The sequence below is a fragment of the Leifsonia sp. TF02-11 genome (assembly GCF_017565305.1).
GTDB lineage: Bacteria > Actinomycetota > Actinomycetes > Actinomycetales > Microbacteriaceae > Leifsonia.
In genome coordinates this window covers 221,141-263,998 of the sequence record NZ_JAGEKP010000005.1, presented here as the reverse complement: position 1 = coordinate 263,998, position 42,858 = coordinate 221,141, and the positions used below count along the sequence as shown (strand labels likewise).

At 69.5% G+C, this 42,858-nt stretch carries 38 protein-coding genes (1 of these 38 running past the window's edge); 15 read left to right on the top strand and 23 right to left on the bottom strand.

All coding sequences use genetic code 11. From position 1 onward, the window contains the following. Positions 1 to 136: 136 nt before the first annotated feature. Both JNB50_RS09820 and JNB50_RS09815 read right to left on the bottom strand, forming a co-directional pair. Complete coding sequence (locus JNB50_RS09820; RefSeq protein ID WP_208039931.1) at positions 137 to 427, bottom strand: transcriptional regulator; 291 nt, start codon at positions 425 to 427, stop codon at positions 137 to 139. 5 nt (positions 428 to 432) lie between these two features. Continuing rightward, on the bottom strand, positions 433 to 1,065 hold the full coding sequence (locus JNB50_RS09815) for a hypothetical protein (protein WP_208039930.1): 633 nt from the start codon (positions 1,063 to 1,065) through the stop codon (positions 433 to 435). A 75-nt stretch (positions 1,066 to 1,140) separates the two neighbouring features. Here JNB50_RS09815 and hrpA point away from each other — a divergent pair, with 75 nt between their 5' ends. Beyond that, a complete protein-coding gene (hrpA, locus tag JNB50_RS09810; protein WP_208039929.1) occupies positions 1,141 to 4,998 on the top strand; it encodes an ATP-dependent RNA helicase HrpA in 3,858 nt (1,285 codons plus the stop codon). Between the two features lie 74 nt (positions 4,999 to 5,072). On the opposite strand, the gene JNB50_RS09805 is transcribed toward hrpA, so the two are convergent. From JNB50_RS09805 to JNB50_RS09790, 4 genes are read right to left on the bottom strand one after another with little or no spacing between them, the layout of a single operon-like run. Then, positions 5,073 to 5,867 (bottom strand): SDR family oxidoreductase, encoded by a 795-nt coding sequence (locus tag JNB50_RS09805; RefSeq protein ID WP_208039928.1) that lies wholly within the window; start codon positions 5,865 to 5,867, stop codon positions 5,073 to 5,075. A 53-nt stretch (positions 5,868 to 5,920) separates the two neighbouring features. Then, positions 5,921 to 6,673 carry an amino acid ABC transporter ATP-binding protein gene (locus JNB50_RS09800; protein WP_208039957.1) on the bottom strand — a complete coding sequence of 251 codons (753 nt, stop codon included), beginning with the start codon at positions 6,671 to 6,673 and terminating at the stop codon, positions 5,921 to 5,923. A gap of 47 nt (positions 6,674 to 6,720) precedes the next feature. Beyond that, positions 6,721 to 7,707 (bottom strand): amino acid ABC transporter permease, encoded by a 987-nt coding sequence (locus tag JNB50_RS09795; RefSeq protein WP_208039927.1) that lies wholly within the window; start codon positions 7,705 to 7,707, stop codon positions 6,721 to 6,723. A 4-nt stretch (positions 7,708 to 7,711) separates the two neighbouring features. After that, the gene (locus JNB50_RS09790) at positions 7,712 to 8,614 is read right to left on the bottom strand and encodes an ABC transporter substrate-binding protein (protein ID WP_208039926.1); all 903 of its coding nucleotides are present in this window, start codon (positions 8,612 to 8,614) and stop codon (positions 7,712 to 7,714) included. A 219-nt stretch (positions 8,615 to 8,833) separates the two neighbouring features. Between JNB50_RS09790 and JNB50_RS09785 the strand changes: the two genes are divergently transcribed. Continuing rightward, positions 8,834 to 9,343: a GNAT family N-acetyltransferase gene (locus JNB50_RS09785; protein WP_307794672.1), complete on the top strand. Its 510-nt coding sequence runs from the start codon at positions 8,834 to 8,836 to the stop codon at positions 9,341 to 9,343. 85 nt (positions 9,344 to 9,428) lie between these two features. On the opposite strand, the gene JNB50_RS09780 is transcribed toward JNB50_RS09785, so the two are convergent. The 10 genes from JNB50_RS09780 to JNB50_RS09735 all read right to left on the bottom strand — a co-directional run bounded on the left by JNB50_RS09780 (position 9,429) and on the right by JNB50_RS09735 (position 21,295). After that, entirely contained in the window at positions 9,429 to 10,910 is a 1,482-nt protein-coding gene (locus tag JNB50_RS09780; RefSeq protein WP_208039925.1) for an aromatic amino acid ammonia-lyase, read from the bottom strand. A 4-nt stretch (positions 10,911 to 10,914) separates the two neighbouring features. Continuing rightward, positions 10,915 to 12,216 carry an NtaA/DmoA family FMN-dependent monooxygenase gene (locus JNB50_RS09775; RefSeq protein ID WP_208039924.1) on the bottom strand — a complete coding sequence of 434 codons (1,302 nt, stop codon included), beginning with the start codon at positions 12,214 to 12,216 and terminating at the stop codon, positions 10,915 to 10,917. Positions 12,217 to 12,237: 21 nt separating this feature from the next. After that, positions 12,238 to 13,260, bottom strand: a complete 1,023-nt coding sequence (locus JNB50_RS09770) for a PLP-dependent cysteine synthase family protein (RefSeq protein ID WP_208039923.1) — start codon at positions 13,258 to 13,260, stop codon at positions 12,238 to 12,240. Between the two features lie 70 nt (positions 13,261 to 13,330). Further along, positions 13,331 to 14,443, bottom strand: coding sequence for an Lrp/AsnC family transcriptional regulator (locus JNB50_RS09765; protein ID WP_243768267.1), 1,113 nt, complete (start codon positions 14,441 to 14,443; stop codon positions 13,331 to 13,333). Continuing rightward, on the bottom strand, positions 14,365 to 15,288 hold the full coding sequence (locus JNB50_RS09760; protein WP_208039922.1) for an alpha/beta fold hydrolase: 924 nt from the start codon (positions 15,286 to 15,288) through the stop codon (positions 14,365 to 14,367). Before JNB50_RS09760 ends, JNB50_RS09765 begins: the two co-directional genes overlap by 79 nt. Before the next feature lie 34 nt (positions 15,289 to 15,322). After that, positions 15,323 to 16,495 (bottom strand): Xaa-Pro peptidase family protein, encoded by a 1,173-nt coding sequence (locus tag JNB50_RS09755; protein WP_208039921.1) that lies wholly within the window; start codon positions 16,493 to 16,495, stop codon positions 15,323 to 15,325. Positions 16,496 to 16,548: 53 nt separating this feature from the next. Further along, positions 16,549 to 17,496, bottom strand: coding sequence for an ABC transporter permease (locus tag JNB50_RS09750; protein ID WP_243768266.1), 948 nt, complete (start codon positions 17,494 to 17,496; stop codon positions 16,549 to 16,551). After that, positions 17,496 to 18,458: an ABC transporter permease gene (locus JNB50_RS09745; RefSeq protein ID WP_208039920.1), complete on the bottom strand. Its 963-nt coding sequence runs from the start codon at positions 18,456 to 18,458 to the stop codon at positions 17,496 to 17,498. The genes JNB50_RS09750 and JNB50_RS09745 overlap by 1 nt, the downstream gene beginning before the upstream one ends. A gap of 12 nt (positions 18,459 to 18,470) precedes the next feature. Beyond that, on the bottom strand, positions 18,471 to 20,087 hold the full coding sequence (locus JNB50_RS09740; RefSeq protein WP_208039919.1) for an ABC transporter substrate-binding protein: 1,617 nt from the start codon (positions 20,085 to 20,087) through the stop codon (positions 18,471 to 18,473). After that, positions 20,087 to 21,295 carry a dipeptidase gene (locus tag JNB50_RS09735; RefSeq protein ID WP_208039918.1) on the bottom strand — a complete coding sequence of 403 codons (1,209 nt, stop codon included), beginning with the start codon at positions 21,293 to 21,295 and terminating at the stop codon, positions 20,087 to 20,089. Before JNB50_RS09735 ends, JNB50_RS09740 begins: the two co-directional genes overlap by 1 nt. 188 nt (positions 21,296 to 21,483) lie before the next feature. Between JNB50_RS09735 and JNB50_RS09730 the strand changes: the two genes are divergently transcribed. Together JNB50_RS09730 and JNB50_RS09725 are read left to right on the top strand one after the other, a co-directional pair. Continuing rightward, positions 21,484 to 22,491, top strand: coding sequence for an ABC transporter ATP-binding protein (locus JNB50_RS09730; RefSeq protein ID WP_208039917.1), 1,008 nt, complete (start codon positions 21,484 to 21,486; stop codon positions 22,489 to 22,491). Next, positions 22,475 to 23,551, top strand: coding sequence for an oligopeptide/dipeptide ABC transporter ATP-binding protein (locus tag JNB50_RS09725; protein ID WP_307794671.1), 1,077 nt, complete (start codon positions 22,475 to 22,477; stop codon positions 23,549 to 23,551). Before JNB50_RS09730 ends, JNB50_RS09725 begins: the two co-directional genes overlap by 17 nt. A gap of 23 nt (positions 23,552 to 23,574) precedes the next feature. On the opposite strand, the gene JNB50_RS09720 is transcribed toward JNB50_RS09725, so the two are convergent. Then, positions 23,575 to 24,411 (bottom strand): sulfurtransferase, encoded by an 837-nt coding sequence (locus JNB50_RS09720; RefSeq protein WP_208039916.1) that lies wholly within the window; start codon positions 24,409 to 24,411, stop codon positions 23,575 to 23,577. A gap of 58 nt (positions 24,412 to 24,469) precedes the next feature. Between JNB50_RS09720 and JNB50_RS09715 the strand changes: the two genes are divergently transcribed. Then, entirely contained in the window at positions 24,470 to 25,021 is a 552-nt protein-coding gene (locus JNB50_RS09715; RefSeq protein WP_208039915.1) for a TetR/AcrR family transcriptional regulator, read from the top strand. 82 nt (positions 25,022 to 25,103) lie between these two features. Beyond that, the gene (locus tag JNB50_RS09710) at positions 25,104 to 26,531 is read left to right on the top strand and encodes a DHA2 family efflux MFS transporter permease subunit (protein WP_208039914.1); all 1,428 of its coding nucleotides are present in this window, start codon (positions 25,104 to 25,106) and stop codon (positions 26,529 to 26,531) included. A 77-nt stretch (positions 26,532 to 26,608) separates the two neighbouring features. On the opposite strand, the gene JNB50_RS09705 is transcribed toward JNB50_RS09710, so the two are convergent. Together JNB50_RS09705 and JNB50_RS09700 are read right to left on the bottom strand one after the other, a co-directional pair. Then, a complete protein-coding gene (locus tag JNB50_RS09705) occupies positions 26,609 to 27,598 on the bottom strand; it encodes a ribonucleotide-diphosphate reductase subunit beta (protein WP_208039913.1) in 990 nt (329 codons plus the stop codon). A gap of 118 nt (positions 27,599 to 27,716) precedes the next feature. Continuing rightward, entirely contained in the window at positions 27,717 to 30,206 is a 2,490-nt protein-coding gene (locus tag JNB50_RS09700) for a ribonucleoside-diphosphate reductase subunit alpha (RefSeq protein ID WP_208039912.1), read from the bottom strand. A 286-nt stretch (positions 30,207 to 30,492) separates the two neighbouring features. Between JNB50_RS09700 and JNB50_RS09695 the strand changes: the two genes are divergently transcribed. Next, the gene (locus JNB50_RS09695; protein WP_208039911.1) at positions 30,493 to 31,704 is read left to right on the top strand and encodes an MFS transporter; all 1,212 of its coding nucleotides are present in this window, start codon (positions 30,493 to 30,495) and stop codon (positions 31,702 to 31,704) included. A 132-nt stretch (positions 31,705 to 31,836) separates the two neighbouring features. Continuing rightward, positions 31,837 to 32,427, top strand: coding sequence for a hypothetical protein (locus JNB50_RS09690; RefSeq protein WP_208039910.1), 591 nt, complete (start codon positions 31,837 to 31,839; stop codon positions 32,425 to 32,427). Between the two features lie 291 nt (positions 32,428 to 32,718). Here JNB50_RS09690 and JNB50_RS09685 read toward each other — a convergent pair whose 3' ends face one another. Both JNB50_RS09685 and JNB50_RS09680 read right to left on the bottom strand, forming a co-directional pair. Further along, positions 32,719 to 33,699: an aldo/keto reductase gene (locus JNB50_RS09685; protein ID WP_208039909.1), complete on the bottom strand. Its 981-nt coding sequence runs from the start codon at positions 33,697 to 33,699 to the stop codon at positions 32,719 to 32,721. A gap of 34 nt (positions 33,700 to 33,733) precedes the next feature. Further along, positions 33,734 to 34,840, bottom strand: a complete 1,107-nt coding sequence (locus JNB50_RS09680) for an ABC transporter permease (protein WP_208039908.1) — start codon at positions 34,838 to 34,840, stop codon at positions 33,734 to 33,736. A gap of 110 nt (positions 34,841 to 34,950) precedes the next feature. Between JNB50_RS09680 and JNB50_RS09675 the strand changes: the two genes are divergently transcribed. Beyond that, the gene (locus JNB50_RS09675) at positions 34,951 to 35,559 is read left to right on the top strand and encodes a TetR/AcrR family transcriptional regulator (RefSeq protein ID WP_243768265.1); all 609 of its coding nucleotides are present in this window, start codon (positions 34,951 to 34,953) and stop codon (positions 35,557 to 35,559) included. Here JNB50_RS09675 and JNB50_RS09670 read toward each other — a convergent pair. Continuing rightward, positions 35,531 to 36,190 carry a TetR/AcrR family transcriptional regulator gene (locus JNB50_RS09670; RefSeq protein ID WP_307794670.1) on the bottom strand — a complete coding sequence of 220 codons (660 nt, stop codon included), beginning with the start codon at positions 36,188 to 36,190 and terminating at the stop codon, positions 35,531 to 35,533. The genes JNB50_RS09675 and JNB50_RS09670 overlap by 29 nt on opposite strands. A gap of 60 nt (positions 36,191 to 36,250) precedes the next feature. Here JNB50_RS09670 and JNB50_RS09665 point away from each other — a divergent pair, with 60 nt between their 5' ends. From JNB50_RS09665 to JNB50_RS09650, 4 genes are all read left to right on the top strand, one after another. After that, positions 36,251 to 37,006, top strand: a complete 756-nt coding sequence (locus JNB50_RS09665) for an SDR family NAD(P)-dependent oxidoreductase (RefSeq protein ID WP_208039906.1) — start codon at positions 36,251 to 36,253, stop codon at positions 37,004 to 37,006. 93 nt (positions 37,007 to 37,099) lie between these two features. Continuing rightward, positions 37,100 to 38,260, top strand: a complete 1,161-nt coding sequence (locus tag JNB50_RS09660) for an acyl-CoA dehydrogenase family protein (RefSeq protein ID WP_307794669.1) — start codon at positions 37,100 to 37,102, stop codon at positions 38,258 to 38,260. A gap of 66 nt (positions 38,261 to 38,326) precedes the next feature. Then, positions 38,327 to 39,436, top strand: coding sequence for an aminopeptidase P family protein (locus JNB50_RS09655; protein WP_208039905.1), 1,110 nt, complete (start codon positions 38,327 to 38,329; stop codon positions 39,434 to 39,436). Next, positions 39,433 to 40,710, top strand: a complete 1,278-nt coding sequence (locus JNB50_RS09650) for a DUF445 domain-containing protein (RefSeq protein WP_208039904.1) — start codon at positions 39,433 to 39,435, stop codon at positions 40,708 to 40,710. Before JNB50_RS09655 ends, JNB50_RS09650 begins: the two co-directional genes overlap by 4 nt. A gap of 40 nt (positions 40,711 to 40,750) precedes the next feature. On the opposite strand, the gene JNB50_RS09645 is transcribed toward JNB50_RS09650, so the two are convergent. Continuing rightward, on the bottom strand, positions 40,751 to 41,602 hold the full coding sequence (locus JNB50_RS09645) for a hypothetical protein (protein ID WP_208039903.1): 852 nt from the start codon (positions 41,600 to 41,602) through the stop codon (positions 40,751 to 40,753). A 113-nt stretch (positions 41,603 to 41,715) separates the two neighbouring features. Between JNB50_RS09645 and JNB50_RS09640 the strand changes: the two genes are divergently transcribed. Together JNB50_RS09640 and JNB50_RS09635 are read left to right on the top strand one after the other, a co-directional pair. After that, on the top strand, positions 41,716 to 42,039 hold the full coding sequence (locus JNB50_RS09640; protein WP_208039902.1) for a hypothetical protein: 324 nt from the start codon (positions 41,716 to 41,718) through the stop codon (positions 42,037 to 42,039). A gap of 174 nt (positions 42,040 to 42,213) precedes the next feature. Next, a protein-coding gene (locus JNB50_RS09635) for a hypothetical protein (protein ID WP_208039901.1) crosses the window boundary here: on the top strand, positions 42,214 to 42,858 show its 5' end (the start). It continues 756 nt past the right edge of the window; 645 of the gene's 1,401 nt are visible here — the first part of the coding sequence; the start codon lies at positions 42,214 to 42,216; its stop codon lies beyond the right edge, outside the window.

Below are 42,858 nucleotides of genomic sequence, written 5' to 3'. Positions count from 1 at the left end.
AACCTACGTCACCGCGCCACGCCCCGCAACGCCCCCGTTGGTGCGAGCATGTCCCCCATCGCGAGCCGTTCGCCGAGGGGCACGTTGTTGTCCCCTTCGACGCGCGAAAGGGACAACAGCGTGCCCCTCGGCGATCTCAGGCGCCGAGGATGCCGCGCAGGGTGGCCGTGTAGTCCTCGAAGGCGCGGCGGCCGGTGGTGGTGAGCGCGAGGTAGGTGACCGGCACCCGGCCGCGGTGCGCCTTCTCGACCTCCACGTAGCCGGCGTCCTCCAGCTTGCGGAGGTGCGTCGCCAGGTTGCCAGCGGTGAGGTCGAGCAGCTCCTGCAGCCGGGGGAACGACATACTGCCGCCGTCAGGGACCGTCGCCAGGGTGGCGGTGATCTTGAGGCGTGCCGCGGCGTGGATGACCGGGTCGAGTTCGTCCACGCCGGTCACCGCTGCGGCTTCGGGGCGCGGAGGGTGCCGAGGGTGCCGAGGGTGACGATCGCGCCGGCGCCGAAGACAACCCCGCCCGCGATCGCCATGAGCAGGAGGTTCGGCCCGAGGCCGAGGAACGGTGCGACCGATCCCACGACCAGCAGGGCGAGCCCGAGGCCGAGCTGGAGCCGGTCACCCCAGATCGCCGCGCCGGCGAGGTAGAGCGTTCCGCACATGAGCGCGTAGGCGCTCGGGAAGTAGATGCCGGCGAGCTCGCCCGGCATTCCCTGCGCGATCAGCCCGATTCCGACCAGCGCGAAGGCGACCGAGCACACCGACCAGGAGACCCCGTACACGGTGCCGGAGAACTGGGACTCCCCTCGCACACCGCGGCCGATGCGCGAACCGATCACGGCGGAGGCGACGATCGACCCGACGATGAGCACGGCGAACAGGACTCCGGCTGCGACCGGAAGGACGAGGCCGAGCTGCGCGAGGTAGAGGGCGAGGAAGCCGATCAGCCACGCCACCGCCCACACGGTGTACAGCCAGACGACGGGGATGCGATGACCTCGGTCGACGCGCCGCTGCTGACCGTCGATGAGGTCGAGCATCTCGCGCGCGTCTCCGGATACGTTCTCGTTCATATTTACTTTGTAACACAAAGTACTCTGCGTGCACAAGAGATTTGCGATGCCGTAGAAGGATAGACTGGAGGGCTCATGTCCGCATCGGTCGCCCTCCCCCGCATCGTCTTCCCTCCCGAGCTGCCCGTCAGCCAGAAGCGCGATGAGATCGCGCGCGCGATCCGCGACAACCAGGTCGTGATCGTCGCCGGCGAAACCGGCTCCGGCAAGACCACGCAGCTGCCGAAGATCTGTCTCGAGCTCGGCAGGGAGAACATCGGGCACACGCAGCCGCGTCGACTGGCCGCGCGCACGATCGCCGAGCGCATCGCCGAGGAGCTCGGGCAGAGCGTCGGCGACCTGGTCGGCTACCAGGTGCGGTTCACCGACCGGGTGTCGAAGGCGACCAGGATCAAGCTGATGACCGACGGCATCCTGCTCAACGAGATCCACCGCGACCGGCTGCTGCGAAAATACGACACGATCATCATCGACGAGGCGCACGAGCGCAGCCTCAACATCGACTTCCTGCTCGGCTACCTGCGCGAACTGCTGCCGAAGCGACCCGACCTCAAGGTGATCATCACCTCGGCCACCATCGACCCGGAGAGCTTCGCCGCGCACTTCGCCGCGGCGGACGGCACACCAGCGCCGATCGTCGAGGTCTCGGGCCGCACGTTCCCCGTCGAGATCCGCTACCGGCCACTCGTCGCGGAGGCGCTGGAGGCCGACGACGACGAGCCGGATCCGGTGCCCGCCGCCGACCGCGACTACCTGCAGGGCATCAACGACGCCCTCGACGAGCTCGCCAGGGAGGCCGCGGGCGACGTGCTCGTGTTCCTCTCGGGTGAGACCGAGATCCGCGATGCCGCCGACGCCATCCGCGGCCGCAATCTGCCGGGCACCGAAGTCCTGCCTCTCTACGGCCGGCTCTCGTCTGCGGAGCAGCATCGCGTCTTCCAGCCGTCCACAGTGCCGGGCGTGCGCCGCCGCGTCGTGCTCGCCACGAACGTCGCAGAGACCAGCCTGACCGTGCCGGGGATCAAGTACGTCGTCGACGCCGGTACCGCCCGCATCAGCCGCTACTCCACGCGCGCGAAGGTGCAGCGCCTCCCCATCGAGGCCATCTCGCAGGCCAGCGCCAACCAGCGGTCCGGTCGCTCCGGACGCACCAGCGACGGCATCGCCATCCGTCTCTACTCGCAGGAGGACTTCGAGAAGCGGCCCGAGTTCACCGAGCCCGAGATCCTGCGCACCAACCTGGCGGCGGTCATCCTGCAGATGATCTCGCTCGGGCTGGGCGACATCGCGGCCTTCCCCTTCCTGACGCCCCCGGACTCGCGGGGCATCAAGGACGGTCTGGATCTGCTGGCCGAGCTGGGCGCCATCACGACGAAGAACGGCGAGAACGCGCTGACGAAGGTCGGCCGCGCACTCGCCCAGCTCCCGATCGACCCGCGGTTCGCCCGCATGGTCGTCGAGTCGAAACGGCACAACACGTCGCGGGAGGTCATGGCCATCGTCGCGGGGCTCACCATCCAGGACGTGCGCGAGCGGCCGGTCGAGAAGCGCGGCAGCGCCGACGAGAAGCACGCCCGCTTCGTCGACCCGACCAGCGACTTCCTCACACTGCTCAACCTCTGGAACTACCTGGAAGAGCAGCAGCGCGAGCTCTCCTCCAGCGCGTTCCGGCGGCTGTGCAAGGCCGAATACCTGAACTTCCTGCGCGTGCGCGAGTGGCAGGACGTGTACCGGCAGCTGCGCCAGCTGGCCCGCCCGCTCGAACTGACACTCGGCGAGCCGTCGATCAACCCCGACGGCATCCACCGGTCGCTGCTCGCCGGGCTGCTGTCGCACATCGGGCTGAAAGACCTGCGCGAGAGCGGGAACAAGGGCTCCGCCCGCGGCCAGCGGCAGTCGGAGTACCTCGGCGCCCGGCAGACCCGGTTCGTGATCTTCCCCGGCTCTGCACTCGCCAAGAAGCAGCCGAACGCGATCATGTCCGCCGAGCTCGTGGAGACCTCCCGGCTCTTCGCGCGGATGAACGCGACCATCGACCCGGCGTGGGCCGAGCCGATCGCCGGCGACCTCTGCAAGCGCCAGTACAGCGAGCCGCACTGGGAGAAGAGCCAGGGCGCGGTCGTGGCCTACGAGCGCGTCACGCTGTATGGCGTACCGATCATCCCGCGGCGTCGCGTGCAGTACGCCCGCATCGACGCCGAGCTGTCGCGCGAGCTGTTCATCCGGCACGCGCTCGTCGACGGCGAGTGGGACTCGCGCCAGGCGTTCGACCGGGCCAACCGCAAACTCCTCGCCGAGCTGCGCGAGCTCGAGGAGCGCACCCGGCGGCGCGACCTCCTCAACGACGACGAGGCCGTCTTCGAGTTCTACGACGCCCGCATCCCGGCCGACGTGGTCTCGACGCGGTCGTTCGAGGGCTGGTGGAAGAAGGCCAGGAACGAGACGCCCGACCTCCTGACGATGACCCCGGAGTCCCTGCTCGAGGACGACGCGGCAGGGATCGACGAGGAGGCGTTCCCTCCCGTGTGGCGTCAGGGCGACCAGCGGCTCACGCTGCGGTACCGCTTCGAGCCGGGAGCGGAGGACGACGGGGTGACCGTGCAGGTGCCGCTCGCGCTGCTCGCCGGCCTCGTGCCCGACGGCTTCGACTGGCAGGTGCCCGGCCTGCGCCAGGAGCTCGTGACGGCGATGATCAAGTCGCTGCCGAAGGCGATCCGCCGCCAGGTGGTCCCCGCCGCCGACTGGGCCAAGCGCTTGCTCGGCGAGCTCGCGGGCGCTGCCGGCATGGAGGCCCACGACGGCCGCCGACCCGCGGCGTCACTCGCCGACACGCTCGCTGCGACCATCTCGCGGCAGACCGGATCGCGCGTCACCGGCGCCGACTTCGACCTCGACCGGCTGCCCGCCCACCTGCGGCCGACCTTCCAGGTGATCGGCGAGCGCGGGAGGCCGCTGGCGAGCGGCAAGGACCTCGCCGCACTTCAGGAGCGGCTGCGCTCGCGCGCCCGCGACTCGGTCGCGCGTGTGGCCGAGGCGCGCACCCCGGACGCGATCGAGCGCTCGGGGCTCACGACCTGGGACCTCGACGAGCTGCCCCGGCACCTCGACTCGACCCAGAAGGGCCCGAACGGGACGACCAACACCGTCCGCGCGTATCCGGCGCTCGTCGACGACGGTTCCAGCGTCAGCATCCGGCTGATGTCCACGCCGGCGGAGCAGGCGCGCGCGCTGCCAGGCGGGGTGCGCAGGCTGCTGCTCGCGAGCATCCCGTCGCCGGTGGCCTACGTGCAGCAGCACCTCACCGCGAACGAGAAGCTGACCCTCGCCGCGAGCCCCTATCCCAACACGAAGGCACTGTTCGACGACTGCCTGCTCGCCGTCGTCGACTCGGTGCTGTACCGGATGAAGCCCGACGGCCAGCTCTTCATGCGGGCGGAGTTCGAGGCGGTGCGCGACCGCGTGTCCGGCGTCGTCATGGACTCGATGTTCGAGACGGTCGCGCTGGTCACGCGCACCCTCACGGCGGCGCGGGCGGCCGAGAAGGCGATCGGCGGCACGACGTCGCTCGCGTACCTCCCGTCGCTGAACGACGCGAAGACGCAGCTGGCCGGCCTCGTCTACCCGGGGTTCGTGTCGGCGACGGGCCTGGAGCAGCTGAAGCACCTCCCCCGCTACCTGTCGGGCATCTCGCAGCGGATGCAGGCGCTGCCTACCAACCCGGGCCGCGACCGCGCCTGGCAGACCCAGGTGGAGACCGCGACCGCTCTCTACACGGAGGCCGGCGGCCGGATCCCGCCGGCGCCGCACGCGCCGGAGAACCTCGTGCACGCCCGCTGGATGCTGGAGGAGTTCCGCGTGTCGCTCTTCGCGCAGTCGCTCGGAACGGCCGAAACGGTCTCCCTCCAGCGCATCCGCAAAGTCCTCGGGGGCTGAGCAGCCATCGCTTCCTCACTTCCTCCCGCAACACGCCGGTCGGAGGCGGGAGGAAGTGAGGAAGCGATGGCTGCTCAGACGGGGAGGTGGAAGCCTCCGTTGGAGTGGAGGAGCTGGCCGTTCACCCAGCCGCCGGACACCGACAGCAGGAACGCGACCAGGTCTGCGGTGTCCTGAGGGCGGCCGAGGCGCCCCAGCGCGGTCTCGGCGGCGAGCGCTTCGGCGAGCTCCGGCGTCATCCAGCCGGTGTCGATCGGGCCCGGGTTGACCAGGTTCGCGGTGATCCCGAGGTGCGCGAGCTCGACGGCGGCGGCGATCACGATGCGGTCGAGCGCGCCCTTGCTGGCGCCGTACGGGAGGTTGTGGGCGGTGTGGTCGCTCGTCAGCGCGACGATGCGGCCCATGGCCGGCGCGCCGGGGTCCGACGGCTGCGCGAACTGCTCGGCGAACGCCTTGATCAGCAGCCAGGTGCCGCGGGTGTTCACCGCGAAGTGGGCGTCGAACGCCTCCACGCTGGTGTCGAGCAGCCCGCTGTCGACCGAGTGGGCGTGGCTGGCCACGAGCGCCCGGATCGGCCCGAGGCCGGCGCGCACCCGCTCGACGGCCAGCCGCGGCGACTCCGGATGCGAGAGGTCGACGGCCACCGGCAGGGCGCGGACGCCGAACGCGCGGAGCTCGTCGGCGAACTCCTCGTGCGCACGCTCCTGTGCACCCCACGGCATCGACGCGTCGTAGTCGTCCCAGAACGCGAACGCGACATCCCAGCCGAGGGAGGCCTGATTGCGGGCGATCGCCGCACCGATCGAGTTCGGGCGGCTCGCACCGGTGATGAAGACGACGGGACGGGAGGAGCGGGCGTCGTTGTCCATCCGACGATTGTGTCAGATGGACGCCGACGCCCGCTCCGTTGTCCTTCGCCCGGCTACAGCACCTTCGACAGGAAGGCCCTCGTGCGCTGGTGCTGCGGGTTCGCGAGCACCTCGCGCGGGTCGCCGGCCTCGACGACGACGCCGCCGTCCATGAAGACCAGCTCGTCCGCGACCTCGCGCGCGAAGCCCATCTCGTGGGTGACGACGACCATCGTCATGCCGGAGGCCGCCAGGCCCTTCATGACGTCGAGCACCTCGCCGACCAGCTCGGGGTCGAGCGCAGAGGTCGGCTCGTCGAACAGCATCAGCTTCGGGTCCATCGCGAGGGCGCGGGCGATCGCCACGCGCTGCTGCTGACCTCCGGAGAGCTGCGACGGATAGTGGTCGCCCTTGTCGGCCAGGCCCACCCGGGCGAGGAGCTCGTTGGCGCGCTCGACCGCTCGCGCCTTCGGGATGCCCTTCACCCGGATCGGCGCCTCGATGATGTTCTCGAGTGCCGTCATGTGCGGGAACAGGTTGAACCGCTGGAACACCATGCCGATCTCGCGCCGCTGGCGGGAGGCCTCCTTGGGCTTCAGCTCGTATAGCTTGTCGCCGTGCTGGCGATAGCCGACGACCTGGCCGTCGACCGAGAGCCGGCCGGCGTCCACCCGCTCCAGGTGGTTGATGCAGCGCAGGAAGGTGGACTTGCCCGAGCCGGACGGCCCGATGATGCAGAGCACCTCCCCCGGGCGCACCGAGAGCGAGATCGACTTGAGCACCTCGTTGGAGCCGAAGCTCTTCGAGACGCCCTCGGCGAGGACCATGGGCGTGACGCCAGCCTTCGCGCTCGAGTCGTAAGACGGAGCGTCGCTCATCCCTTGCCTCCCAGGTCGTTGCCGTCGGGTGCGCCGGCCGCGGGCAGCGCGCCCGTGGCGAGTGCCGGCTCCCTGTTCTCGGGCCGCCGCATGTTGACGCCGCGCGAGAACCGCTTCTCGAGGAAGTACTGCCCGACCATCAGGATCGAGGTGAACAGCAGGTACCAGAGCGAAGCGACGATCAACAGCGGGATCGGCGTGTACGTGACCGCGGAGATGTCGCGCGCGACACCGTAGAGGTCGGTGGTCAGCGGGATCGCCGCGACGAGCGAGGTGGTCTTCAGCATCGAGATGACCTCGTTGCCCGTCGGCGGGATGATCACGCGCATGGCCTGAGGGATGACGATGCGGGTCATCGTCTGCCACCACGACATGCCGAGGGCGGTCGCCGCCTCCTCCTGACCGGTGTCGACCGAGAGCAGGCCGGCGCGCACGATCTCGGCCATGTACGCGGCCTCGTTGAGCGCCAGGCCGACGATCGCGATGATGAACGCGTTCTGCATGAAGCCGAGGTCGAACGTCGCGCCGAGGTTCGTCCACGGCACGCCGAGGAAGATGTGCGGGTAGATCAGCGAGAAGAGGCCCCAGAACACCAACTGGACGTACACCGGGGTGCCGCGGAAGACCCAGAGGTAGAGCCACGCGACCGACTTGACGACGGGGTTCGGCGACAACCGCATGACGGCCAGGATCAGGCCGAGGATGACGCCGATGACCATCGAGTAGACCGTCAGTTGGAGGGTCACGAGCGCAGCAGCACTGATGCGCTTGTCGAAGACGTACTTGCCCACGTACTGCCAGCCGTAGGCGGACCGCTGCGACGCGTCCACGACGAACCAGACGGCCAGCAGGATGAGGACGATCGCGAACACGATGCGCCACGGATGGCGCAGCTTGATCGCTTTGATCGGCTCGGACGGCGGGGCGCCGGCCGGCGACGGGACGGATCCCGTCGCCGGACCGGCCGGGTTGCCCTGCGACATCAGGTCAGCCCTTCGCGGCCGCGTTGATGCTCGCCGTCGTGACCATTCCGTCGGCCACGCCCCACTTGTCGAGGATCTTCTTGTAAGTGCCGTCGTCGATCAGCGCCTGGATGGTCTTCTGCAGCACCGGCGTCAGGTCGGAGTTCTTGGCGACCGGGATACCGTAGGGCGCGACGTCGAACGTCTTGCCGGCCTCCTGCAGCTTGCCGCTCGACTTCGAGATCGCGTACAGCGTGACGGGCGAGTCGGCGCTGAGGGCGTCGGCCTTGCCGAGGATGACCGCGTTGGTCGCGTCGTCCTGGTTGTCGTAGCGCAGCGCCTGGATAGCCGGCTTGCCCGCGTCGGTGCAGGTCTTCGACTTGGCCGGGACCTCGTCGGTGTCCTCGTACGTCGTGGACTGCACGGCGACTTTGAGGCCGCAGGCGTTGTCGGGGTCGACCGTCTTGCCCTTGGCGGATGCCCAGAGGATGCCCGCGTTGTAGTAGTTGACGAAGTCGACCTGCTTCTCGCGCTCGACGGTGTCGGTGAAAGAAGACATTCCGAAGTCGTCCTTGCCGCCGGTGACGCTCGGGATGATGTTGTCGAACTTGGCGATCGCGTAGTTGATCTTGACACCGAGCTTCGCGCCGATGGCGTTGGTGAAGTCGACCTCCCAGCCGACGGGGTTGCCGTTGTCGTCCTTGTACTCGTTCGGCGGGTAGGTGTCGTCCATGCCGACGGTGAGGACACCGGCGGACTTGATCTTGGACGGCAGGCTGTTCGCCAGGGTGTCGTCCTTCTTCACGTCGAACGCGGCGCTCGACGCTGAGCCGTTCGACGAGGGGGTGGAGTTGTCGACACAACCGGAGAGCGCGAGCGCTGCGACGGCGACGAGGGCGGCCGCTGGGGCCACGGATCGGATGCGCATGATGGTAGTTGTCCTTCTTCCTGGTGCAAGGTGTGCAGGAGGGGTAAGGGGAGAATACCCCAGCCCAGATGCAATCTAGGCATACTAAATCGCGCGCAAAACGCCAGTTTTCCTGCAAGTTTCGCAGAGATTTCGTGTTTCTTTGCGCGGAATCCGTCGTTTGCGACGTCTGACGGCCTCGATTGCACGTGACACGACGCGCCGCGCTAGGGTCTGGTCGTGACCCAACCGCAATCCGGCCTGGCCGAATCGGCTCGCGTGGTCGTCACGCGCCCCGACGATCCGCTGGCCGCGCCGCTGGTCGACGAGCTCTCGCGCGAGTACGACGAGCGGTACGGCCTCAACGACGGCATCCCCTCCTCCGCGGAGCTGTCACGGTACCCGGCCGAGCGGTTCACCGAGGCGGAGGGCGGCACGTTCCTGCTGCTCGTTGACGCGTCGGGGACTGCGGTCGCTGGCGGGGCGTTCATGCGCGAGGACGACGCCACGGTCGAGGTCAAGCGGGTCTGGACGGACTCCGGCCACCGGCGCCAAGGGCTCGCGCGGCGCGTGATGGCCGAGCTGGAGGCCGAGGCAGCGCGTCGCGGCATCCGGACGATCGTGCTCACCACCGGGGCCCGCCAGCCGGAGGCGGTGGCGCTGTACCTCTCGCTCGGCTACTCGCCGTTGTTCGACCTCGACGACGACTGGGAGCGCGTCTCGTACCTCGGCTTCCGCAAAGACCTCTAGCGCGGGTCCTCGCGGGTCTCGAGATTCGTCACGAATGTCGCGATTCGTGCCACGAATGTCGACATTCGTGACGAATGTCGCGGGCTCAGGCGGTGAGGAGGTGGGAGGCCTCGGCGACGAGGGCGGCGGCGGAGCGGCCGTCGACGGGGTCGGCGAACGCTTCCGCGAGCGCGTCGGCCAGGCGGGCGGTGCCCGCGCCCGCCGGGCGGGCGTCCAGGACGCCGAGGAGGTCGGCCGCGTGCAGTGCCTCGATGGAGACCACCTCCGTCGTCCGGGCGACGGCACGCTGCAGGAGGCGGAGAGCGAGCGGCGCATAGGTCGCGTGGTCCTCCACCCCCGACAGCGTCGAGCTGCCGAGCGTCGCCGGCGGCGCCAGCTGCCGTACCTCGGCGACGGCGTCCGCGGCCGCATAGAGGAGGAGGCCGGGGATCCGCGTTCGGCCCTCCCTGCGCGCGGACGCGAGCGCGAGCGAGAGCGCCGCGGTGCGACGCTCGGACGCCTCTGCGACGTGGGCCAGCGCCAGGCGCAGGTTCTCCAGAGCCAGCGCCAGGGGCAGCGCTTGGAAGTTGCCGCCGGAGACGAGTCGGTCGCTCGGGAGGTCGACGACCGGGTTCTCCGAGCGCGCCGCGAGCTCGACCTCCAGCTCGGTGCGAAGCCGGGCCACCGCCTCGCGGAACGCGCCGTGGAGTTGCGGCGCTGTGCGGAACGCCAGCGGGTCCTGCACGCTCACGGCACGGTCGGGCGCGTGGAGGCCGCTCCCGTCGAGCGCGGCGCGGATCGCCTGTGCCGAGGCAGTCTGGCCCGCGCCGCCACGGGCGTCAGCCACCTCCCGCGAGTACGGGCTCAGGTTTCCGGCCGGCCCGGCCGCGCCGACCGCCTCCAGCGAGAGCGCAACGACCAGGTCGGCCGCCTCCGCCAGCTTCCGGGCGGCGACCGCCGCCAGTGCGCCGACGCCGACACTCAACGCGTTGGCACTCAGCGCGGCCAGGGCCTCGTGGGGCGCGAGCTCGATCGGCTCCAGGCCGGCCTCGGCGAGGGCCCGGGCCGCCGGAACCTCCGCGCCCGAGCGCAACACCGTCCCGGTGCCGGTGACGACGGCGGCGACCTCCGCGAGCGCGGTCAGGTCGGCCGCGCCGACAGAACCCCGCGAGGGGATCCACGGGGTCACACCGGCGTTGAGAAGGGCGACATACGCGTCCGCGAGCGCCGGACGGACGCCCGCGCCGCCGCGGGTGAACCCGGCGAGGCGGGTCGCAACCACCGCGCGAGCCTCCACCTCGGAGAGCGGTTCGCCGATGCCGCCGCGGTGGTTCGCGATCGTGCGGCGCTGGAACGCGGCCAGCTCGTCCGCCGACACGGCGTCGTCTCGCCCGGCACCCAATCGGCGGTTGAGCCCGTAGACCGGCTCCCCCGACTCGATCGCCCGTTCGACGACCGCACGGGAGGCGGAGATCCGCTCGCGCGCGTCCGCGTCGAGCGCGACGCGCGCGCCCTCCGCGATCGCGGCGATGTCGGAGACCGTGGGAAGCCGGTCGCCGAAGAGAACCTCACCCGTCGGAGCCGTCACGGCGTCAGAAGTCCGCCAGGTTGCGGCGGAGTCCGCCGTCGCCGAGCTCTGACCGCAGCACGCCGCGCCGGCGGAGGGCCGGCACCAGCGGGTCGAGCGTGCGGTGCACGTTCGCGGGATGCACCTGCCCGGTGAAGAGGAACCCGTCGCCGCCGACGGCCTCCCCCAGCTCGCCCAGGTGGTCGGCGACCTCGTCGGCCGTGCCGATGATCGCCAGGCCGTCCTTCTTGGCCCGGGTCTGCAGGATCTCGCGCAGCGTGGATCCGGCGGGAGCGGAGGACACGAAGTTGTCGAGGGTGCCGCGGTTGCTGTTCGTGGTGATCTCGGGAAGCGGCGCGTCCAGGTCGAAGGTCTTGAAGTCGACCCCGGTCAGGTAGCTGATCGACTGGAGCTGCTCGTCGATCGCCGCCTGCGTGAGCTCGGCGCGCGCCGCACGCACGCTCGCGGTCTCCTCGGCGTTCGCGGTCAGGATGGGCTGCACCACGAACAGCACCTTCACAGCGTCGGCGGCCCGGCCGTTCTCGACGGCGACGGCCCGGATGCTGTCGCGGTACTCGCGCATCCGCTCCGGTGTGGAGGCCAGCGCGAGCACCACGTCGGAGTTCTTGCCGGCGAAGTCGCGGCCGCGACCGGACGCACCCGCCTGGACCATCACCGGCTCTTCGGCGGGCGGCGCCAGGTTCAGCGGCCCGCGGACGCGGAAGAAGCGGCCCTCGTGGTCGATCGTATGCACCTTGCGGTAGTCGGCGAAGACGCCGCCGGCGATGTCCTCAACGACGGCGTCGGGCTCCCAGCTGCGCCAGAGCTTGCGGACGACCTCCACCCACTCGTCGGCCCTGTCGTAGCGGAGATCGTGCTCAACCTGCTTGTCGAGCCCGTAGTTCTGCGCGGCGAGGTCGGAGCCGCTGGTCACCACGTTGAAGCCGAGCCGGCCGCCCGCGAAGTGCTGGAGGGTGCTGAGCAGGCGTGCAGCGGTGAACGGCTCGTAGAAGCTCGCGCTGAGAGTCGGCACGATTCCGAGCCGGCTGGTCGCACCGAGCAGGTACGGGACGAGCGGGAGCGGGTCGTGCTTGGGGACGAACCGCGCGGCGGCCAGGTTCACTTCGGCCGACCCGCCGTACGTGTCCGGCACGGCCACGCCGTCCTCGATGATGAAGAGGTCGAAGCCGGCGCCCTCGAAAGCGCGCGCCGCGTCCTGGTAGAGGGGAGGCTGCCTCCAGTCGTAACCGATGCCGTACGTGGGGTCGCCCCAGCCCTGGACGCCGAAGCCCGCGCCGAGGAACCAGCCGAAGTGAAGGAGTGCCATGCGTTCTCTCTGCTGCGCGCGTCAGTCGACGCCGACGCCGGCGGCGGTCAGCCACTCGGCGTCGTACGCCTTGGTCAGGTAGTTCGTCCCGCCGTCCGGCGCGATCGCCACGATGATCGAGCCGGGGCGCGCCTCGCGGGCCACCCGCAGGGCGGCCGCAACGGCGAGTGCCGACGACGGGCCGAGCAGGAGGGCCTCCTCGGCGGCGAGCCGGCGGAGCGTTCGGTACACCACCCCATCCTCGACCGTGTGGACCTCGTCCACCACCCGCGGGTCGAACGTGTCCGGCCAGAAGTCGCGCGGCCAGGCGGTGCCGACGCCGTCGACGAGGATGCGGCCGGCCGCGCCGCCACCGTACGTCGACCCTGCCGGGTTCGCCCCGTGCACCTCCACGGCTCCCCCGCTGACCTCCTTGAGGTAGCGTCCGGTTCCGCTGACGGTGCCGCCGGTGCCGATGGCCGCGACGAAGTGGGTCACCTGCCCGGCGGTCTGGCGCCAGATCTCCGGCCCGGTGCCCCGGTAGTGCGCCTCGGGATTCGCGGCGTTCGCGAACTGGGCCGGTCGCCACGATCCCGGCGTCTCGGCCGCGATGCTGTCGGCGACCGCGCGCGGGTTGGCCGGGTCGTCGGGCCCGGCCTCCCAGTCGGCCTCGACCAGGCGGGCGCCGTAGGCGGCGAGCACCTTGCGCTTCTCGTCGGAGATGTCGGCGGCGTGCACGATGACGACGGGATGGCCGGTGAGCCGGCCGATGAGGGCCAGTCCGATTCCGGTGTTGCCGCTCGTCGCCTCCACGATGGTGCCGCCGGGGGCGAGAGCGCCCGCCACCTCGGCCGTGCGGATCATGTTGAGCGCGATGCGGTCCTTGGAGGAGCCTCCGGGATTGCGGCCCTCGAGCTTGACGAGCACCCGCGATTCCAGGCCGGCCGGCAGGGAGTGCAGTTCGACCACCGGGGTGTTGCCGATCAGCGCGGCCGCCGAGTCGCACACCTCGCCCAGCGGGAGCTTCCCTGGGGCGGAGGAGGGGATCAGGTCGAGCGCGGTCATGCAGGAACGATAGACGGGTCGGCTGCGAAGCGCACGGGCTGTGTCGACGTGTTACACCGTGGCAGGCGCGTCACGCACCGACGGCGTCCGGCTTCGCCGGGTAGCCGACCTGGGTGCGCCACCAGGGCGTCTCGACGAACCCGCGCTTGAGGTAGAGCAGCTCCATGGCGCCCGTCCAGCCTTCGACACCGTCGAGCAGGGCGAGCGTGCGCGAGATGAACTCGTTGAGCTCGGCCACCGACGGCGTGATCACCTCGCAGAACAGCGAGTTGTCGTCGAGGATCGCGGCGAGGTAGCGCACCGCCGGGTACTCCGACAGGGCCTGGGCCACGGACTGCAGCCGGTCGGGGGCGACGCGGACGAGCAGGAGCGTCTCCGCGCCCATCCCGAGCGCGGCGGCCGGCACCAGCGTGAGGATGTCGACGCAGCCCTTGCTGCGCAGCCGGTCGAACCGGCGTCGCACGCTCGATTCGTTCATCCCCATCCGGTCGCCGACCGTCTGGAAGGAGGCCCGGCCGTCGGAGCGCAGTTCGGCGAGGAGGCGCCGGTCCGCGTCGTCGAAGTGGGCCGGTTCGCACCACTCGGGGTCGACCAGCGAGGTCTTCTCGGCCTCCAGCGCCTCGGGGAGACGCATGGTCTCCGCGAACAGCTGACGGCTCCAGTCGTGCCGCACCTTGTAGACGTGCATGATGATGTCGCTGCGCCAGCGCCGGATGCCCGCGATCGACTGCAGCGACTGGATCAGCGTCGGGTAGTGCGCCGCTCCCCCGGACACCACCAGCTCGGCGATGATGTCGTACTGGCCGGTGACCAGGGTGAGGAAGCGGACGTCAGCGTGCGCGACGAGCGCAGCGGCCACGTCGAGCTGCGTGCCGGGGCGGCAGTTGAGCCGCACGAGGAAGGAGTCCACCTGCCCGGAGCTGCCGAGCGCTGGCACGACGGCGATGCGGACGATCCCGTCGGCGACCAGCTGTTGGCCGCGCCGGGCGACGGTCGCCGTCGAACTGCCCACCATGTCGGCGATGGCCGTCCAGCTGGCCCGGCCGTCGTGCTGCAGGGCGACGATGATCTTGCGGTCGAGCTCGTCGAGGGTGTCGAGCGCCTTCACTCGGCCGTGCCCGTGCGCGTGCCCGTGCGCGGAGGAGCCACCCGGTGCAGGAAGTTGCGAACCGTCGCCGTCCATTCCTCCGCCTCCTCGATCTGGGGCGAGTGCCCCGATTTCTCGAAGATCGCCAGCTCGGCGCCGGGGATCAGCGAGACGATCGTCTCGCTGCACGATACCGGTGTGATCCAGTCCGTGCGGCCGACCGTCACGAGTGTCGGCGCAGTGATGCCGGGGAGGACCGGCTTCAGGTCGTAGGAGGGCAGGTTCTTCGAGAAGGCGTAGTTGTGCGCCTCGTACCGGTACGGAGTGGCGGCCACCTTGCGTTCGACGGCCTCCGGATCGTAGACGAAGTCGTAGAGCGGCAGGATCTCGCGCCAGCAGTCGCGCAGGTCATCGTTGTCGCGCACACGGCCCTCGTCGATGCGGTCGAACTTGTCCATGTCGACCGTCACCCGGTCGGAGGCCAGGGCGTTGGTGCGCGAGAGTTCCGAGTGCGTGTTGTCCGCCGCGGTGTCGCGCAGCACCATCGCCCGCACCCGGTCCGGGTAGCGTGTCGCGTACTCCATCGACATGAAGCCGCCGTAGGAGCCGCCCGCCATGATGATCGTGTCGGCCCCGATCCACTCCCGCAGGCCGTCGATGTCCGCGGCCCACTGCTCGTGGCTGAACTCACCCGCGCCTTCGCTCTCGCCGGATCCCCTGGCATCGAAGACCACGACGCGGTACTCGTCGGCGAGCCGGCCGAAGCTGGCGCGCGGCTCCGCCCGCGACCCGAGACCCGGTGCGCCGTGGTGCGTGATGATCACGGGCGCGCCCTCCGGGCCGAGCACCTCGACGGCGAGCCGGTTGCCGTTGATCTCGACGAACTGGGCGGTGGTGGTCGCGGCGGCGAACTCGGGCGAGACGTCCTCGGTAGCGGTCACAGTGGGTGGGTCCTTTCTTCCGGTGCGGTGTGGTTCAGAGTGCGATCGTGCAGGAGTCGAGGTCGCGCGGGAAGGCGGTGAGCGGCCGCGAGCCGTCCGCCGTCACCAGCATGCTGTCGGAGATCCGGTAACCGGCGTGGCCGGGGATGTAGATGCCCGGCTCGTTCGACACGATCATCCCCGCCTCCAGCGGGGTGTCGTCGCCGTCCTCCAGCCACGGCGGCTCGTGCATGCCGAGGCCGATGCCGTGGCCCTGACGGTGGCGGAGGTACTCGCCGAGTCCGGCGTCGCGGATGACGTCGAGGCAGTTGCGGTTGGCGTTGCGGCACTCGCGGCCGGGCCGGATGGCGCGCCCGCCGATCTCCTGCGCGAGCCGGACGGCGTCGTGGTATCGCCGCTGCTCGGCGGTCGGCTCACCGAGCACGAAGGTGCGTTCTCCCTCCACGAACCGGCCGCCGACCGCGCAGCCGAGCGAGAGCATGAACGTGTCGCCCGGGCGCAGCCGGTAGCCGGACGGCAGCCCGTGCGGGTAAGCGGAGTTGGCGCCGGCGTAGACCAAGCCGCCCGCGAGCGGAGAGACGACGATCACGTCGTCGTGCTCCGCGTACATGGTCGCGACGCCGACTCCGCCGACGTGCGATGCCAGTTCGGCCTCGCTGGGCAGCTCGCTCCCGCCGGAGATCCGCTCGCGGATCAGTGCGACGCCGGCCTCCAGCATCAGGTCGGTGATGCGCGCCGCCTCGGCGTGGAGGGCGACCTCCTCGGGGAGCTTGACGAAGCGGGCGACGGTGACGATCGGGGTGGGGACGGCTTCGGTCACCGTCAGCTCGGAGAAGGCGGCGTGCTGCCGCTCCCACGTCATCCCCGTCGTGTATCCCACACGGCCGGCGGCACCGACGCGATCGGCGAGCGCCCGGAACGGCGGCAGTACGCCGGGGAACTCGGGGTACGAGACGATCTCGCCGCGGGCCTCCTGACGCTCGGCGTTCTCGCGCTCGAGCTCGGGAACCAGCAGCACGGCGCCGCCGTCGGCCCCGATCCAGACGGCGACCGGGCGCTCGCAGGGGTGGTGGAAGAAGCCGGTGAGGTAGGCGACGTCCTCGGGCGAGTCAGTGAGCAGGGCGTCCAGCTGCGCGGCGCGCAGGCGCTCACGGACGCGCTCCTGCAGCCGGTCGAGCACCTCGGCGCTCAGGCGGGTGGGGAACACGGGCCTCCTTCGGTCGGTTCTGCGGTCGGTGGAGCTTCGGGGGGCGGAGCCGGTCAGCGGCGCCGGGACTTGGGATTGCGGGCGTCGTTGTAGGCGATCGAGAGCAGCGTGGCCGAGAGCACCAGCAGCAGGATCGCGAGCGACGGGAACAGCGTCAGCCACCAGGCGCTCGACATCGCACCGGACTGCTGCGCCTCGTAGAGGATGCGGCCCCACGACCACACGTTCGGGTCGCCGAGGCCGAGGAAGGCGAGGCCGGCAGCCGAGAGCACGGCGCGGGAGGCCGTGACGACCACCGAGACCACGATCACCGGGGTGACGGCGGGCACGACGTGACGCACGATGATCCACAGCGGGGACGTCGTCATGAGCCGAGCGGCGTCGACGTAGGGCAGGCGCACCACGGTCAACGCCTGCGAGCGCACCAGCCGGGTGACCTCCGGCCACGAGAACGCGGCGACCACGAGGATGATCGTGGTCGTGCTGGGGCCGACCAGCGCCGCGATGAGGATCATCAGCGGGAGCACCGGCAGCGACAGCGTCAGGTCGACGACGACGCTGATGAAGCCGTCGAGCCGGCGGAAATAGGCGCCGACCACGGCGATGACGGTGCCGAGGACGATGGCGATCGCCGATGCCGCGACGGCCACCAGGATGCTCTGCTGCGAGCCCCAGACCACCTCGCCGAAGACGTCCCTGCCGAGGCTGTCGGTGCCGAACCAGTGCGGGAGGCCGGGCGGCGCGAGCACGTCCTCCCCGTAGCTCGGCGGGTAGGGCGCGATCAGCGGTGCGGCGATCGCGACGATCGTCAGGAGAATGAGGACGCCGAGGGCGAGCATGCCGAGCGGCTCTCGCCGGAACGCCCGCCAGGTCTGCGCGGCGGCCCTGCCGTTCTCGAGGGCGACGGGCTCCAGCCCGACGGACTCCTCCTCGATGACGGCGGGGTCGGCCTGGTCGGCGGTCGCCGCGTCCGAGTGGGTCACGGTGTTCGACTGCGACATCAGGCCTTCTTCACTCTCGGGTCGAGGAAACCGTAGACGGTGTCCGTGATCATGTTGGCGACCACGACGGTGATCGCGAGCATCAGGAACGCACCCTGCAGCACAGGGAAGTCGAGCTGGGTGACGGCCTCGTAGATCCCGCGGCCGATGCCCGGGTAGGCGAAGACCGTCTCGGTGAGCACGGCGCCGCCCACGAGGAAGCCCAGCTGGAGGCCGATGAGGGTGGTCGTGGGCAGGAGCGCGTTGCGCAGCGCGTGCTTCCAGAGCACGCGGCGGTACGGGAGGCCGTTGGCCTTCGCGAGGGTCGTGTAGTCCTCCCCTAGCGCGTCGATCAGCGTCGAGCGCATGGTCAGCACGTACGAGCCGAGCTGCACGAGCATGAGCGAGAGCGCGGGGAGGATGAGGTGCGTCGCGACGCTGCCGTACCAGGCGAGCCCGTAGGCGTCCTGGTCGTACGCGCCGCCGATCGGCAGCCAGCCGAGCATCAGGCCGAACACGAACAGCAGCAGGACGCCGATGCTCGGGACGAAGATCGACTGCCCGGTCACCCCGACGATCTGCACCAGCCTGTCCAGGAACCGGCCGCGGTGGGAGGCCGCCAGCACCCCGAGCGGGATGCCGACGGCCACCGTGGCCACGAGCGCGGTGCCCGTGAGCAGCAGCGTCCACGGGAGTCGTTGCATCAGCACGTCGAGCACAGGAATCGACTGCGTGAACGACACCCCCAGGTTGCCCTGGATGAGCTGCCACAGATAGATGCCGTACTGCACGATCAGCGGCTGATCGAGCCCGTACTGCTTCAGGAGGGCCGCCCGCGTGTCCTCGGTCATGTTCGGGCTGGCGACCGCCAGCGCCGGGTCTCCGGGAAGCAGCCGCAGCAGGAGGAACGTCACGGTCACGGCGAACCAGATCGTGAGGACTCCCCGGCCGAGCCGTGGAAGGAGGAACAGGAACCGGGACACGCGGGGCCCTTCTTACTTGCCGGTCGGGTGCGCGCTCGCGAGCGACACCGGGTTGACGATGGACAGCAGCTCGCTGGGCTTGGACACGAACCCGGTCCACTTCGAGCTGTGGGCGAAGTACAGGTTCTGCGTGTACATGATGTTGTCGTACACGTTGTCCCGCACGATCTTCGCCGCCTCGCGCATCAGCTTGACCTTCTTGTCCTTGTCGGTCGTCGCGGTGCCCTGGGCGATCAGATCGTTGAGCTTCGCGTCGTCGACGTAGGAGTAGTTGATCGCGCCGCCCGGCAGGTAGGCGAGCGTCATGTTCGTCACCGGGTCGTCCATGATGGCGAAGTTGCCCGCATAGATGTCGAAGTCGCCCTTGTTGGTCATCGCGAGATAGGTGTTGCGCTCGGTGCCCTGCAACTCGATCGCGATTCCCGCCTTGGCCGCGCTGTCCTTCACCAGAGTGGCCCACTGGCTGGTGACGCTGTCCTGCAGCGAGTAGATGAGGCGGAACTTCACCGGGAACATGCCGTCGGAACCGGCCGCGTAGCCGGCCTTCTGCATGAGCGACCGCGACTCGTCGGTGTCGAAGGCGTACTCCTTGATCGACGGGTCGTAGTAGTTCTTCAGCACCGGCATCAGCGGGCTGGAACCCGTCGACACCGCCTGGCCCTGCAGCACGACCTTGCGGATGGCGTTGTAGTCGACCGCGTGCGCGAGCGCCTGACGCACCTCCACCTTGGCGAGGTCCGGGTTGTTCATGTTGTAGGTCATGTGCGCGTAGCCGAGACCCACGGCCTCCTCGACGGAGACGCCGGTGGTGGACTTGAGCTTGGCGACCTGCGCCGGCGGTAGCGCGTTGGCGATCACGTCGACCTCACCGCTCTGCAGCGCCAGGATCTCGGTGTTGATGTCGGGGAACACACGGTAGACGACCTTGGCCGACAGCGGCGTCCCGCCCTTCACCAGCGGATAGTCGGCGACGCGGTCGAGCGTGTAGCTCTGGCCGACCTGCACCTTGCTGAGCACGTACGGCCCTGCGCTGACCCAGCCGCCGTCCTTGCCGTCGTTCGGGAAGGTGGCGACGGAGTCGGCCTTCTCGAAGATGTGCTTCGGGACGATGTTGCCCCAGAAGCCGATCTCCTCCACGATCGACGAGTCCGGCTGGGTGAGCGTGAACTCGACGCGGGTCTTGGAGACCGCCTTCGCCGTGTCCAGGTTCACCAGCTGGCCGTAGAACGTGCCGGACGGCTTGTCCTTCTTGACGGCGTTCATCGTCCAGGCGACGTCCTCGGCGGTGAGCGGCTGGCCGTCGCTCCACTTCAGGTCGTCCCGGATCTCGTAGTAGCCGGTGGTGTCGTTCACATACCCCCACTTGGTCGCCAGCTGCGGCTCCTTGGAACCGTCGTTCGCGATGCTCAGCAGGTGCGGGTACATGAGGTTCGTAATCCAGTAGTCGCTGCGGCTGTTGCCGACGAGCGGGTTGTAGTTCACGACGTCGGTGGTGGTCGCCACCGTGAGCGTCTGCGAGCCGGCGGTCGCCGTGCTCGCGGCGGGCGGTGCGCTGGGGGCGCACGCGCTCAGGGCGAGCGCCGAGGCGGCGAGTGCCGCCGCGGCGATCGCGATCTTCCGTGGGCGCATCAGACCCACACCTCCTTCAGGACCCGCATCGTGTTGCCACCCACGACGGCGCGGATCTCGTCGTCGGAGTAGTTGTGCTTCACCAGCCAGCCGATGATGTTGTAGAACTCCTCGGCCGGGTTCTCGAGGCCGTCGACGTACTCGACCTTCTCGTAGTCGACGTGCCCGTGCGCCTGGCCGATGGACAGGTTGGACGAGAACGCGTCGTGCAGTCCGACGTGGTCGCCGAAGAGCGTGTCAGGGCCGAAGCTGACGTGCTCGAGGCCGACCAGGTCGACGCAGTACTGGAAGTGGTCCATGACCGACTCCAGCGAGTGCCGCGGGTGCTGCGGCGAGAGCGTGGTGTGCGGGGCGGCCTCGATGCCGATCACGCCGCCGCGCTTGGCGCACTCGATGATGGTCTCGTCGGTCTTCATCCGGTTGGTCGGCCAGAGGCCGCGCGCTCCCGCGTGGGTGATGAACACCGGCTGCGTGGAGGCCTTGATCGCGTCGACGGCCGTGCGGTCGCCGGAGTGCGAGACGTCGATGGCGATGCCGAGCTTGTTCATCCGCTCGATGGCGCGCTCGCCGAAGTAGGTGAGGCCGCCGTCGCCGCGCTCCTTCAGGCCGGAGCCGAGGTAGTTCGCCTCCGAGTAGGCGATGCCCATCTGGCGCACGCCGAACCCGTAGAGCACGTCGAGGCGGTCGACCTCGTTCTCGATGGGCGTCGCGGCCTCGAGCGCGAAGATGTGCGCGATGCGCCCGGTCTCTGCCGCGTACTCGATGTCCTTGATCGTCTCGCCCTTGATGACGAAGTCCTGGTGGGCGAGGTCGGCCATCCGCACGCCGAGGTCGAACAGCACGTCCTGGTACTTCCAACCGGCGTCGCTCGAGATGCAGCAGGTGCCGTCCATGCCGTTGTCGAAGACGGCGGTGATGCCCGAGCGGCTGAGGCCCTCGTAGCCGGTTGGTTCGCGGCCCTGGCGGATGTGGTCGCGGAGCTGGGTCATGTCCTCCGGGAACACCTGCACGTGGTCGTGCAGCGAGATCACGGTGGACTCGGTGAGGAGGCTGGTCGTGCGCTCCTTCTGGGCGTCGCTGAGGTCGAGTCCGGCGTAGGCGGGAACGCGGCCGATCTGCTGGGCGTAGCGGAACTCGCGGTAGTCCTTTCCTGCCTCGAGGTAGTCGTACGCCGTGTAGCCGGTATAGCGCGGGGAGGGGTCGAGCACGCGGTCTCCTTTGATTCCTGGTGAGGTGGGTGATTCCTGGTGAGGTGGTGTCGAGAGTGCGCCGCGAGGCGCAGTAGGACACAATCTCGCGGATATCCGGCATCTGTGTCAATATTGATTTAAAAATTCGGCAAATCTGTTTCCCGATTGAAACATTCCGGAAATCACTCTCATGCGAGGATGTCAGCGTGGACACCAGAAACGATCGCGCGGCCGAGGTGCTGCGCGTACGCAACCTCTCCGTGGCCTTCACGGGCTCGGGGCCCGACGTACCCGCGGTCAGGGAGGTCGACCTCCGGGTCGGCCGCGGCGAGTTCGTCGCACTGCTCGGCGAGTCCGGCTCCGGCAAGTCCGTCACCGCCCGCGCGGTGATGGGGCTCGGCGACGAATACACCCGCGTCACGGCCGACGAGCTGCGGCTCGGCGAGATCGACCTCCTCGCGATCGACGAGGAGGCCAGGCGCCGGCTGCGCGGCGAGCGGATCGCACTCGTGCTGCAGGACGCACTCTCTGCGCTCAACCCCGTGATGACGATCGGCGACCAGATCGGCGAGCTGTTCCGCGTGCACCGCGGGGCCACCCGCAGGCAGGCGCGCGCCCGCGCCGTCGAGCTGCTCGGGCTGGTCGGCATCCCGGCGCCCGCACGACGGGTCGACGACTACCCGCACCAGTTCTCCGGCGGCATGCGCCAGCGCATCCTGATCGCGATGGCGATCGCCCTCGAGCCCGAGCTGCTGATCGCCGACGAGCCGACCACCGCGCTGGACGTGACAGTGCAGGCCCAGATCCTCGATCTCCTTGGCTCGCTGCGCGACCAGCTCGGGATGGGCGTCCTCCTCATCACCCACGACCTCGGCGTGGTGATGGAGGTCGCCGACCACGTCTCGGTCATGTACGCCGGCCGCATCGTCGAGTCGGGCAGCGCCGACGCGGTCTTCGACCACCCGGCCCACCCCTACACGCAGGCGCTGCTGCGGTCCGTGCCGCAGGCGGCGCAGCGCGGGTCCGATCTCCTCACCATCCCCGGTTCGCCGCCCAGCCCGGCGCGCGTGCCGAGCGGCTGCTCGTTCCACCCGCGCTGCCACCTCGCGGTGGACGCGTGCGCCACCAGCCGGCCTCCGCTCGTGGAGGTCGCCGCCGGCAGGCAGGCCGCCTGCCTCCGATCCGAGGAGCTCATCGGTGAACTCGTCCCCTGACCCCCGCGCCGCGACGCTGGACCGACCGGCCGCGGACGGCCGCGCGGGCGGCCGATTCGACGACCGCGACATCGTCCTCAGCGCCTCCGGACTCGTGCGCCGGTTCGCGACCGGATCGCGACTGAAGGGCGCCACCGTCTCGGCCGTCGACGGCGTCAGCCTCGACCTGCACGCGGGCGAGGTGCTCGGCATCGTCGGCGAGTCCGGCTGCGGCAAGTCCACCCTCGCCCGCATGCTCGTCGGCCTCGAACGCCCGGACGGCGGCACGATCAGCTACCGCGGGCGCGATGTCAGCCGCGGGCGCCTGAGCGACAGGAAGCATCTGCGCCAGGGCGTCCAGATGATCTTCCAGGACCCGTACGCCTCCCTCGACCCGCGGCTGACCGTGCTCGACATCGTGACGGAGCCGCTCGCGGCGTCGCACGCGATGGGCCGCGCAGCACGCCGGGCGCGCGCTGTCGAGCTGCTCGAACTGGTGGGCCTCGGCGAGGAGATGCTCGGCCGCTTCGCGCACCAGTTCTCCGGCGGTCAGCGGCAGCGCATCGGCATCGCGCGGGCGCTCGCCCTCGACCCGGACGTGCTGGTCTGCGACGAGCCCGTTTCGGCGCTCGACGTGTCGGTGCAGGCGCAGGTGATCAACCTCCTCGCCGACCTCCGCCAGCGGCTCGGCGTGTCCATCGTGTTCATCGCGCACGATCTGTCGGTCGTGCGCCACCTCGCCGACCGGGTCGCCGTGATGTACCTCGGCCGCATCGCGGAGCTCGGCGACACCGAGGCGATCTACGACGCCCCGTCGCACCCGTACACGAAGTCACTGCTCTCGGCGACGCCGACCGCGACGCGGGCGGGCCGCGGCCGGCTCGCGAAACGCCGCATGCTGATGGGTGAGCCGCCATCGCCGGTCGACCCGCCGGCCGGCTGCCGATTCAACCCGCGCTGCTGGCTCGCCACCGACGAATGCCGCACGACCGCGCCGGCCCTCCGGGAGTTCGGCGGGCGCGAGCTGCCGCTCCGGGAAGTCGCGTGCCACCACGCGGAGGAGGCGGTGGCGGCCGAGTAGCGGGCTCGGCGCACCGCCGGCCGTCAGGCGGCGCCGACGGCGACCGGACGGGCCGGGTCGTTCGACCAGGCCGAGAACGAGCCGGGGTAGAGCGCCGGGATCGGCAGGCCGGCGGCCTCCATCGCCAGGGCGGCGTGCGCGGCGGTGACGCCGGATCCGCAGTAGACGCCTACCCGGGTGTCCGCGTCGACGCCGAGAGCCGCGAAGCGCGCGGCGAGGTCGTCTGGCGGCAGCATCCGGCCGTCGGGGCCGATCGTCTCGGCCGTCGGGGCGCTCACGGCACCCGGGATGTGGCCGGCGCGCGGATCGACCGGCTCCACTTCGCCGCGGAAGCGCTCACCGGCCCGGGCATCGAGCAGCACGCCGTGCGCGGCGACGGACGCGGCCGTGTCCGCATCCAGCACCGGCAACTGACCGTACTCGAGGTGGACGGTCCCTGGCGTGACCTCCGGCGCACCTGTCTCGAGGGCTCCTCCGGCGGCGACCCAGGCGGTCAGGCCGCCGTCGAGCACGCGCACGTTCTCGAATCCCGCGTGCCGCAGCAGCCACCAGGCCCGAGCGGCAGAGGTGCCGGAGACGTCGTCGTAGACCACTGCGGCATCGCCGTCGTTCAGCCCCCAGCCGCGGGCGGCGGCCTCGAAGTCGACGATCTCCGGCAGCGGATGCCGACCGTCGGTCGGCAGGCCGTGGCCGGCGAGCTCGGTGTCGAGGTCGACGTAGACGGCCGACGGGAGGTGGCCCTTCGCGAACTCCTCGCGGCCGGGAGGGCCTCCGAGCTTCCAGCGGACGTCGAGCACGCGCGGAGGGTTCGGCCCGGTCAGGGCGGCGGCGAGCTCAGCGACGGAGACGAGAGGATTCATCCCCCGATTCTCGCACGGCTCTTGCGCCCGTCAGAAGAGTGAGTGTACAGTCACTCACATGCCACGAACGCTCTCCACCGCCGAGGATCGCCGCGAAGCCGTCCTCGCCAGCGCCATCGCCGTCTTCGCACGCAGCGGCTACCTGGGTACCCCCATCGCCGCCGTCGCCGCGGACGCCGACATCTCGCCCGCCTATGTCTTCAAGCTGTTCCCCGGCAAGGAGAGCCTGTTCGTCGCCGCCCTCGATCGATGCTTCGAACTCATCGAAGCCGCACTCGAGCAGGGCGCCGACGCGGTCGGCGACGCAACCCCCGACGAGCTGCTCGACGCGATGGGAGGCGCATACGCCGAGCTCATCGCCGATCGCAGCCTCCTCATGCTCCAGGTGCATGCGCAGTCGGCGTCGGACGTCCCGGAGATCCGGGAGGCGCTGCGCCGCGGACTCGCCAGAGTCACCCGCTACGCCACGACGCGGACCGGCGCCGAGCCGGAGGCCGTCCAGCGCTTCATCGCCTTCGGCCAGCTCTGCCATCTCATCGTCACCGCCAGACTGAAGGACGTCCCCGACGCCTGGGCGGCCACGCTCACGCGCGGCATCCGTCACCCCTGATCACGAGACCGGGCAGGCCGCCCGGTTTACTCAGCCCTCAAGAGTGATTGATCAATCACTCACAGATCGAAAGGATCCAGAAATGTCCACCTCCACTGCCACAGCTTCCACCGGAGCAGCGCCCACTCGGCGCAGCGCACACCGCTGGTGGGCGCTCGCCGTCCTCGCGCTCGCCCAGTTCCTCGTCGTGCTCGACGCCTCCATCGTCAACATCGCCCTCCCCAGCGTCGGCGCCGCCCTCGGCCTCGACACGGCGGCCCTCGCCTGGGTGATCACGGCGTACGTCCTCCCCTTCGGCGGGCTGCTGCTCCTGGGCGGACGACTCGCCGACCGCTTCGGACACCGGCGCGTCTTCCTCATCGGGGTGGCCGGCTTCACCGCGGCCTCCCTGCTCGCCGGGCTGTCGATCGGCGGCGGGATGCTGCTCGCCGCCCGCGCGGTCCAGGGCGGGTTCGCGGCCCTGCTCGCGCCGGCCTCCCTCGCCCTGCTGACCCAGCTGTTCCCCGACGCCGAGGCGCGCGGCAAGGCGCTCGGCATCTGGGGCGCCGTCGCGGGCATGGGAAGCGCCGCCGGCGTCCTGCTCGGCGGGGTGCTGACCGCGGCGTTCGGCTGGCCTGCTGTGTTCTTCGTCAACGTCCCCGTCGGCATCCTGGTGCTGATCGTGCTGCCTCGACTCGTCGGGCGCGACCCACGCGGCGCCGCTGAGCGCATGGACGGCGCGGGCGCAGCCACCGCGACCCTCGGGCTCGCCGCGGTGGTCGCGGCGCTGAGCGAAGGCTCCGCGCTCGGCTGGACCCACCCGCTCGTGCTCGGACTCGCCGCGGCCGGGGTCGTGCTGCTCGCCGCGTTCGTCCTGATCGAGCGCCGGTCGGCGCACCCGCTGGTGCCGCTCCGGTTCTTCCGCAACCGGGATGCCGCGGCCGGCGACCTGGTGATGCTGCTCGTGGGAGGCGCGACCGTCGCCCTGTTCTTCGCGCTCTCCGTCTACCTCCAGGAGGTGCTGCGGCTGGACGCCCTAGCGGCCGGCCTGAGCCAGCTCCCCCTCGCCCTGGCGCTCGTCGCCGTGGCCGGACTGGTCCCCACCGTCGTCGCCCGGGTCGGTCTCCGCACGACACTCACCGGATCGCTCGTCCTGCTGGCCGCCGGGGTCGTCTGGTTCACGGTCGCCGCGCCCACCGGGCTGCTGACCGGGTTCATCCTCCCCAGCGTCGTGATCGGCGCCGGGCTGGGAGCCGCCTTCGTGACCGCGACGCAACTCGCCGTGCGCGGAGTGGCCGATCGGGAGTCCGGCCTCGCGAGCGGACTGGTCAACACCAGCCAGCAGATCGGCGGCGCCATCGGGCTGGCCGGCCTCGGAACGGTGGCGGCAGCACAGACCGCGACCCTCCTCGCCCAGGGCCACTCGCACGCGGACGCCACGGCGGGCGGCTTCCAGCTGCTCTTCGCCGGTGTCGCGGTTCTCGCGATCGTCGCCGCAGCCATCACCGTCCTCGTGCGCGGCCGGGGCTGAGCGGCGCCCACCGCATGCGCCGAAGGGCGGTTCCGGTCATCCCGGAACCGCCCTTCGGCGATGATGGTGCTGCGGACTCAGTGCCCGCTGGACGCCTTCGCGTTCGACTCGTACGACGTGTTGGTCGACTCGAAGAAGTTGACCAGCTCGAGCGTGTCGTTCGCGGTCGCCATCCACTTGGCCGGGTTGGAGACCTTGTACTCGGCCTCGAAGCCGAGCTCCTCCAGACGGCGGTCCGCCAGGTACTTGACGTACTGGTTGATGTAGTTGGCGTTCAGGCCCAGGATGCCGCCCGGCAGGAGGTCGCGGTTGTACTGCTCCTCCATCTCCACGGCGTCCAGGATCATCTGGCGGATCTCGTTCGCGAACTCCGGCGTCTGCAGGTCGGGGTTCTCCTCCAGCACCGTCAGGATGAGGTTGATGCCGAACTTCAGGTGCAGCGACTCGTCGCGCACCACCCAGTCGATCAGCGAACCGAAGTTGCGCAGCAGGTTCCGCTGGCGGAACGACAACGCGACCATGAAGCCCGAGTAGAACCAGATCCCCTCGAGGATGACGTTGTACGCCACCAGGTTGCGGATGAAGTCCCGCTTGCCCTCGGTCGTCGTGATGTCGAGCGTCTGCTCGGTCATCCGCTTGATGAAGCCGACCTCGAACTCCTCCTTGCGCGCCATCGACGGGATGTCGACGTGGGAGTTGTACGCCTGCTCGCGGTCGATCGGGAACGTCTCGAGGACGTACTCGAACGACATGCAGTGGTTGGCCTCCTCCCACATCTGCTTGGCGAGGTAGAGGTGCGCCTCCGCCGCGTTGATGTAGGGGTACACGCCGAACGCCAGCGCCTTGTTGACCAGGAGCTCGTTCGGGTTGAAGTAGCTCATCAGGAAGGTGACGGCGTGACGCTCCTCGTCGGTCATCTTCTTGAAGTCCGCGATGTCCTCACCGAGCTGGATCTCGTTGGGGAACCACGTGTTCGCCACGGCCTGGTCGTAGAGGTCCATCGCCCACTGGTACTTGACCGGCTTGAGCAGCAGTCCCTCTTCGATTCCCGTTCCCAGGATGCCCATCTGTGTTTCTCTTCTCTCGTGATCTCGTGCTGGCGCGGGGCTTACTGGCAGGACTCGCACTGCAGGTCGTCCATCGGGTCGACCGGCACGTAGTATTCCTCGATCTTGGTGCTGTTCATTACTTGTCACCCCCAGCGGCGTTGTTGGAGGTGAGGCCGCCGAAGCCGAACCCGCGGCGGGCCGGAGCGGCCGCGGGGGCCGTCTCGGTGACGGCGGGGGCAGCGGCCGGAGCACCGGCGCCGACCGTCGCGAAGCCGGTGCGGCCTCCCGAGATCTCTTCCGCCTTGTTGACCTTGACGGTCGACTGCTCGGCCTGGTGACGCGGCTTCATGTGCAGGTAGTAGGTGGTCTTGACACCCTTCTCCCACGCGGCGTAGTAGATGTCCATCATGTCGCCGAGATCACGCGTCTCGAGGTACATGTTGCGGCTGATCGCCTGGTCGATCCACTTCTGGGCACGCGCCGCGACCTCGATGAAGGCGTAGGGCGAGAGCTGGAAGCTGGTCTTGAACGTGGCCTTGACCTCGTCCGGGATCTCGGCGATGCCCTGGATGTCGCCCTGCGAGCGCAGGATCGACTCGCGGACGTCCTGCCAGATGCCCCGCTCCTGCAGCGTCTCGACCAGGTTGCGGTTGACCTCGAGGAACTTGCCCGAGGAGGTCGACCGGCTGAAGATCTGCGAGAACTGCGGGTCGAAGCCCGGCGTCGTACCGGCGACCAGGCCGATGGAGGCCGTCGGGGCGATCGCCATGAGGGTGGCGTTGCGCATGCCGCCCTTGACCTTCTCGCGCAGGCGGTCCCAGTCGAGACGGATCGTGCGGTCCACCGTGATCGGCACGCCGCGGTCGGCCTCCGTCAGCGCGATCGAGTCATAGGGAACCAGGCCCTTCGACCAGCGCGAGCCCTCGAAGTTCGGGTACGCGCCGCGCTCCTGCGCCAGGTCGGCGCTCTCGTCGATGGCCGCGTACGAGACGTGCTCCATGATCTCGTCGATCAGGGCGTACGCCTCTTCGCTCTCGTAGCTGAAGCCGAGGCGCTCGACGATGTCGGTGAAGCCCATGACACCCAGACCGATCGCGCGGTTCTGCTGGTTGGAGAAGTCGGCCTCGTCGACGCTGGAGACCGTGATGTCGATCAGGTTGTCCAGCTGGCGCACGGCCTGGCGGGCGCTCGCCTCGATGCGCTCCCAGTCCATCTTGCCGTCGATCAGGTGACGCGACAGGTTGATGGAGGCCAGGTTGCAGACCGAGACGTTGTCGCGGTCCTGCGGCAGCGTGATCTCGGTGCAGAGGTTGGAGAGGTGGATCGTGCCCGTGTTGTTGTTGAGGGCGCGGTTGTTGATCGTGTCCTTCCAGGTCAGCCACGGGTGGCTGGTGGTCTGCAGGCTCATCAGGATGTCCTTGAACTGCGCACGGGCGCTGATCTTCTTGAACATCCGCAGGCGGCCGGCCTCGGCCTCGTCGATGTAGTGCTGGAAGCGGGCCGAGAACTCCTTGCCGTAGAGCTCGTTGAGGTCGGAGACCTCCAGCGGGTCGAAGAGGTACCAGTCTTCGTCGTTCTGCACGCGCTTCATGAACTCGTCGCTGATCCACACGGCGGTGTTGGCGGTGCGGGTGCGGCGGTACGGGTCGCCCGAGTTCTGGCGGAGGTCGAGGAACTCGGGGAAGTCGAGGTGCCAGTTCTCCATGTAGAAGCAGAGCGCGCCGAACTTCTTGCCGCCGCGGCTGACCGCGCGGAGCACCGAGTCGATCGTGTGCATGAACGGGATCGGGCCGGTGGAGGTGGTGTTGTTCGAGCGGATGGGCGAGCCCTGGGCGCGCAGCTTGGTCACAGAGAGGCCGATGCCGCCGGTGCCCTTGGTGAGCCACATGACGTCGCGCACCGACTTGGCGATGTGCTCGATGTCGTCCTGCATCTCCATGACGAAGCAGTTGGAGAGCTGCGGGTAGGCGGTTCCCGCGTTGACGAGCGTGGAGCCCGCGGCGAGGTACTCGAGCTTGGACATCTTGTCGTAGAACGCGATGGCGTGCTCGGTCGGGTCGGCCTCGTTGAGGGAGAGGCCCATCGCGATGCGCATCCAGAAGTACTGGGGGACCTCGAGCGAGTCGCCGTTGCGGGCCTTGATGCCGTAGCGGTTGTTGAGGGTGACCACGCCGATGTACTTGAGCAGCTCGTCACGCGACGGGTCGAGGTAGCCGGCGAGGCGGTCGAGGTCGAAGAGCGAGGTGAAGCGCGAGTCGAGGAGCGTCTCGGAGACGCCGCGCTCGATGTAGCCGCGGAAGTGGCTGGAGTGGAGCTCGACGAGCTCGTCGAACCCCTCGTAGTCGCCGAGGACGCGCTTGTAGATGGTCTTGAGGAGGAGGCGCGCGGCCACGGTGTCGAATGCGGGGTCGTCCTTGACGTTCTGGAGGGCGACCTGGATGACCGCCTCGTCGAGCTGCTGGGTCGTGATGCCGTCGAACAGGGTCAGTTCCAGCTCGCTCGCGATCTGCGTGACCCAGGTGATGTTCTCATCCAGGCCGGCTGCCGCGTTCTCGATGGCCAGATTGATCTTGTTGGCGTCGTACGGCTCCCGCTCGCCGTTCCGCTTCACAACAGTGATAGCCACTTTCTCTCCCTCTTCCCGTGTTCTGGGTTCACACGAATATTCGGTTCACACAGTGCCGCTCGGACGAGCGGCGAAGTCCGTCGCGACAGCCTCCGGCCTCCCCGAGAATCGGCCGGACCCCCTGTCGCGTGAACCACTATATAGCCGGGTGCCGACATTTCCATGCCCCCATATCTAGTGGGCGTGTCATCCACAGGTGTGGGAAAGTTATGCACATTTCCACACCCCCTCGAACGGGTTCCACACCCCTTCCGCCACCCGCTGCGACCGATAGAGTGGGAAGACTGTGAGCAGCTACTCGAGCCTTCTGAAGACGCCGGGCGTCGCGCGTATCATCGCTGCCCAGCTGACCGCCCGGTTCCCGTTCGGGATGCTGTCGCTGGCCTTCCTGCTGCACATCGAACGCATCCACCACTCCTACGGGGCGGCCGGGCTCGTGCTGGGCGCGATGAGCATCGGCCAGGCCATCGCCGGCCCGATGACGAGCCGGCTGATGGGCGTGCTGGGCATGCGCACGGTCCTCTGGACGACGCTCGCGCTGTGCTCCGTCGCTGTCGCCGCGATCGGCGTGTTCGTCATGCCCATCCCCGTCACGATGGCGGTCGCGTTCTTCGCGGGGCTCAGCATGCCGCCCATCCAGCCCGCGGTGCGCACGATCTACCCGAAGATGGTCAACTCGCGGCAGCTCACCCCGCTGTTCTCGCTCGACGCCTCGGCCCAGGAGATCATCTGGATCGCCGGCCCCGTCGCGATCACGTTCGTCTCGACCCAGATCGGCACCGTCGAGGGCATCCTGATGTCGGTCGCGATCATGCTGCTCGGCGGGTTCTGGTTCATCTCGTCGCCCGAGGTCGGCCGCGTGCGCATCCCGCGCAGCAAGCGGCGGTTCGGCGTGGTGCTGGCCCGGCCTCCCGTGCTGCTGGCGACGGTCGTGGGCTTCCTGCTCATCGGGTCGTGCGCGGCCGTGGAGGCGGGCGTCGTCGCCAACTTCGGCGAAGGCTCGCCGTTCGCGGGCATCGTGCTCGCCATCTGGTCGCTCGGCTCACTGGTCGGCGGCCTGGCCTTCGGGCACGTCCCCATCGGGCCGTGGGCGACGGCGCGCCGCATGCTGATCGTCTTCGTCGGCGTCGTGATCTCCACCTTCATGCTGTGGTCGTGGTGGGGGCTGTCGCTCTCGCTCATCATCGCGGGCCTCGGGATCGCGCCGGCGCTCGCCGTGCTCTTCGCGATCGTCTCGGCGAGCGTCAAGTTCTCCGACACGGCGGAGGCCTACGGCTGGGTCGGCACCGGCCAGCTGATCGGAGCCGCGCTCGGCTCGGCGCTGGCGGGCTTCCTGATCGACGCCAACGGCCCTGTCGGTGCGTTCTGGGCCGCCGGCGCCTTCGCGCTCGTCGGCTTCCTCGTGCCGGCGCTGGCGTGGCGCGTCCACCCCGACCTGCGCGGCCGCGACGCCTCCCCCATCCCCGACACCGAGCCTGTCCCCGTCCAGCCCTCCTAGCCTCGGGCTCCCTCCCGCCGAGGGGCACGTTGTTGTCCCCCTCGGACGCCGAAGGGGACAACAACGTGCCCCTCGGCAGTGCGTGTTGTGGATAACTCCGGACCGGGAGGGCGCGCGTGGCAGGGTGTTCGGATGACGAGCAATATCCAGCCGCTTCCCGAGGATCTCCGACGTGAACCCTTCACGACGCACGATGCACTGAAGAGCGGACTGTCCGCGCGGCAGCTTCGCAGTCATGAACTCGTCCGCCCCATTCGAGGAATCCGCGTCGCTCGCGAGGCGGATGGCCTCCTGGCGCGATGCCGTGCATACGCAACCCACCGCAGGACCGACTTCGCCTTCAGCCATACGACGGCGGCAGCGTTCTACGGCATTCCGCTGCCACACATCGATCCGCTCATCCACGTGACCGTCCGCGCGCCCGGCCGCGCGCCGGCCATCGCCGGATTCGCCGGCCACAAGCTCGCCCGGTGGGAGACCTGGCTCATCCATGATCTGCCTGTCACGACACCGGAACAGACCTGGATCGACCTCGCGCAGAACGTGCAGCAGGACGCGGTGGCCGCGGGCGACTTTCTGGTCAGCGGTCGGCTCCGCTATCGAGCCGAGTATCGCTTGCGCGCATGTTGGAGCTTTCGGCGGGCAGACGGGGCGTCCACCGCGCCCGAGAAGCTCTGGATCTCGTTCGCGAAGGGTCGGAGTCGCCGGGTGAGACCCGTCTGAGGTTGCTGCTCTCTCGGGCAGGGCTTCCCGCGCCCACACTCTACTACGAACTGCTCGGACGCGCTGGTGAGTTCATCGCGCGCGTCGACTTCCCCTTTCCCGTGCACAGAGTCGCGCTCGAGTACGAGGGAGAAATCCATCGGGTCGAGCGTTCGATCTGGCAGAAGGACATTCAGCGCCAGAGTCGCATCGAAGACCTCGGGTGGCGGGTAGCTCGGGTCACGTCAGGCGACCTCACCAACTCCGCCGACCTCATCGCCCGATTGCGTCAACTCGTGACGTGCCCCTCGACTACCAGCGGGGGTGGGTGGTGGTGCGGAAGTAGCGGTCGTAGAGGGCGCGGACGGAGTCCGCGAAGCCGTCGCCGAGCTCGACGGCGGCGGCCGCCGCGTTCGCGCGGGCCTGCTCGGGCGAACGGGCGCCGGGGATGACCGTGGTCACGCCGGGCTGGGCGATCACCCAGGCGAGCGCGGCCTGGGCGGGCGTCACGCCCTGCGGCGCCAGCGCGGCGAACTCGCGCGCCGCACGCACGCCGTCCTCGTAGTCGACGCCGGAGAAGGTCTCCCCCACGTCGAACGCCTCCCCGTGCCTGTTGTAGCTGCGGTGGTCGTCCGGAGCGAACGTCGTGGTCTCCGAGTAGCGGCCGCTCAGGAGGCCGGAGGCCAGCGGCACCCGGGCGATGATCCCCACGCCGGCCTCCCGCGCGGCCGGGAGCACCTCGTCGAGCGGCTTGAGCCGGAACGCGTTGAGGATGATCTGCACGGAGGCCGTGCCCGGGCGGGCGATCGCCTCCAGCGCTTCCGCGCAGGTCTCGACGCTGACGCCGTAGTTCGCGATCGCACCCTCCTCGACCAGGGTGTCGAGGGCGTCGTAGACGGCGGCGTTCGAGAAGACGGAAGTGGGAGGGCAGTGCAGCTGGACGAGGTCGAGGGTGTCGACGCCGAGGTTGCGGCGGGAGCGGTCGGTCCACTCGCGGAACTTCGCGAGCGTGAAGTTGGCGGGATCCTGCGACTCACGGCGGCCCATCTTGGTGGCGACCGTGAGCGGCAGCTCCGGATGCGCGGCACGGTAGCGGCCGATCAGCTGTTCGCTGCGGCCGTCGCCGTACACGTCCGCCGTGTCGAGGAACGTCACGCCCGCCCCGGTGGCCGCGTCGAGCACGGCGAGGGCGTCGGCCTCCGACACGTCTCCCCAGTCGGCGCCGAGCTGCCAGGTGCCGAGACCGATGACCGAGACGTCGCGCCCGGTGCGTCCGAGAGTTCGCTGCTGCATTCCCTCAGCCTAGGCGGCCCGCAGCGCGGAGAACCTAGGCTGCGGCCTCGGTGACCTCCTGGTTGCGGAAGTGGCCCGCCAGCATCCCGACGACACCGACCGCAGCCCAGCCCAGCAGCACGAGCCACGGGAACAGCGCGTCGGCGGACGGGAAGTACGACAGATCGCGCAGCAACGACACCGATGCGCCCGGGACGAACCACTGCCCGATCGCGCCCCACGGCCCGACCAGGAACTGGAGCGGTTGGGCGGCAGCGGAGAGCGGGTTGCCGACCAATACGGTCAGCACAGCGCCGATGGCGATGCCGACGCGACCGAACAGCGCGTTCATGCCGACCACGAACGCCGCGGTCGCGAACATCGCGAGCCCGACGGCGAGCGTGTTCGACCAGAAGTCGCCCTGCAGGATGCCGAACCATCCCTGCAGGATCCCGGTCACCGCGAATCCGCCCGCGACGCCGTAGAGCAGCACGGCGGTGAGCCGGCGCCAACTGCCCGCGACGAGCAGCGAGATGAGCACGCCGCCGATCATGCCGCCGAGCACCAGCGGGAACGACGACGCGGCGAGTCCGAGGCCGCGCGCGTCACGGGATGACAGCGGCACGATGTCGGTGACCTTCACGGTGATCGTCGGCGGTTTGGTCCCCGCCGGCGCTCGACCCGCGGCGATCGCCTGCTCGACGGCGGCGGCCGCCTGCGCGTTGGCCTGCGTCTGCAGCGTCGTCGCGACCTGGTTGAGGATCTGCGCCACCGCTGCTCCGTTGGCGGAGGCGGTCAGTACCTCCGGGGTGTCGCCCAGCACGATCGCCCCGTAGACGTCGCGCTTCTGGATGGCGTCGACCGCCGCCTGCCTGTCGCTGTACGAGGTCACCGCGAACGCGCCGTCGGCGGTCGTGTCGAGCTGCTTCTCGACGGCGGTCACCTGGCCGGTCGGCCCGGCGACGCCGATCGGGAGGTCTTTGACGGTGGAGGTCACGGTCGGCCAGAGGAAGGCCAGCAGGATGACGACGACGACCGCCGCGGCTCCCACGGCGAGCGCGATCGTGCGCGCCCACGGGGTGTGCACGAGGGGTGGCGCGGACTGCGCCGCGCGGGTCTTCTGTGCGGAACGCTCGGCGTCCCGCTCGGTGCTGATGCTCATGGCGAACTCCCCAATAAAAACGAATGCTCGTTCTTTATAATCGACATCGCCGACGCTATTGTCAAGAACGAACGTTCTTTTTCCGAGGATCCCGAGACGAGGAGGCCGACATGCCCAAGGTCACCGAGGAGTACCGCAGCGCGCGGCGTCACGAGATCGCGCAGGCCGCGCTGCGCTGCTTCGCGCGCAACGGCTTCGCCGCGACCTCGATGGCCGACATCATCGCCGAGTCCGGCCTGTCGGCCGGCGCGATCTACGGGCACTACGCGAGCAAGGACGAGCTGATCGAGCTCACCGCGTCGGAGATCCTCGACGCGCGCTTCCTGGAGGTCGCCGAGGCGCGCACCGTCCAGCCGCTCGCCTCCCCCGGCGAGATCGTCCGCCTGCTCGTCACGGGCCTGCTGTCGCACATCATCGACGTGCAACTGCTCGTCCAGGTCTGGGGACAGGTTCCGATCAATCCCGGACTGAAGCGGATGTCCTCGGAGATCGGCGACCGGATCCGTTCGATGTTCACCGACTACCTGACCGACTGGCACGGGCAGACGATGCCGGTCGACGAGGCCCGCGTGCGCGCCGAGCGCGAGGCGTCGGTGTACATGAGCCTGGTGCAGGGCTACGTCATCCAGACCGTCCTGTTCGACGGCTTCGACGGCGCGACCTACCTGGATGTGGTGGAGGGCATCTCGCTCAGCGGGACGGCCACCACGGCGGGGTGAGCCGCTCGAGGAGGGCGAGCAGCGCCTCCACGTCGCGCGGTCGCGGCCGGGTGAGCCAGACGTCGATGGCGCCGATGATCCCGTCGGCCAGGTAGCGCTCGATCGCGCGTCTCTCCAGCTCGTCGGCGGCCGGCACCGTGACGCTGTGCTGTTGCAGGAGCAACTCGATGGAGCCCTGGAAGTGCTCGCTGAGCATCGCGTCGAGTCCCGCCCCTGCGCCCTCCACCCCGAGTCCGCGCCGGTAGACGGCGTCGTGGTCGTCGACGTGCCGGAGCACGGCGCGGGTGACCCCGCCGATCGCCGCCGCCGCGTCGTCGGGCGCCACGTCGACCAGGTACTCGGCGCGCAGCGCGTCGAGCTCGCCACGCAGCACCCGCTGCAGCAGGGCTACGGGTGACGCGGCGTATTCATACACCGTCGACCGGTGAACGCCCGCTGTCGCGGCCAGCCGGGAGACGGTCACCTCGGTGATCGGCTGCTCCGCGGCGAGCGCGAGGACGGCGGAGGTCAGCCGGGCGAGCGTCTTCTCCTGGCGGGCGTCGAGGCGCGGGGTCGCGGCGTCCCCCACCGTGCTCCCGCTGTTCGCCCGAGGCGCACTCGATCGACCCTGCGTCGGCTTCCCTGTGTTCACTTTCCGATCGTACAATGGAGATATCCGACAGGTGTCGGATATCTGGAAGGAGAATTCCCCATGGCTCAGTACGATGTCGCCGACCGCTCCGCGATCGTCACAGGTGGAGGCTCGGGCATCGGACGCGCAGTGGCGCTGACCCTCGCGGCCAGCGGCGCCGCGGTCCTGGTCACCGATCTGAACGAGGAGCACGCGAAGGCGGTCGTCGCCGAGATCGAGGCTGCGGGAGGCACCGCCGCCGCACTCGCCGGCGACGTGACCGACCCGGCATTCGCCGTGGCCAGCGTGGAGGCCGCCAACGCCCTCGCGCCGCTGAAGATCGCCGTCAACAACGCCGGCATCGGCGGCGCGGCCGCCCCCGTCGCCGACTACTCCCTCGACAGCTGGCGGAAGGTCATCGAGGTCAACCTGAACGCCGTGCTGTACTCGATGCAGCCGCAGCTGACCGCGATGGCCGCCAACGGCGGAGGCGCGATCGTGAACATGGCCTCCATCCTGGGCAGCGTGGGCTTCGCGAACTCGTCCGCCTACGTCACCGCCAAGCACGGCCTCCTCGGCCTCACTCAGAACGCCGCCCTCGAGTACGCCGACCAGAAGGTGCGCGTCGTCGCCGTCGGCCCCGGCTTCATCAAGACGCCGCTGGTGGAGGCCAACATGACCCAGGATGCGCTGCAGTTCCTCGAGAGCAAGCACGCGCTCGGCCGCCTCGGCGAGCCGGAGGAGGTCGCTGCTCTCGTGGCGTTCCTCGCCTCCGACGCCGCATCGTTCATCACCGGCAGCTATCACCTCGTGGACGGCGGCTACACCGCCCAGTAAGCAGGGATCGCGGGGCACCTGAAGTCCCGCACGAAGCGGCTTGAGGGGCATTCACGTGCCCCTCGAGCCGTCTCGGCACCTAGGCTGTGGAAGGTGAGTGCGCACGAATTGCTGTTGAGCGAGGAGCGACTGGAACGGTTCCGCTCGCGGGCCGCCCAGTACGACGCCGAGAACCGCTTCTTCACCGAGGATTTCGCCGAGCTGGCCGAAGCCGGCTACCTGAAGGCGCTGGTCCCCGCCGAGTTCGGCGGCCTCGGGCTGTCGCTGGAGCAGACTGCCCGCCTCCAGGTCCGTCTGGCAGGAGCCGCCCCCGCGACCGCGCTCGCGGTCAACATGCACCTGGTCTGGACGGGCGTGGCCAAGACGCTGCGCGACCGTGGTGACGACTCGCTGGAGTTCCTGCTGCGGGAGGCCGGCACCGGCGAGGTGTTCGCGTTCGGGCTGAGCGAGGCCGGAAACGACCTGGTGCTGTTCGGGTCGATGACGCAGGCGCGGCCGCAGGCCGACGGCTCATACCGCTACACGGGCACCAAGATCTTCACGTCGCTGTCCCCCGCATGGACGCGGCTGGGAACGATGGGCCTCGACACCGAGAGCGCCGACGCCCCCAAGATCGTCTACGGCTTCATCGACCGGACGGCAGGCGGGTTCGAGATCCGGGAGGACTGGGACACGATCGGGATGCGGGCGACCCAGAGCAGCACAACCGTGCTCACCGGAGCCGCGGCCCCCGCCGACCGCATCGTGCGCCGGCTCGATCCCGGCCCCAACCCCGATCCGCTCGTCTTCGCGATCTTCGCCAACTTCGAGCTGCTCCTGGCCTCGGTCTACACCGGCATCGGCGCGCGTGCGCTCGAGCTCGCCGTCGCCGCCGCGCACCGCAGGAAGAGCCTCAAGAACGACGGCCGCAGCTACGCGAACGACCCGGACATCCGGTGGCGCATCGCGGACGCGGCGATCGATCAGGACGCGCTCCTCCCCCAGCTCGACGCCATCACGCGCGACGTCGACACGCTCGCCGACCACGGAGCGCAGTGGTTCCCGAAGCTCGTGGGGATGAAGATCCGGGCGACGGAGACGGCGCGACGCGTCGTCGACCAGGCCATCCGGGTCTCCGGAGGTTCCACCTACTTCTCGGGGAGCGAGCTCGGCCGCCTCTACCGCGACGTGCTCGCCGGCATCTTCCATCCCTCCGACGCCGAGTCGGCGCACAGTACCGTCGCGAATGCGTGGCTCGGCCCGATCGAGGGCTGAGACGGCAGCACCCGAAGCAGACTTCACCCGAAGCAGACATCACCCGATCAGACACACGGAGGCGTCATGCAGGAGATCACCGCGCAGCACTTCGCCGAGCGCCTCGCGCGCGGCGCAGCCCAGGCCAGAGCGGCCGACCTCGATGCCCTCCTGGTCGCGCCGGGACCCGACCTGGCGTACTTCGCCGACTACCTGCCCCCGGTGACGGAACGGCTCACGATGCTGGTGATCCCGGCCGAGGGCGAGCCAACCATGATCGTGCCGGTGCTCGAACACGACAGCGCCGCCGCCACGCGGGCGGCGGGGGTCATCCGGCTGGTCACCTGGGCCGACGGCGAGGACGAGCACGCCCCGCTCGTCGACCAGCTCTGGTCGGGCGGCCGCTACGGCATCTCCGACTCCGCCTGGGCGCTGCACCTGCTGGCGTTGCAGCACGAGCTCCCGGATGTGCGCTTCCGCGCCTTCTCCGACGTCCTCCCCCTCCTGCGCGCCGTGAAGGGCGTCGACGAGATCGACCGGCTCGCCGCCGCCGGCGCAGCTGCCGACGCGACGTTCGAGGACATCCTGTCCGTGGCCTTCGCGGGCCGCGCCGAGCGCGAGGTGGCCGCCGACCTCGACCGACTGCTGCGCGAGCACGGCCACTCGCAGGTCGATTTCACGATCGTCGGCTCCGGCCCGAACGGTGCCAACCCGCACCACGAGGCCGGTGACCGGATCATCCAGCAGGGCGACATGGTGGTCCTCGACTTCGGCGGGCTGATGGACGGCTACGGCTCGGACACGACCCGAACGGTGCACGTCGGCGAACCGACCGACGAGGAGCACGAGGTCTTCGAGGTGGTCAAGCGCGCCCAGCAGGCCGCGTTCGACGCGGTCGCGGTCGGTGTGCCGCTGCAGGAGATCGACCGGGCCGCGCGCGCCGTGATCGCGGACGCCGGCTACGGGCCGTACTTCGTGCACCGCGTGGGCCATGGCATCGGCACCACGACACACGAGCCCCCGTACCTGGTGGAGGGCGAGGAGCAGCCCGTCGTCGCCGGGATGTGCTTCTCGATCGAACCGGGCATCTACCTTCCCGGCCGGTTCGGCGTCCGCATCGAGGACATCGTGGTCGCGACCGCCGACGGCGCGCAGCGGCTGAACAACACCGGCCGCGAGCTCCACCTCGTCCGGTGACCACTGAGCCGGTGACCACGACGACGGAGCGCGACGCCGAGCGCCGCCGCGGCCTGAGCAGGATGAAGCTGCTGGCCACCAGCCTGCTCGCCGTCGCCGCAGTGATCTTCGCCGTCTCCTTCGCCCTGCAGGACAGGTACCCGTGGCTCGGGTTCGTCCGAGCGGCGGCGGAGGGGGCCATGGTCGGCGCGCTTGCGGACTGGTTCGCGGTGACCGCGCTGTTCCGGCATCCGCTGGGCCTGCGCATCCCGCACACCGCGATCATCCCGACGCGCAAGGACGAGATCGGCGAGAGCCTCGGCGATTTCGTCGAGACCGAGTTCCTGTCGGACGACGTGGTCGCCGCCCGGCTCGCCGCCTACGATGTGTCGGGCGCCGTCGCCCGCTGGCTGATCGAGCCGGGCAACGCGAAGCGAGTGGTGGCCGAGGCGTCCGGCGCGGTCATCGGACTGGCCGGTCTGCTCGACGACGACCGGATGCGGGAGGCCGTCGAGGCGGTCGTGCGCACGCACGTCATCGAGCCGGAGTGGGCACCGCCCATCGGTCGGCTGGGCGAGCGGATCCTGGCCTCTGGAGGCCACCACGACGCCGTTGATCTGCTGCTGGACCGGCTCGACGACTGGCTCGTCATCCACCCCGACGCCCTCACGAACCTGGTCTCGGGTCGTCTGCCGTCGTGGCTGCCGTCGTTCGTCGACAGGCTCGTCGACGAACGCGTGCACCAGGAGCTGCGCCGGTTCGTCGCCGAGGTCCGCAACGATCCGACCCACCGCGCGCGCCGCGCTCTCGACGGTTACCTGGCCGAGCTCAGCGACCGGCTCCAGCACGATCCGGAGACGATCGCAGGGCTCGAGTCGGCCAAAGCGCGCGCCTTCGACGACCCGCGCATCCGCGAGCTGGCGGCGACCGCGTGGACGGCGGCCCGCGCAGCGGCGGTTGATGCCCTGAGCGATCCCGACGGCGTCGTGCGGCAACGCGCAGCCGCAGCCCTGGCCGACGCGGCGGCCCGGGTCGCCGCCGACCCGCAGCTGCGCGCCTCCCTCGACGAGCGGATCTCCGGCGCCGCCCGCTACCTGGTCGCGACCTACCGCCACGACATCGCGAGCGTCATCACCGAGACCGTCCGCGGCTGGGACCCGGCCGAGACCACCGACAAGATCGAGACGCAGGTGGGCCGCGACCTGCAGTTCATCCGCATCAACGGGACCGTGGTGGGCGCGCTGGCGGGGCTGGCGATCTATACGGTCGCGACGGTGGTGGCTGGGGCGTTCTGAGGGGTCAGGAAGTCGAGGCCTGGGGCCAACGGCATTTCGATCAGCGACTCGATGCGGCGGCGCGAAGGAATGCTTCGATCGCGGCTTGACGCCGATCCAGGGCATCACGGTGGCGATCGATGTACTCCTGGTCGTACGCGGACTGCACTGCCAAACCGATACCGACCAGGTTCGTCTCGATCTTGCAGCGCACGTCATTCGATGCGACGGCGATGCTGGCCTGCCGATCCGCGTCTCCACGGGACGCGAGGGCCGCGATGGCGTCGAGCGGGCCAGGGTAGTCGTAGCCGGAAGCACGCATGCACGCGCTCCATTCGGAGACGACGGCGGCGAATCGCGAGTCCGTCACAGGTACGGGAGGGCCCCCGTCCGGCAGCGCGTTCAGGCCGACAAGACCGATCGCGCCGGCAGCGCCCGGAAGCCGGTCCCGCGCTTCACCGATACAGGCTGTCACGTCTTGTTCGGACGCGGGCGGCATCGGCATGTCGAGCACCGCGGGTCCCGCATCGGCTCGCTCATATCCCGAGATCAGAGCCTGCGACGGATCGAAGAAGCCCCAGAGATCCGATCGGAGCACATCGTCGCTCACGAGGCTCCTGAAATACGCGCGCATCTGCTCATCGCCCGGCGCTGACCACGCCGTGGCAACGAAAGCGGGATCAAGGCGACTCAAGCAAGAGGAGATCAAACGGCGTTCCGCGTCCACCAGCTCCACGCTCCGATCGGCCGTCAGTACATAGGCATCAATGGGCCGGTTGACCTGTTCCGGGCTCGACACCTGCTCGAACGGTCCGAGCGACAACTCGCCCGATGCACCGGGAGCTTCTGCATTGGAACAGCCCGCCATCGCCACAGACCCGATGACCAGCACCGCCAGACAGGACACCCGCATTCGACTCAGCATATGGCTCTCTTCTCATCACGACAGTTGACATATCTACATAGAAATACTACCTTCTAAAGGCGGCGCGCTCGAGCGTCACAGATAAGCGAAAAGGAAACACAATGGCGAAGAACCTGCGTCGAGGAATCATCGGAACGGCGGTTGTCGCCCTGCTAGCGGCCGGATTCACTGTCACTAGCGCCGGCGCGGCGAGCGCGATCACCAGAATGGGCTGCGTGAGTCACACGCTCAACCTCGTTTCGAGCAGCACGACGTGCTGGGGGAACGCGGGTTACGCCAGCGTGACGTTGAACGGCGTCTACTCGATTATCTCGGGGAACAACGCCGGGTACGTACAGGGCAGCAAGAGTTTGTTCGTATCGTTCCCCAAGTACGTCAGCGCATCGATCGCGACCCAGACGATCTCGGGCATCAAGATCGACTGACGAGCGATCATTCGTCCGTCCAACTCCGCCCTGTCTCGCGATCAGCGCGAGACAGGGCGCTGGTCAGTGCACCGGCTCGCGACCGCGACTCTCGTCGAAGGTGGCGGCCTCGCCTTTGCACTGGTCGGGTCCCTCTCGGTTGTAGCCGTACTCGCGTCCGGAGATCGCGCGTGGTTGCTCTTCTACGACGGCGATTCCGTCCTCCCCGCGCTGGTCGCCGGGTCGTTGCGTATCAGTCAACCCCAGGACTGGGCACTCTCGCCGGTTCTGTTCCTGCCGGAACTGTCGCTCTTTCTGCTCCTCGACTCTCTCGGTCTGACGACCAAGGGAACGTTCCTCGCGTATGCCGTCGCCAGTTGCGTGATCCTCTACGTCTCCCTCCGCTTTCTGCCATACGCAGCGGGACTCGATCGCCATCGAAGGAAAGACATCGCGTCAGCGTTGCTCGGGTTCGCGTTCGTGCTTCTTCTGATCTCGCTCGACCGATCAGACGATCGCAACAGCCTCGAGGTCGCATCACTTGTGGTCACGGGGACCTACTACGGCGCCACCACGGTCGCTATGCTCCTGTCGGTCGCCCTGGTCGCGCGGCTCGTCTCTGCCGATCGCCCGAGGTTTCGGCTGGGAGCGGCTGTGACCGGAATCGCCGCGCTCAGCACGATGTCGAACCCGATCTACCTCGCTTGGTGCACCACGCCCCTGATCCTCGTCGTCCTGCTGATCGTCCGTGCGAAGCGAGTCGGGGTCCAGCAAGGAGCGACCATCATCGCCCTTCTACTCCTCGGAGTTGGGTCCGGAATCGCCCTTCGACTCCCCTTC

Excerpts from the sequence above, each read along its gene's own strand:
- JNB50_RS09815 (WP_208039930.1), bottom strand. The coding sequence starts at position 1,065 with ATGAACGAGAACGTATCCGGAGACGCGCGCGAGATGCTCGACCTCATC.
- hrpA (WP_208039929.1), top strand. The coding sequence starts at position 1,141 with ATGTCCGCATCGGTCGCCCTCCCCCGCATCGTCTTCCCTCCCGAGCTG.
- JNB50_RS09805 (WP_208039928.1), bottom strand. The coding sequence starts at position 5,867 with ATGGACAACGACGCCCGCTCCTCCCGTCCCGTCGTCTTCATCACCGGT.
- JNB50_RS09800 (WP_208039957.1), bottom strand. The coding sequence starts at position 6,673 with ATGGTCCTCGCCGAGGGCGTCTCGAAGAGCTTCGGCTCCAACGAGGTG.
- JNB50_RS09795 (WP_208039927.1), bottom strand. The coding sequence starts at position 7,707 with ATGTCGCAGGGCAACCCGGCCGGTCCGGCGACGGGATCCGTCCCGTCG.
- JNB50_RS09790 (WP_208039926.1), bottom strand. The coding sequence starts at position 8,614 with ATGCGCATCCGATCCGTGGCCCCAGCGGCCGCCCTCGTCGCCGTCGCA.
- JNB50_RS09775 (WP_208039924.1), bottom strand. The coding sequence starts at position 12,216 with ATGGCACTCCTTCACTTCGGCTGGTTCCTCGGCGCGGGCTTCGGCGTC.
- JNB50_RS09770 (WP_208039923.1), bottom strand. The coding sequence starts at position 13,260 with ATGACCGCGCTCGACCTGATCCCCTCCTCCGCCCCAGGGAAGCTCCCG.
- JNB50_RS09765 (WP_243768267.1), bottom strand. The coding sequence starts at position 14,443 with ATGGACGGCGACGGTTCGCAACTTCCTGCACCGGGTGGCTCCTCCGCG.
- JNB50_RS09750 (WP_243768266.1), bottom strand. The coding sequence starts at position 17,496 with ATGTCGCAGTCGAACACCGTGACCCACTCGGACGCGGCGACCGCCGAC.
- JNB50_RS09740 (WP_208039919.1), bottom strand. The coding sequence starts at position 20,087 with ATGCGCCCACGGAAGATCGCGATCGCCGCGGCGGCACTCGCCGCCTCG.
- JNB50_RS09720 (WP_208039916.1), bottom strand. The coding sequence starts at position 24,411 with ATGAATCCTCTCGTCTCCGTCGCTGAGCTCGCCGCCGCCCTGACCGGG.
- JNB50_RS09715 (WP_208039915.1), top strand. The coding sequence starts at position 24,470 with ATGCCACGAACGCTCTCCACCGCCGAGGATCGCCGCGAAGCCGTCCTC.
- JNB50_RS09710 (WP_208039914.1), top strand. The coding sequence starts at position 25,104 with ATGTCCACCTCCACTGCCACAGCTTCCACCGGAGCAGCGCCCACTCGG.
- JNB50_RS09705 (WP_208039913.1), bottom strand. The coding sequence starts at position 27,598 with ATGGGCATCCTGGGAACGGGAATCGAAGAGGGACTGCTGCTCAAGCCG.
- JNB50_RS09690 (WP_208039910.1), top strand. The coding sequence starts at position 31,837 with ATGACGAGCAATATCCAGCCGCTTCCCGAGGATCTCCGACGTGAACCC.
- JNB50_RS09685 (WP_208039909.1), bottom strand. The coding sequence starts at position 33,699 with ATGCAGCAGCGAACTCTCGGACGCACCGGGCGCGACGTCTCGGTCATC.
- JNB50_RS09680 (WP_208039908.1), bottom strand. The coding sequence starts at position 34,840 with ATGAGCATCAGCACCGAGCGGGACGCCGAGCGTTCCGCACAGAAGACC.
- JNB50_RS09675 (WP_243768265.1), top strand. The coding sequence starts at position 34,951 with ATGCCCAAGGTCACCGAGGAGTACCGCAGCGCGCGGCGTCACGAGATC.
- JNB50_RS09665 (WP_208039906.1), top strand. The coding sequence starts at position 36,251 with ATGGCTCAGTACGATGTCGCCGACCGCTCCGCGATCGTCACAGGTGGA.
- JNB50_RS09655 (WP_208039905.1), top strand. The coding sequence starts at position 38,327 with ATGCAGGAGATCACCGCGCAGCACTTCGCCGAGCGCCTCGCGCGCGGC.
- JNB50_RS09645 (WP_208039903.1), bottom strand. The coding sequence starts at position 41,602 with ATGCGGGTGTCCTGTCTGGCGGTGCTGGTCATCGGGTCTGTGGCGATG.
- JNB50_RS09640 (WP_208039902.1), top strand. The coding sequence starts at position 41,716 with ATGGCGAAGAACCTGCGTCGAGGAATCATCGGAACGGCGGTTGTCGCC.